47 protein-coding genes (1 of these 47 running past the window's edge) are annotated in these 57671 nt (G+C 45.2%); 30 read left to right on the top strand and 17 right to left on the bottom strand.

The genetic code is table 11. From position 1 onward, the window contains the following. The 12 genes from C8R34_RS08790 to C8R34_RS08735 all read left to right on the top strand — a co-directional run. Positions 1–2978, top strand: partial view of an FAD-dependent oxidoreductase gene (locus C8R34_RS08790; RefSeq protein WP_165872548.1) — the 3' portion only. Its footprint begins 529 nt before the window's first position; the window shows 2978 of its 3507 coding nt (coding positions 530–3507); its start codon lies off the left edge, out of view; the stop codon is at positions 2976–2978. Positions 2979–3005: 27 nt separating this feature from the next. Further along, positions 3006–3542: a chemotaxis protein CheW gene (locus tag C8R34_RS08785; protein WP_165872546.1), complete on the top strand. Its 537-nt coding sequence runs from the start codon at positions 3006–3008 to the stop codon at positions 3540–3542. Positions 3543–3560: 18 nt separating this feature from the next. Then, entirely contained in the window at positions 3561–5081 is a 1521-nt protein-coding gene (locus C8R34_RS08780) for a CheR family methyltransferase (RefSeq protein ID WP_110339897.1), read from the top strand. A 35-nt stretch (positions 5082–5116) separates the two neighbouring features. After that, complete coding sequence (locus C8R34_RS08775; protein WP_110339895.1) at positions 5117–5848, top strand: ParA family protein; 732 nt, start codon at positions 5117–5119, stop codon at positions 5846–5848. Further along, a complete protein-coding gene (locus C8R34_RS08770) occupies positions 5848–6609 on the top strand; it encodes a chemotaxis protein CheW (protein ID WP_110339893.1) in 762 nt (253 codons plus the stop codon). Before C8R34_RS08775 ends, C8R34_RS08770 begins: the two co-directional genes overlap by 1 nt. Positions 6610–6655: 46 nt before the next feature. Next, complete coding sequence (locus C8R34_RS08765; RefSeq protein WP_110339891.1) at positions 6656–8797, top strand: PAS domain-containing protein; 2142 nt, start codon at positions 6656–6658, stop codon at positions 8795–8797. 83 nt (positions 8798–8880) lie between these two features. Next, entirely contained in the window at positions 8881–11211 is a 2331-nt protein-coding gene (locus C8R34_RS08760) for a hybrid sensor histidine kinase/response regulator (RefSeq protein WP_110339889.1), read from the top strand. A 27-nt stretch (positions 11212–11238) separates the two neighbouring features. Then, positions 11239–12303, top strand: a complete 1065-nt coding sequence (gene cheB, locus C8R34_RS08755; RefSeq protein ID WP_110339887.1) for a chemotaxis-specific protein-glutamate methyltransferase CheB — start codon at positions 11239–11241, stop codon at positions 12301–12303. An 80-nt stretch (positions 12304–12383) separates the two neighbouring features. Continuing rightward, entirely contained in the window at positions 12384–14372 is a 1989-nt protein-coding gene (locus C8R34_RS08750) for a response regulator (protein WP_110339885.1), read from the top strand. A gap of 212 nt (positions 14373–14584) precedes the next feature. After that, positions 14585–15715, top strand: a complete 1131-nt coding sequence (locus C8R34_RS08745) for a Re/Si-specific NAD(P)(+) transhydrogenase subunit alpha (protein WP_110339883.1) — start codon at positions 14585–14587, stop codon at positions 15713–15715. Positions 15716–15799: 84 nt separating this feature from the next. After that, positions 15800–16108: an NAD(P) transhydrogenase subunit alpha gene (locus C8R34_RS08740; RefSeq protein WP_097104187.1), complete on the top strand. Its 309-nt coding sequence runs from the start codon at positions 15800–15802 to the stop codon at positions 16106–16108. Continuing rightward, positions 16109–17488 (top strand): NAD(P)(+) transhydrogenase (Re/Si-specific) subunit beta, encoded by a 1380-nt coding sequence (locus C8R34_RS08735; RefSeq protein ID WP_110339881.1) that lies wholly within the window; start codon positions 16109–16111, stop codon positions 17486–17488. Positions 17489–17577: 89 nt separating this feature from the next. Here C8R34_RS08735 and C8R34_RS08730 read toward each other — a convergent pair whose 3' ends face one another. Together C8R34_RS08730 and C8R34_RS08725 are read right to left on the bottom strand one after the other, a co-directional pair. Beyond that, positions 17578–19080, bottom strand: a complete 1503-nt coding sequence (locus tag C8R34_RS08730; protein WP_110339879.1) for an EAL domain-containing protein — start codon at positions 19078–19080, stop codon at positions 17578–17580. 88 nt (positions 19081–19168) lie between these two features. After that, on the bottom strand, positions 19169–20203 hold the full coding sequence (locus C8R34_RS08725; protein ID WP_110339877.1) for a phosphoglycerate mutase: 1035 nt from the start codon (positions 20201–20203) through the stop codon (positions 19169–19171). Between the two features lie 372 nt (positions 20204–20575). Here C8R34_RS08725 and icd point away from each other — a divergent pair, with 372 nt between their 5' ends. Further along, positions 20576–21826 carry an NADP-dependent isocitrate dehydrogenase gene (gene icd, locus C8R34_RS08720; protein ID WP_110339875.1) on the top strand — a complete coding sequence of 417 codons (1251 nt, stop codon included), beginning with the start codon at positions 20576–20578 and terminating at the stop codon, positions 21824–21826. A 141-nt stretch (positions 21827–21967) separates the two neighbouring features. Here icd and C8R34_RS08715 read toward each other — a convergent pair whose 3' ends face one another. Beyond that, entirely contained in the window at positions 21968–22171 is a 204-nt protein-coding gene (locus tag C8R34_RS08715; RefSeq protein ID WP_013964362.1) for a cold-shock protein, read from the bottom strand. A 296-nt stretch (positions 22172–22467) separates the two neighbouring features. Here C8R34_RS08715 and clpS point away from each other — a divergent pair, with 296 nt between their 5' ends. The 5 genes from clpS to ribD all read left to right on the top strand — a co-directional run bounded on the left by clpS (position 22468) and on the right by ribD (position 28373). Next, complete coding sequence (gene clpS, locus C8R34_RS08710) at positions 22468–22782, top strand: ATP-dependent Clp protease adapter ClpS (RefSeq protein WP_110339873.1); 315 nt, start codon at positions 22468–22470, stop codon at positions 22780–22782. A gap of 1 nt (position 22783) precedes the next feature. After that, the gene (gene clpA, locus C8R34_RS08705; protein ID WP_110339871.1) at positions 22784–25039 is read left to right on the top strand and encodes an ATP-dependent Clp protease ATP-binding subunit ClpA; all 2256 of its coding nucleotides are present in this window, start codon (positions 22784–22786) and stop codon (positions 25037–25039) included. A 385-nt stretch (positions 25040–25424) separates the two neighbouring features. Further along, positions 25425–26672 carry a serine hydroxymethyltransferase gene (gene glyA, locus C8R34_RS08700; RefSeq protein WP_110339869.1) on the top strand — a complete coding sequence of 416 codons (1248 nt, stop codon included), beginning with the start codon at positions 25425–25427 and terminating at the stop codon, positions 26670–26672. A 57-nt stretch (positions 26673–26729) separates the two neighbouring features. After that, entirely contained in the window at positions 26730–27188 is a 459-nt protein-coding gene (gene nrdR, locus C8R34_RS08695) for a transcriptional regulator NrdR (RefSeq protein WP_110339867.1), read from the top strand. A gap of 99 nt (positions 27189–27287) precedes the next feature. Then, a complete protein-coding gene (gene ribD / locus C8R34_RS08690) occupies positions 27288–28373 on the top strand; it encodes a bifunctional diaminohydroxyphosphoribosylaminopyrimidine deaminase/5-amino-6-(5-phosphoribosylamino)uracil reductase RibD (protein WP_110339865.1) in 1086 nt (361 codons plus the stop codon). Between the two features lie 10 nt (positions 28374–28383). On the opposite strand, the gene C8R34_RS08685 is transcribed toward ribD, so the two are convergent. Continuing rightward, a complete protein-coding gene (locus C8R34_RS08685) occupies positions 28384–28944 on the bottom strand; it encodes a response regulator transcription factor (RefSeq protein WP_110339863.1) in 561 nt (186 codons plus the stop codon). A gap of 5 nt (positions 28945–28949) precedes the next feature. Then, positions 28950–30209, bottom strand: coding sequence for an ATP-binding protein (locus C8R34_RS08680; RefSeq protein ID WP_110339861.1), 1260 nt, complete (start codon positions 30207–30209; stop codon positions 28950–28952). Between the two features lie 372 nt (positions 30210–30581). On the opposite strand from C8R34_RS08680, the gene C8R34_RS08675 reads away from it, so the two are divergent. Together C8R34_RS08675 and ispH are read left to right on the top strand one after the other, a co-directional pair. Further along, positions 30582–31700 carry a 3-deoxy-7-phosphoheptulonate synthase gene (locus tag C8R34_RS08675; protein ID WP_110339859.1) on the top strand — a complete coding sequence of 373 codons (1119 nt, stop codon included), beginning with the start codon at positions 30582–30584 and terminating at the stop codon, positions 31698–31700. Between the two features lie 73 nt (positions 31701–31773). After that, positions 31774–32718, top strand: a complete 945-nt coding sequence (gene ispH, locus C8R34_RS08670; protein ID WP_110339857.1) for a 4-hydroxy-3-methylbut-2-enyl diphosphate reductase — start codon at positions 31774–31776, stop codon at positions 32716–32718. A gap of 3 nt (positions 32719–32721) precedes the next feature. On the opposite strand, the gene thiO is transcribed toward ispH, so the two are convergent. Then, a complete protein-coding gene (gene thiO, locus C8R34_RS08665; RefSeq protein ID WP_110339855.1) occupies positions 32722–33828 on the bottom strand; it encodes a glycine oxidase ThiO in 1107 nt (368 codons plus the stop codon). A gap of 207 nt (positions 33829–34035) precedes the next feature. Here thiO and C8R34_RS08660 point away from each other — a divergent pair, with 207 nt between their 5' ends. From C8R34_RS08660 to C8R34_RS08635, 6 genes are read left to right on the top strand one after another with little or no spacing between them, the layout of a single operon-like run. After that, the gene (locus tag C8R34_RS08660) at positions 34036–34446 is read left to right on the top strand and encodes a type IV pilin protein (protein ID WP_110339853.1); all 411 of its coding nucleotides are present in this window, start codon (positions 34036–34038) and stop codon (positions 34444–34446) included. A 7-nt stretch (positions 34447–34453) separates the two neighbouring features. Next, positions 34454–35035 carry a type IV pilus modification protein PilV gene (gene pilV, locus C8R34_RS08655; RefSeq protein WP_258364433.1) on the top strand — a complete coding sequence of 194 codons (582 nt, stop codon included), beginning with the start codon at positions 34454–34456 and terminating at the stop codon, positions 35033–35035. 8 nt (positions 35036–35043) lie between these two features. Continuing rightward, positions 35044–36123: a PilW family protein gene (locus C8R34_RS08650; protein ID WP_165872547.1), complete on the top strand. Its 1080-nt coding sequence runs from the start codon at positions 35044–35046 to the stop codon at positions 36121–36123. After that, on the top strand, positions 36120–36626 hold the full coding sequence (locus C8R34_RS08645; protein ID WP_110339849.1) for a hypothetical protein: 507 nt from the start codon (positions 36120–36122) through the stop codon (positions 36624–36626). Before C8R34_RS08650 ends, C8R34_RS08645 begins: the two co-directional genes overlap by 4 nt. A gap of 21 nt (positions 36627–36647) precedes the next feature. After that, positions 36648–39755: a pilus assembly protein gene (locus C8R34_RS08640; protein WP_110339847.1), complete on the top strand. Its 3108-nt coding sequence runs from the start codon at positions 36648–36650 to the stop codon at positions 39753–39755. A 10-nt stretch (positions 39756–39765) separates the two neighbouring features. Next, entirely contained in the window at positions 39766–40341 is a 576-nt protein-coding gene (locus C8R34_RS08635; protein WP_110339845.1) for a GspH/FimT family pseudopilin, read from the top strand. Between the two features lie 58 nt (positions 40342–40399). Here the strand turns inward: C8R34_RS08635 and phoU are convergent, their stop codons facing one another. The 5 genes from phoU to yaaA form a co-directional block, all read right to left on the bottom strand. After that, positions 40400–41107, bottom strand: a complete 708-nt coding sequence (phoU, locus tag C8R34_RS08630; RefSeq protein ID WP_110339843.1) for a phosphate signaling complex protein PhoU — start codon at positions 41105–41107, stop codon at positions 40400–40402. A 61-nt stretch (positions 41108–41168) separates the two neighbouring features. After that, entirely contained in the window at positions 41169–41828 is a 660-nt protein-coding gene (gene rpiA / locus C8R34_RS08625; protein ID WP_181415487.1) for a ribose-5-phosphate isomerase RpiA, read from the bottom strand. Between the two features lie 192 nt (positions 41829–42020). After that, positions 42021–43133, bottom strand: coding sequence for a molecular chaperone DnaJ (locus C8R34_RS08620; RefSeq protein WP_110339841.1), 1113 nt, complete (start codon positions 43131–43133; stop codon positions 42021–42023). A 44-nt stretch (positions 43134–43177) separates the two neighbouring features. Continuing rightward, complete coding sequence (locus tag C8R34_RS08615) at positions 43178–43543, bottom strand: nuclear transport factor 2 family protein (RefSeq protein WP_110339839.1); 366 nt, start codon at positions 43541–43543, stop codon at positions 43178–43180. Positions 43544–43591: 48 nt separating this feature from the next. Next, on the bottom strand, positions 43592–44371 hold the full coding sequence (gene yaaA, locus C8R34_RS08610; protein ID WP_110339837.1) for a peroxide stress protein YaaA: 780 nt from the start codon (positions 44369–44371) through the stop codon (positions 43592–43594). Positions 44372–44517: 146 nt separating this feature from the next. Here yaaA and C8R34_RS08605 point away from each other — a divergent pair, with 146 nt between their 5' ends. Continuing rightward, positions 44518–45696, top strand: a complete 1179-nt coding sequence (locus tag C8R34_RS08605; RefSeq protein ID WP_258364432.1) for a M20 aminoacylase family protein — start codon at positions 44518–44520, stop codon at positions 45694–45696. A gap of 130 nt (positions 45697–45826) precedes the next feature. Here the strand turns inward: C8R34_RS08605 and C8R34_RS08600 are convergent, their stop codons facing one another. After that, on the bottom strand, positions 45827–47245 hold the full coding sequence (locus C8R34_RS08600; protein ID WP_110339835.1) for a mannan-binding lectin: 1419 nt from the start codon (positions 47243–47245) through the stop codon (positions 45827–45829). Positions 47246–47580: 335 nt separating this feature from the next. Further along, positions 47581–51045, bottom strand: coding sequence for a transcription-repair coupling factor (mfd, locus tag C8R34_RS08595; RefSeq protein ID WP_110339947.1), 3465 nt, complete (start codon positions 51043–51045; stop codon positions 47581–47583). A gap of 285 nt (positions 51046–51330) precedes the next feature. On the opposite strand from mfd, the gene C8R34_RS08590 reads away from it, so the two are divergent. Next, positions 51331–52152, top strand: a complete 822-nt coding sequence (locus tag C8R34_RS08590) for a TRAP transporter TatT component family protein (RefSeq protein WP_258364431.1) — start codon at positions 51331–51333, stop codon at positions 52150–52152. 164 nt (positions 52153–52316) lie between these two features. Beyond that, positions 52317–52916: a histidine phosphatase family protein gene (locus tag C8R34_RS08585; RefSeq protein ID WP_110339831.1), complete on the top strand. Its 600-nt coding sequence runs from the start codon at positions 52317–52319 to the stop codon at positions 52914–52916. Between the two features lie 87 nt (positions 52917–53003). Here C8R34_RS08585 and C8R34_RS17360 read toward each other — a convergent pair whose 3' ends face one another. From C8R34_RS17360 to C8R34_RS08565, 4 genes are all read right to left on the bottom strand, one after another. Further along, entirely contained in the window at positions 53004–53228 is a 225-nt protein-coding gene (locus C8R34_RS17360; protein ID WP_165872545.1) for a PEP-CTERM sorting domain-containing protein, read from the bottom strand. Between the two features lie 259 nt (positions 53229–53487). Beyond that, positions 53488–53748, bottom strand: coding sequence for a hypothetical protein (locus C8R34_RS08575; RefSeq protein WP_110339827.1), 261 nt, complete (start codon positions 53746–53748; stop codon positions 53488–53490). 51 nt (positions 53749–53799) lie between these two features. Further along, positions 53800–54144 (bottom strand): hypothetical protein, encoded by a 345-nt coding sequence (locus tag C8R34_RS08570; RefSeq protein WP_110339825.1) that lies wholly within the window; start codon positions 54142–54144, stop codon positions 53800–53802. 335 nt (positions 54145–54479) lie between these two features. Continuing rightward, complete coding sequence (locus tag C8R34_RS08565) at positions 54480–56012, bottom strand: tyrosinase family protein (protein WP_110339823.1); 1533 nt, start codon at positions 56010–56012, stop codon at positions 54480–54482. Positions 56013–56451: 439 nt separating this feature from the next. Between C8R34_RS08565 and C8R34_RS16975 the strand changes: the two genes are divergently transcribed. Continuing rightward, positions 56452–57486, top strand: coding sequence for a PEP-CTERM sorting domain-containing protein (locus tag C8R34_RS16975; RefSeq protein ID WP_110339821.1), 1035 nt, complete (start codon positions 56452–56454; stop codon positions 57484–57486). The last annotated feature ends 185 nt before the right edge of the window (positions 57487–57671 follow it).

Raw genomic sequence — 57671 nt, 5'->3', positions numbered from 1 at the left:
GACAGCAGCATACGTATCAAGGAATTTTATTCAAATCGCCTGCCAAGCTCGATTTTCAGCATCTATTGTCATTGGAGACGGATGAGTCGGGTGGATATCCGCTACATCGGCTTGGGCATTTGCGCGAACGCAATGGTTTCGCGCTGACCGATCAAGGCACTGATCTGATGGGCGCGCTGGATGAAGCCAATTACTGTATCTGGTGTCATGAACAGGGTAAGGATTCGTGTTCAAAAGGTTTGATACAAAAATCCAAGCTGCCGGATGAGCCGCCTACCTTCAAGAAAAGTGAACTGGGTGCGTTGTTGGCAGGTTGTCCATTGGAAGAGCGCATTTCCGAGTTTCACAAACTCAAAACGCAAGGTGTTGCAGTCGGGAGTCTGGCAATGATTACGCTGGATAATCCGATGTGTGCCGGCACGGGTCATCGCATTTGTAACGATTGCATGAAATCCTGTATTTATCAAAAGCAGGACCCTGTGGATATTCCTCAGGCAGAAACACGGACGCTGAAGGATGTGCTGGCACTGCCATGGGGATATGAGATTTATAGCCTGCTGACACGCTGGAATCCATTGAATCTGCGTCGCCCGGTGCCGAAACCGGCATCTGGTCGCAAGGTTCTGGTGGTGGGGATGGGGCCGGCCGGCTATACACTGGCGCATCACTTGATGAACGAAGGTCACACGGTAGTGGGAATTGATGGGCTGAAGATCGAACCCTTGCCGGAAGAAATTTCGGGGGTTAATCAACAAGGCGAGCGCGTACCCTTTAAAGCGATTCAACATGCCAGTGCACTGGAAGAAAGTCTGGATCAGCGCATGCCTTGGGGTTTTGGTGGCGTGGCAGAGTACGGGATTACTGTGCGCTGGAACAAAAACTTTTTGAAACTGATCCGTCTGCTATTGGAGCGCAGAGAAGAATTCGCTTTGTTTGGTGGTGTGCGCTTTGGTGGCACATTGACGGCCGATGATGCGTTTGCCATGGGATTTGACCATGTGGCTCTGGCTGCCGGTGCCGGGCGTCCTACTGTGCTGGATTTGCCGAATGGGCTGGCGCGTGGCGTGCGTGCAGCATCTGATTTTCTGATGGCATTGCAATTAACCGGTGCTGCGCAGAGTGATTCCATTGCAAACATGCAGCTACGTTTGCCGGTAGTGGTGATTGGTGGCGGTTTAACGGCGATCGATACGGCTACCGAAGCCCTGGCGTATTATCCGATACAAGTGGAAAAATTTTTGCAGCGCTATGAAATTCTGACAGCTGTGCGAGGAGAAGCTGCCGTTCGCGAGGCCTGGGATGCGGAAGAAAAAGACATCGCTGATGATTTTCTCAACCATGCGCGAGCCATCCGCGCAGAGCGTCAGATTGCCGAACAGGAAGGACGTGCGCCGCGTATCATTGGATTGTTGCAATCCTGGGGTGGCGCAACGATTGCCTATCGGAAGCGCCTGTCAGACAGCCCTTCGTATACGTTGAACCACGAAGAAGTGGAAAAAGCGCTGGAAGAAGGCATCTGGTTTGCTGAAGGCATGACGCCAGTGCGGGTCAATGTGGATGCATGGGGACATACGCAATCGGTGCAATTTGCGGTGCAAAAACGGGATGAAGCCGGACAGTGGCAGGATGCCGGTGAAGTTGAGCTACCGACACGTGCTTTGTTGGTTGCTGCAGGAACTCAGCCCAACACGGTATTGGCGCGGGAAGATGAGAAGCAATTTAAGCTCGATGGTCGTTATTTTGCGGCTTGCGATGAGGCAGGCAATTCGGTGCGACCACCATACGCCAATCCCAAACCTGAAACGCCGATGGTATTGCTGAGTCGCTACAAGGATGATCAGGATGGGCGTTTCATCAGTTTCTTTGGTGATTTGCATCCATCGTATTCCGGTAACGTGGTAAAAGCGATGTCCAGTGCCAAGCAAGGTTATCCCGTAGTGAGTCGTGTGCTGGAGCGCGTCAAGCCGGCTTTGGATCAGTCGACGCAGCAATTTTTTGCGGAACTGAATAATCAACTGCGGCCAACGGTTTACAAAGTGGAAAGACTTGCACCCAACATTATCGAAGTGGTTGTACATGCGCCAATGGCAGCTGAGCATTTTCAACCGGGGCAGTTTTATCGTTTTCAGAATTATGCCGCCCTAGCAACCATTGCCGGAGATACGCGGTTGGCGATGGAAGGCTTGGCACTGACGGGTGCGTCGGTGGATATTGAACGTGGACTGGTTTCACTCATTGTGCTGGAAATGGGCGGATCTTCCAATCTGTGTGCGATGCTGAAACCGGGAGAGCCGGTTGTGTTGATGGGACCCACCGGTACGCCTACGGAAATTCCAGCGAATGAAACGGTGGTATTGGTTGGTGGCGGTTTAGGTAATGCGGTATTGTTCTCTATTGGTGCGGCTGCACGTGCAGCTGGGTCAAAAGTGCTGTATTTTGCCGGCTATAAAAAAATGGTGGATCGCTATAAGGTAGCTGAAATTGAAGCCGCGGCAGATATCGTTGTGTGGTGCTGTGATGAATCCCCAGGTTTTGCGGCCACACGTCCGCAGGATAAAAGCTATGTGGGTAATATCGTGCAGGCCATGGTGGCTTATGCCAGTGGTGAATTGGGCGAGCAGCCAGTGGCATTGGCGGATGCCGATCATATTATTGCCATTGGTTCAGATCGCATGATGGCCGCAGTCGGCGTGGCGCGTCATAATCAGCTGAAGCCGTATTTGAAAGCCGATCATTTCGCCATCGGCTCGATTAATTCGCCGATGCAATGCATGATGAAGGAAATCTGCGCGCAGTGCTTGCAACCGCATCAGGATCCGGAAACCGGAAAAATCACGTATGTGTTTTCGTGTTTTAATCAGGATCAACCACTGGATCAAGTGGATTTCTCCGGATTGGCGACACGTTTACGTCAAAATACGGTACAGGAGAAGTTGACGAATCAATGGATCGGACGCTGTTTGAACAACGTGAAGTAGAGAATCCGGAACCCGATGAGAGGCGGGATGGATAATCAGCCGATAGAGCACGCTACGGCGGCGGTATCTGAGGGTGACCGGAACACTCCTGATGCGATGCTTCAGATCATCCGCGTACGGGTGCAGGATACACACTATGCGATTGCACTTAAATATGTTGAATGTGTTTTACCTTTAATGGCGTTGCAACCGGTACCCGGTGGCGCGGATTATCTAGTCGGTTTGATGAACTACCACGGCAACAGTCTTGTTGTCGTTGATCTGAGCATGTGGCTCGGGTTGCAATCTCCCGCAATGTATCACTTGAATACACCGCTCGTCGTATGTGGCGACGGTTGCGCTCAAATTGCATTGGTCGTGGACGAAGTAATGCAGGTTGAAGGGATGCAACCCAGTGCCATTCATATGCGAGATTTATTCAAGGAAGGCAACGCGCCGTTTGAAGCTTCTTTGAGCTTGGATTCAGGAATAACTTTATTACTGGATATGCCGCGTATTTTAAATATCAATTTCACACGAGCGGATTCATTTTTCTCGCAAGTAAAGCACTTGCCCGAAAACTGAATTTTTTAGCTGATCATTATGTTTCACAAAGAGATGGAATTTACTCCTCATCATCCAGTAATTTTTCTCTCGACTTGTGAAGAATCTTTATATCATCTGATTATCCATCGAACCGGTATCGTGTTGCGGGATCACCAAATGCCGGTACTGCGTAGCGCGCTTGCAGAAGCTTGTAGTTACTTTGGTTATGAAGATATCGGGGTGTTGTTGCAGCAGCTGAGACAAAACAACAATCCAGCGCCGGAACTTGAGTTTCTGCTGACCCGAATAACAATTGGAGAAAGTTATTTTTTTCGCCATACCGAACAAATGTCGCTGCTGCGTGATGAATTGCTGCCTGAGTTGATCGTCCGCAAACGACTGCTTGAGGATTATTCGTTACGCGTGTGGAGCGCGGGTTGTGCAAATGGTCAGGAGATTTACAGCATAGTGATTATGCTGCATGAGATGCTGCCGGATATCCAGCGCTGGAAATTGCAATTCCTGGCAACTGATATTAATCGGGAGGTTCTGGCGGATGCCGTTCAAGGGTGTTACAAAGCGTGGTCGTTGCGCGCAACACCTGAATTCATCATGCAAAGGTATTTTGCGAAAAGTTCTGGGGACTATCAATTACGCAGTGATATTTGCCAGCAGGTAAAGTTCGCTTATCTTAATTTGGCGGAAGATATTTTTCCTGCAGCGCAGTCAGACACCCATGTAACCGATATTATTTTGTGTCGCAATGTTTTTATTTACCTGGAACCGAACATGATACGGCGCATCATGAATCGGTTTGCACAATGCCTGGTGTCGGATGGCTTGTTATTTTTAGGCCCCGCCGATTTTACGAATGCGCCGGATGATCTTGAGTATATTCAACGAGACGCGACCTCCTATTTCACACGTAAATCAGACGCTCAGCCTGAGTTACCAGCATTAGCAGCGAGTAATGCCGATACGATCGTTCCGCCGGAGATCATCGAGGAACTGAGTAACGTAGAAAAAATACCACCGAAATCAGTGCGCAAGACCAAAAAGAGTTTTGGGGATATTACCCTCATTAGAGATCTCTTACGAACTGAGCGTTGGTATGATGCACTGCTTGTTATTGATGAGATGATTAAACTACAGGGAAAATCTGCTGAATTATTGCAGGCTAAATCCAAAGCACTGGCCAACCTGGGGCACGTGTCTGAAGCATTGCAAACCTGCGAGGGAAGTCTTACACTCGATCCGACTGAAAAGCTTACGTATTTGTTGCAGGGCACTATCCTGATCGAGAGCGGACAATTTGCCGATGCGGAAAGCGCTTTCCGCAAGGCCATTTTTCTGGATCATGCGTTCTCTGAAGCGCACTATCAGTTAGGGTTACTGCTGATACATCAGGGGGATAGAGCAGCGGGTTTGAAATGTTTGACACATGCACTGACGCATGCAAAACGTGCATCTTCGCAACATGAAGTGCACAATGCACCAGGAATGACTTATGCACGCTTTGTTGAAATCATTCAGGATGAGATGAGTATTTATGCCAATACGATATCTAATAGGCGGTAATTATATCGGCAAGCAATTCAGTGAAGCAGGCTGAAATGTTGGCGATTCATCAAGAATCAGGCGTTGGATCCAAGATCATTGGTGTTGTGCAGTTAAAGGGAGGTGCCGGGCGCTCGACGGTGGCGACCAATCTTGCGGCGGCATTATCACAGCAATCGGCGGTTGCATTGATCGATTGCGATTTACCTCAGGGTACCAGTGCCGCCTGGGGATTGATTAGAGAGCAAAATGATCGGTTGGGTAATCTGTTGGTCACTACCGCATTAAATCATCACGAGCTGGTTGATAAAGCCAGAGAACTCAGTCAAACGCAAGCGTTTATTATCATTGATGGTCCACCGCGCGTCGCCGAGATAACCCGGGCCATTCTGGTCATGAGCGATCTCTGTTTATTGCCGCTGGGAGGAAGTGCTGCAGAAATCTGGGCACTGTCTGATTTGCATACGACGATCGACGAGGCGAGGCGGAATCATTATCAAGTGGATGCGCATATTCTCTGGAATCGTTATCGCAAGCAAACTCGTTCGGCGAAGGAGCTCAGTGATGCCGTACAAGGCGAACTAGCATTGCCTCAGTTACATTCTCATCTGAGTTTCCGCGTGGCTTATAGCGATGTGCTGGCAAGAGGTTTGTGGGTGGGTGAATGGCATGATCGGACGGCCAGACACGAAATCGATGCACTCACGATAGAAGTGATGGAGTTATTGAGTATGCGATCATTCACCGATCGGCAAAAGACTACATCGAGCAAATGGGATGGTAAGTAATGGCGGCTAAGAAACCTGAAAAGGACAAGCGGAAGAGTACTAAGCGCATCGCTGCCAGTATCAGTAAGCCGGTTTTGCCAACTTCGACCAAATTAGATCGGGCGCTTGGTTTTGCTGAAACACCGCTGCCATTGCAAGTGCTTGTCGATGAGCAGATGACACCAGCGCTGTCAGTATCTCCACAAGAGTCGGTTGCCGATATGATGGTCGCCGGTCACATCCAGTCTAAAATCAGCGCATGGTCATTGATGCCACAATCCGATGAAGCGCAGCAGATCATGCGCGCACGTGCGAAAATTTTTTCGCAGCAGGCGCAACAGCAGACCCGCGAAGCCAGTGAGCAATATATACGTTTCAGATTGGGTAAAGCGGCTTTGTATGGTGTGCCTTATGCGAGTATGAAAGAGATTCTGCCGGCAACCAAAGTATCTCGCGTACCCTGTACGCCTTTGTTTATTGCCGGTATCGTCAATTATCGCGGTGAATTACTTACGGTTCTTGATTTAAGGAAAGTTTTTCATATCCAGCATGATGAGCAGCAAGAGAAATGCTGGATTATTGTCGTGAGGGAAGGCAAGTTGAAAGTCGGATTGATAGCGGATGGGATTGATGACAATGATGAATTTGCGCCGGCGCATTTAGCACCGTCACTGGATGATAATGAATTGATACGTGGTATTCATCAAGGCAAAGTGGTGATATTGAATATCAGTGCAATCTTTACTAATCCGGCATTAATAATTAATGAATCAGTTGGTTAGCTGATTATCTTGAGTTGAGTACGTCATATTTTTGGGGATATCGGGGATGAAACAAAAAACTGATACAAAAGCAGCAGATGAAACGCTTGTCGACTATCAAAGTCAAGTTGAGGCATTGAATAGGTTGCACTGTATCCTCGATCTGAATCTTGATGGCATGATCATTACGGCTAATTCCAATTTCTTGGAGTTGACAGGCTATACTTTGGAGGAGATCAAAGGTAAGCACTATCATGTCTTTCTTGATCCGGCTCATATCAACGGTGCCGGCTATCAAGCTATCTGGGAATCCATTCAACAAGGGGATAGCGCGACTGAAGATTGCAAGTGGCTGAACAAGAAAGAAAATGAAATCTGGCTGCAAGCTTGCTATAACGTGATTCAGGACAAGACTGGCAAGCCAGTCAGGATCATGCTGATAGCCAGAGATGTTACCAGTGACACAGTAAAGCGATTGACACAAGAAACTGAGTACAAAGTGCTGACGGATATTCTCAATATAACCAGTATTGTTTCCTACGCCGACCTGAGCGGGCATATTACTGATATCAATGAGAAGTTTGTGCGAGTATCCAAATACAGTCGAGAAGAACTAATCGGCAGCTCGCACAATATTACCCGTCATCCAGATATGCCGAAGGCCACCTTCAAGCAAGTGTGGAATACGATTGGTCATGGCAAAATTTTCCGTGGCATGATTAAAAATAGGGCAAAAGATGGCACTCCCTACTATGTCGATGCAGTGATTGCGCCTATTCTTGGTCGCAATGGCAAGCCAAAAAAATATATTGGGGTGCGTTACGATATTACCGAGCAGGAAATCGAGCGGCAAAATATGAAAGGGATATTGGCTGCTATTGATGCTTCCTATGCTTATATTGAGTTTGATCCGGATGGCTATGTACTGACTGTGAATCAAAACTTCCTGCAACTATTGGAATATCAGAAAGAAGAGATTGTCGGCAAACATCATAGAATGTTTGTGGAATCCGGTTATGCAAAATCCCATGCCTATAATCAGTTCTGGGTGGATTTGAAAAATGGCCAGAATCAGAGTGATGCATTCAGGAGAATTACCAAGTCGGATGGTGAAATCTGGACACAGGGTGTTTATGCGCCGGTCAAGGATGAAATAGGGCGAGTGATTAAGGTGGTCATGATTGCGACGGATATTACTCAGCAAGTGAGTACCAATGTTGATTATAAAAACCGCGTCAAAGGGTATAGTGAATTTATCAGTAAAGTAGCCAATGGTGATTTGCGCCGGCGTGTTGATGCGGAGGGTAGCAATGAACTGAGTGTGATTGGAGGCAGTTTAAATGCAATGGTTGAGAGTCTGACGGGCATTACTCATCAGATCGGTGAAGCAAATGATACTTTGTTGGTTGCGCTGGGACAGATACAGTCGACTGTTAATACTCAGGCAGCCGGTGCTTCCCAGCAGGCTGCGGCAGTTGGTGAAATTACCGTGACATTGGAGGAAGTACGTTCAACCTCGGCACAAAATCTGGTCAAGACAAAACAGTTGGGTGAAGTGGCGGAGCGCGTGCGGCGAGAAGGTGTGCAAGGACAACAGATACTGGAACAGGCGGTAGCCGGCATGGAAGTGATTCGTGAGCGTGTGGAAAATATTGCGCATACTATTTTGGCATTATCGGAACAGACACAGCAAATTGGTGAAATCACCAATGTGGTATCCAATATCGCTCAGCAATCCAAGATGCTGGCACTGAATGCATCCATTGAAGCGGCTAAGGCCGGTGAAGCAGGCAAGGGATTTGCGGTGGTTGCTGCAGAGGTGAAAGAACTGGCCATACAATCGCAGCAGTCAACAGCACAGGTACAAAAAATACTGCAAGATATTCGGCGCGCGACGGATCGGGCCGTGATGGCGACAGAAGAAGGTAACAAGCGAGTCGATGCCGGTGTCGTCCTGGTTGAGAAAAGTGGTGAAATGATGAAGCAGTTGAGTGAAGTGATTGATGAAACGGTGCGTGCCAGTAAGCAGATTGTTGCGGCGGTACAGCAGGGAGTGGTTGGTATTGATCAGGTTTCTACATCCATGAATGAAATCAACAAGGTGACTTCACAGTTTGTGTCCAGCACGCAACAGACCAAGGACGCAGCAGCCAATATGGGCAAGGTGGCTGAAAGATTGAAAGAGTGTGTCAGTATTTACAAAACATAGCCTGCTAGTGGGTGCATTACGAATTCCCGAGGCAAACGCAAGCGCTGAAAGTTTTCCGGAAATGACTCTGCATTGGGAGATTCATGGTGGTAATGAAACTCGATCCTGAAATAATGCGTCAGTTGATGCTGATGTTCAAGGTTGAACTGGGTGAGCAATCGCAACTCATCACCGAGGGTTTGCTTGAATTGGAGAAGGGGATCTCCGGCGTGCAACGCGAGGAGTGTCTGGATGGTATTTTTCGCGCCGCGCATAATATCAAAGGCGCAGCACGTGGCATCGATGCGAAAGATATCGCCAGTATTGCGCATAGCCTGGAAACGCTATTCAGTAAATTTCGCCGGGAGGAAATGGCGGTTAGCTCGGAATCTATTGACCGGTGTTTGTTGGGTCTGGATCGCATGAAGCTGATCATGACGGCATTGGAATCCAATCAGCCACCGGGCTTTGACATTCAGGATCTACTGGATTTGTTGAATGGTCAGTCGGCGGCCCAACCGGAGTCCAAGTCTAAATCCGAGCTTGCGCATGCTGTAGAGGAAAAAATCAGCGTTGGTCCAGAAGCTTCTATCGAATCAATCAAACAACTTGAGCAGGCAATTCCGGTACTGGCGATTGCTTCGAATCCGCTATCGACATCGATCGTAGAATCCAGAGTTGTCGATGAGAATACCGAAACGATACGGGTTTCATTGCATAAATTGGATCAGTTTTCCGCCCTCGTGGAGGATTTGCTGATTTCCAAGATTGAGATGGAAGAACACCTGGATGCCATTAAGCGCTTATTTGACGAATCACAGTCTTTTTACCGTGACTGGTTACAGTATCTAGAGACAATCAGGAAAGCGAATGCGGTTGTACATGCTGGCCAGGAGCATGATTCGCTGGAAACCATGACAGCCGTTCTTAATCGCTTCAGAACGGATACTCAGCAACTATATAAGCAAATGCGCGATGGTAATAATCGCGCCGGTTTGACTTTTTTTCGATTGCAGGACCAGGTGCGTGCGTTGTACCTGGTGCCTGTTGCGACGCAGTTACAGCCAATGGCGAGATTGGTGCGAGATGTTGCGCACGAACTGGAAAAGAAAGTCAATTTTGAGATCATCGGCGGTGACATCGAAATGGATCGCCCGATATTGGAAGGCATCAAGGATCCATTGATACATTTGCTGCGTAATGCTATCGATCACGGTATAGAAAGTCCTCAACAGAGACGTGCCAAAGACAAGCCTGAAATCGGGCGTTTGACAGTTGTCGTCAATCGGAAAAATGATCGGGTTTTGATGACCATTAATGATGATGGAGCGGGTATTGATGTCGATACTGTGGCACGGTATGCGGTTAGAAAAAAAATACTGACCCAGCATGAAATTGCTGTACTCAGCAAGGCAGAGATCATTCAGCTTATTTTTCGCCCAGGGTTTTCCAGCAAGGAGATTGTTACCGATATCTCAGGACGAGGAGTTGGGCTGGATGTCGTTTTGACCAGCATACGTCATTTGAAAGGCCGCATCACAGTAGATACGGTTGAGGGAAAGGGCACCACGTTTGCTCTCAGTCTGCCATTAACGTTATCGGCGGACCGTGGCTTGTTGGTGCGTGTCAGTGGGAGCGTATTTGCTATACCGATTGCTGCGATTGAACGTGTGATGGAGATCAGGCAGGATGACTTGGTCGAAATTGGCGGTAGCCAAGCTATCCTGATTGAAAATAAGGCAATTTCAATTCGTGATCTGTCTGCTGTTCTTGAAATCGGGCAATTTCGCTATGGCATGTCGGAGCGATTGCCATTGGTTGTGATCTCGAAGGGATGGCAACGCGTTGCACTGTTGGTTGAGGAAATTATCAGTGAGCGTGAAATTGTTATCAAGCGTTTGAAACCGCCTTTAAAGTCGGTTCGTAATGTTATGGGAGCGACTTTTGTAGGCAGTAGTGACGTGATTGTGGTATTGAATCCTGACGATCTAGTGATTTCCGCATTACGCTTAGGCAGTGCCGCACAACTTTCGGTGCAAGAACAAACTACGGTGGAGAAAGAAGTTCATGCATCGCATATTTTAGTGGTGGATGATTCGATTACCATCCGTACTTTCGAGAAAACGCTATTGGAAGCCTGTGGCTATCAGGTGACAGTGGCGGTTAACGGGAAAGCTGCATGGAATTTATTGCAAAGGCAGAATTTTGATTTGATCATCACGGATATTGAAATGCCACTGATGAATGGTTTTGAACTCAGTGAGCGAATTAAGCGTAGCGAGAAATTCAGAAATATTCCAATTGTTATTGTGTCTTCATTAAGTAGTGAAGTAGAGAAACGCCGGGGAATTGAAGTCGGTGCCAATGCTTATATTGTTAAGAATCAATTTGAATCAAAGGTGTTGTTGGATGTGATCCAGCAATTAATAGGATGAATATCAGAATAATGATTAGGAAGCTGGATGATACGGATTCTAATTGTAGAAGATTCCGATGTAGTTAGCCTGTTGCTTAAGACCATTTTTGAGAGCGCACCTGATATGCAGGTTATCGGGCGCGCCAGGGATGGGCGAGAGGCCGTGCAGTTGACGCAAGAACTGAATCCTGATCTGGTGACGATGGATATTCGTATGCCGATCATGGATGGTTTCCAGGCAACGCGTTTAATTATGTCGATACATGCGGTGCCGATCGTTGTGATTAGCTCCAGTATTGATGATGAGGAATTAGAAATCACCTTCCGTGCGATTGAAGAAGGCGCTCTGGCCGTTTTGGAAAAGCCGTTGGGACCGAATCACCCCGGTTTTGAGGCGGCGCGCAAAGAAATGATCGATACTGTGCGCTCCATGGCGGAAGTAAAAGTGGTGCGCCGTTATGGACATGCGCGCAAGGGCGGATTGAGCATATCCGGGGCTGCAGCCATGGTGCAACACAGCAAACCGTATAAGATTGTTGCAATTGGCTGTTCTACGGGCGGTCCGCAGGCACTGTTGACAATATTGGCGGAGTTTCCTCGGGAGTTTCCGATACCGATAGTGGTCGCACAACATATCAGCAAGGGATTTGTCAGCGGGCTGATTGCTTGGCTGCAAGAGAATGTTTCGCTACAGGTCAGGCTGGCCACGGATAGGCAAGAATTGCAGTCGGATACGGTGTATTTTGCACCGGACAACTATCACTTGTTGGTCGAACGCAATCAGGATGGTTTGATTGCAAGATTAAGCGATGCGCCGGCTGTCAATGGTTTTTGTCCGTCGGCTACGCCGCTCTTCAAATCGGTGGCGGAAACTTGTGAAGATCGAGGTGTGGGTGTGTTATTGACCGGAATGGGTTCTGATGGCGCAGAGGGGCTGCTGGCAATGTGGCAGGCAGGATCGCATACGATTGTACAAGATGAAGCGAGTGCTGTGGTGTATGGCATGCCCGGATCCGCCATTGCACTGAATGCTGTGAATCGGGTCGTGCAGTTACAGGACATGGCATCCTATTTATTGAGTCTGGTAAGAAATGAACATACTGACCGGTAGCACTTGTGGAGATTCATCCTGTGCTGTATTGGGTTTGTTGAACAGTTGAATGGTTGCGCGAAAATGAAAGGAGCATACGCATGCCTGCATTGAATGAAGCCGACCGGGAATCGAAGCAATCTGCTGATGGGCGCTATAGTATTCTTGTGGTTGATGATATGGCTACTAATCGCATGCTGGTGCGCGCAGCACTGAATCATTCCGAGTACAACATTCTGGAAGCCAAGGATGGCGAAGAAGCGCTGCAGTTATTGAGTGTTCATCCAGTCGATGTGGTGTTGCTTGATGTGAATATGCCAGGTATGAACGGTTTTGAAGTATGCAAGAGAATTCGGCAAATTGAGCAGATGAAGTTGCTGCCGGTAATCATGCTGACTTCTGAAGAAGATACTGACAGTGTCGTGCATGGTATCAATTCGGGTGCTACGGATTATTTGACCAAACCTTTTCAACCTAGTGAGTTGATGGCGCGTCTGGCAGCTGCGGCGGAACGTAGCCGGTTGAGTGCGGAGTTGATGATAGCGCGTAGGGCTGCGGAGTCGGCCAATCAATCCAAAAGCGCATTTCTTGCCACGATGAGCCATGAAATTCGAACTCCGATGAATGTCATTATCGGATTGTCGCATCTATGCTTGCAGACCAAGTTGGATAACACACAAAGTAATTATCTGGAAAAGATCAATCATGCAGCTAAATCGTTATTGGATATTATTAACGATGTACTTGACTTTTCTCGTATCGAAGCAGGTAAGCTGGAGTTGTCAAAAGAAGACTTTGATGTACGTGTATGTCTGGCGCGGGTGGATTCTTTGGTAGGTTATCTGGCACGTGATAAGGGTCTCAGTTTTAAGATTGATATTGCCAATGAGGTTCCCTGTTTTTTGTATGGGGATGCGGTTCGTTTAGGTCAGATACTCATTAATCTGGCCGGTAACGCAGTCAAATTTACCGAACAAGGATCGGTAGCCATTCAGGTAATTGCGAGCGTGCTTAAACCCGGTTCAGTGGAGCTGCAATTCTCCATTTGTGATACGGGCATCGGATTGAATCCTGAACAAATCGAGCGTTTGTTTAAATCATATAATCAGGCTGAGAACTCTATTCATCGCAAGTATGGGGGGAGTGGTCTGGGGTTGGCGATTAGCCGGCAATTGGTTGAGTTAATGCAGGGGCGCATCTGGATTGAAAGTGAATTGGGTCATGGCAGTGTATTCCATTTCACTGCTTGTTTCGGACGCAGGGACGAAGCTAAAGAGAGTTTAGTTCATCAGGCCGACGGGCTTGAGGCGGCGAAAGCACAATTACAGGGGGCCTGCATTCTTATTGTTGAGGATAATCCATTTAATCAATTGGTAATTCAGGACCTATTGGGTTTAGTGGGCGCAGTGACAGTTATTGCGAATGACGGACAAGAAGCGCTGGAGCGGCTAGCCACTGAAAAATTTGATTTGGTATTGATGGATACACAGCTGCCGGTGATGGATGGTTTTGAAGCTACGCGTCGTATTCGGGCAACGGCGGAGTTCGCGGGACAACGCATTGTTGCGATGACAGGTAATGTAACGACAGAAGATCGTAATCAGTGTCTGGCTGTAGGCATGGATGATTTTATACCCAAGCCCATCGATCCTGCTCAGATGTATTTGATTTTAGCCAAATGGCTGCTCAATAAACCAGGTGCGCAAAGCAGTAGAAGTAATGAGATTGAGGGGAAAAAGGTGCAATCTCCAGTGGATGTTACGATTTTGCATCGAATGTTTCATGACAATAAAACATTGGTGCGCAAATTTGCACTTAAATTCATTGAAGTCGCCAATGGCGTATTGGCCGAAATGTATATGGCACAAGCCAAGAAAGATTTGCCAGAATTAGGCCGCTTGGGGCATAAATTAAAGGCCTCTGCCAGAACAATCGGCGCTTCAAGTTTTGCCGATCTATGCGCACAACTTGAGCAAGCCAATTTGAACAATAGCTGGCCTGATGCAGAGCTGTTGCTGGCAGAGATTCCGGTATTGCTGGCGCAGATTACGCAGCAGTTACAGCGAGAATTCGGCGCGATGGATAAGTGAACTTTTCCACTGTTCCCGGCTTTTGGTTTGTGTGACTAGCGTATTTGCCCGGATGCGCTATCAGAAAATCAAGTGATATCAAGTTTTTCCTGATCCAAGTAATGCATTACGTGCAAATTGATTTATAATCCGCAGTTCATTAAAAGAATTCAGCACAATTTCGGTTTTTGTTTTAATTTGCAAGCAGGCTGGTAAGAAAAGGGAGATCATCAATGCATATAGGCATACCCGCAGAGATTCGCGGTGGAGAAACGCGTGTAGCAGCTACACCGGAGACCGTGAAAAAATTTACTGCCAAGGGTGTTCATAAAGTTTCAGTGCAATCAGGAGCCGGCGCAGGCGCCAGTATACCCGATTCAGCATATCAAGAGGCAGGTGCGACTATCGTCACTGATGTGGCTGAGTTATATGCACAATCACAAATCATACTCAAGGTACGCGGTCCAGAATCCAACGAATTAGCAATGATGCGTAAGGATGCTGTGTTGCTGGGGCTGCTGTCACCGCACCAGAAGGATGGCATAGAGGCGTTAGCTCAGTATGGATTGACTGCATTTGCGATGGAAAAGCTGCCGCGTATTTCTCGAGCGCAAAATATGGATGTTCTATCATCACAAGCGAATATTGCCGGTTATAAAGCGGTGATTATGGCGGCTGATGTTTATCAAAGATTTTTTCCCATGTTGATGACAGCGGCAGGTACTGTGAAAGCGGCGCGGGTTCTGATCCTGGGCGCTGGTGTTGCGGGTTTGCAGGCGATTGCAACAGCGAAAAGGCTGGGGGCTGTGGTAGAGGCATTTGATGTTCGGCCAGTAGCTAAAGAACAAGTAGAGAGTCTGGGGGCTAAGTTTGTAGAAGTACCTCTGAGTGATGAAGAGAAAGCAAAAGCTGAAACAGCAGGGGGATATGCAACGGAAATGTCTGATGACTATAAGCGTCGTCAAGGCGAGCTGGTGCATGAACGCGCGATCGTAGCAGATATTATTATCACGACTGCTTTAATTCCCGGGCGCCCGGCGCCTGTTTTGATCAAAGAAGAAACTGTACGTGCAATGAAACCGGGTTCGGTGATTGTTGATATGGCGGTTGAAGCCGGCGGTAACTGTCCTTTGTCAGAGTTGAATGAAACTGTGGTAAAACACGGTGTGAATCTGATTGGTATCGCAAATATTCCAGGATTGGTCGCAGCGGATTCCAGTACATTGTATGCACGAAACCTAATGAACTTTCTCAACTTGATGCTTGATCCGGAAAGTGGTGAACTTAAGATCGATCGCGGTGATGAAATTATTGCTGGAACGTTGGTTTGTGCGGGCGGAGAAATTATCAGCAAGCCATCATAATGATGGGCTCAAGCGAATCTAACGATCGTTCTATTCAATTGCCACGCTTAGAGCGTGCAATTAACGAATTTTAAAGGAGTAATCATGATTGGTGAAATTGATCCGGTTATTATCAATCTAACAGTTTTTGTACTGGCAATTTTTGTTGGTTATCATGTCGTATGGAATGTGACACCTGCTTTGCATACCCCGTTGATGTCAGTGACTAATGCTATTTCCGGCATTATTCTAGTCGGTGCGATGCTGGCGGCTGGGCCGACTGAAACGGACTGGGGCGTGTGGTTGGGTGCTGCTGCTGTAACATTGGCTGCGATTAATGTTTTTGGTGGATTTCTGGTAAGTCAACGTATGCTGGAAATGTTCAAGAAAAAAGACAAAAAAGGAAACGCGTAAATGTCAGCAAATATGGTAGCACTTGCATATTTAGTGGCTTCAGTATTTTTTATACTGGCACTAAAAGGTCTAAGCTCGCCTGAATCTGCACGTCGTGGCAATTTATTCGGTATGGTAGGTATGGCGATTGCGGTTGCCACAACCTTGACGCTTACTCAGAACTGGCCTTTGATTTTAGGTTGTATCGCAGTGGGCGGGATTATTGGTGCGCTTGTTGCACAACGAGTGCAGATGACAGCAATGCCTGAGCTGGTCGCATTTATGCATTCGTTGGTTGGTTTGGCGGCGGTATTTATTGCGATTGCGGCGGTTAATAATCCGGTTTCATTTGGTTTGCCGGAAGTCTTGCCTGCAGGCAGTAAGTTGGAGTTGTTTCTGGGTACTTTTATCGGTGCTATGACATGGTCAGGTTCGGTCATTGCGTTTCTGAAACTGTCAGGACGTATGAGTGGTACACCGATCGTTTTTACTGGCCAGCATATGGTTAATTTACTGCTGGCAATCGCTATGGTTGGATTTGGTTTGTGGTTTTTCTTTAGCGAAACAACAAACTGGACCGCATTTATTGCCATGACTGCGATTGCTTTCATTCTAGGATTCCTGATTATTATTCCTATTGGCGGTGCTGATATGCCGGTAGTAATATCCATGTTGAACTCCTATTCCGGTTGGGCTGCAGCCGGTATTGGTTTTTCTCTGGGTAATCCGATGCTGATTATCGCTGGATCATTGGTAGGCAGTTCGGGTGCGATTCTTTCCTATATTATGTGTAAGGCTATGAATCGGCCATTTTTATCCGTCATACTCGGTGGTTTTGGCAGTGATGGCGGTACGGCGGCTGCCGATGACGGAGTACAAAAGACGTATCGCAGTGGAAGTGCTGAGGATGCTGCTTTCTTAATGGGCAATGCAGACAGTGTGATTATTGTTCCTGGGTATGGATTGGCTGTTGCAAGAGCGCAGCATGCTGTTAAGGAATTGGCTGAGGTGTTACACAAGAAAGGCGTTAATGTTCGTTTTGCTATTCATCCGGTAGCCGGACGCATGCCCGGACACATGAATGTGTTGCTGGCAGAGGCCGAGATTCCTTACGAGCAAGTTCAAGAAATGGAAGAAATTAATAGCGATTTCTCAAATACCGATGTCGTGTTGGTGCTGGGTGCGAATGACGTAGTAAATCCTGCGGCAAATGTTCCGGGTAGTCCAATCTATGGCATGCCCATTTTGGATGCGTATAAAGCGCGCACGGTGCTGGTTGTTAAGCGTAGCATGGCGGTAGGTTATGCAGGTCTTGATAATGATTTGTTTTATATGGATAAGACCATGATGATATTTGGGGATGCCAAAAAGGTCGTTGAGCATATGGTCAAGGCGCTGTGATGTTTTAATAGTACTAATGAATAAAAGGAGCAATATTTCTCAATATTGCTCCTTTTATTTTTAGCTCAAGGTGTTTCAGGGGGTAAGAGTTATAATTCGAGATCTCTAAATGGATAGGCCTTGGCAATACCAAATCCCTGTGCATAATCAACACCAACTTCTTGTAACTTTGCAATAATGTCGTCAGTTTCCACTAATTCTGCGATTGTTTTGATACCGGTTTTCTGAGCTAGTTTATTAATGGCTATCACTTTCGTTAAATCTTCCTCATCGCGAAGAATATTGCAAATCAGGCTGCCATCAATTTTTAGGTAATTTACTTTCACTTTATCAAGTAGCGCAAGCGAGCTAGGATCATGGTTAAAACTGCATAGTGAAAGCAGGCAACCTAATTCATGAATTTTTTGTGAAAAAATAACTGTATCTGTGATGCTCGCTTCTGCATCCGAGATTTCAATTTCAAAGCAAAGGCTTGAAGCGGCTATACTCATTTTTTGTAATTGATCCTGAATGAAAACAGGAAAAGCATGATCACTTAAAGTATCTTTAGCAACATTAAGACAAAATATTGAATTGGTTTGATGAGTCGATAACCATTTTGCGATATGACCTACTACCCATCGATCCAGTTGTGGCATCATTTTAAATTGATCGACAAAGGGTAAGAATGAGCCTGGTGGCATCAGGTTGTTTTCTTCCTCATTCATACGAATTAGAATTTCATAATGTGATGGTGAAGTGGTGGTTGGTTTGACAGAGTTGATTTGTTGGTAGTAGAGATTAAATTCTCCTCCTTCGATTGCTTGCACGATTCGTGCGGATGCTGTTGTGATTTCTGGACTGAGTGTTTGGGTACTTTGAGGGACTGCATTGTCTCTGCCCGGCAGGCTATTGGTTTTACGTGGTTCTGGTTTAACTGAGTTTTCTACTTTATTTTTTAAAGAAACGCGACTCTTCTCTTGTGTGCGGGGAGTATGCACTGTGTAGAAACCAATTGTTTTTCCTTTATTGTCAAGATGTGGGATATATTGCTCAGTGAAAATATAAGGAAATCCTTTGAGTGACTTGAGAGTACGTTCGTTATGTATAGTTTTTCCCGCTAAAATATCTGTAACAGAGTTTTTTATATCAGAAAAAAATTCTTCACTGGAGAACTCCATTAAGAGTCGCCCATCAACTTGATCGGGTTTTAATCCGAGCCATCGGCGAAAGACTCGATTATGATAACGACAACGTAGATCAGCATTGAAGTAGGCTAACATCACAGGGATATTTTCATCAATAATTAATGATTTCATTTCGCGTTCTGATGCTTTCTTCTCAGCCCATAGTCGATGCTTTATCTCATTTGAAAGTCTTTCCTTGGTGACCAATAATTGTTCTGAATAGTTTTTGATATTCTTTTCTGCGCGAGTCGCTTGGATGAATATTGCGATTAGTGCAAATATTAAAGCCATCCATAGCATGGCTGACCAGTGCAATGCGAGCTCATTGAAGAAGAATGTACTCATTATTAGAGCGATAGTAAGTATTAATGCAGTGCAAGCAGCTAAATATGGCCTGACAATATTAAATAGAGAGGTTCTGTGCATGACGGTTCCTTGTTCTTAATATCTGTGAATTTTAATAAAAGCTGCTGCTGCAGCTTGGTCAAAATAATGTTGAAATGCTTTGATCGACTTAGTGCTTTACTAGATAAAAGGAAAGCGGGCGTGTTACTAGCCAGAATTTCCATAAATTAGAACGTATGATTACAAAATCCTGAGATGAAGTTGTGATGGTTAATTGGTCAATTTTCCCCTTTCTCAGGGCCTTATAAAGAGGGGAAAACCAATCTCTCTCCAGACCCTTCAGAGTTTCGCGCCAGCCATAAGCATTTCTGTATTTGGCCTTTTCAAGCAAAGCATCTAATACTATTAGATGATTTCCTGCTGCCCCATTTTGTAGCCATTCATCAGCGTGAGCAGGTAATTTTGAATGGTTTAGTTTGCTAGCCGTTGCTAATGCACGCGGTAAGTCATGGTTACTCCAGATATATGTATATGGAGCTTGTATCAGTTGCGGCATATTTCCCCCTCCCCAGAACCAAACACTATTGATGGGTAATTCCCCACGAGATTCACGTGCCTGATTAACTGGATGCTCATAAAGCAGCATCTGAATTTCATTGAAAATTTTATGCCAAATTATACTTTCATTACCTGTGGGTAAAAAGCCATTGATGTTCATGCATGTGACTTGACTGAGTGTATGTGTTTGGATTTCCGGTACTTTGGATAATCGAATATACCAACGATCTGGATGTAGCGGTAGGAAAGAGAAATTGTAGTGAGTGCCAATATTGTGATTTAAATCTTGCACTATTTGCTCAGCTTCTTCTTTAGAAATTTTGAAAGCTTGATTATCAGCTAACATGATGTGATTTTGTTCGATTCGTAGATGCACTGGATCGGCTCGCATCCAGAAATCTTTATTAGTTTTCACTAAATCGGGGTTATCAACGTGTAACATGATTGGCGCAATAGGCCAACTGTTTTGTTGTTGTGCTATATTAAACGCTTTGCATAGCCATATTTCCATTTCTTGTGGTGCATGCTGCTTAGAAGTACTTTTTGCTAAGAGTGTTTCCAAGGATGGCATTGATAGATCACTATAAATTTCTGGTTGTGACACGTCGGGCCAAAATAAGCTAGGTATAAGAAGATTTAAATTCATTAATAATGATGCGAGCTATTTATATTAGTATGATGTAGTGTATTAGTTTCGTGAATTTAATGCGCCTGGATTATGTAAATAATTAGTAAAGAATTGTACTTGCGGTATCTTGTTGGGTAAATAAGCATGAGCGTGTTTATTGATCGCAATAGAAAGGCATCAAGTTTACTCGTATAATAATAAGACTATAAGGATTATGAAGTTTATCCTACCAATAGTTAGGATAATCTACGGTCAACAAGGATAGCTCCTACGTAAAATGCGGCATGATAAGTATACTTGCATAAGTAATTGTAAATGTTGTGTGTTATCCTGATTAAGCAGTAAGAGTCGATGAAGTGATAATTTGATATTCCAATACTTGGAGATGCGATGTACCAGCATATAAAGGTGCCTGTTGATGGTAAAAAAATTCAGGTTAATAATGATAATTCGTTAAACGTACCAGATAATCCCATTATTCCTTTTATTGAAGGAGATGGGATTGGTGTTGATATTACTCCCGTAATGCGGAAAGTTGTTGATGCGGCAGTTGAAAAAGCGTATGGCGGTCGACGTAAGATCTCATGGATGGAAATTTATGCTGGTGAGAAATCAACACGAATTTATGGGGCTGACGTGTGGTTACCGGAAGAAACACTAACAGCAGCAAAAGAGTTTGTGGTCTCAATTAAAGGTCCATTAACGACGCCGATTGGTGGAGGTATTCGTTCGATTAACGTGGCGCTTCGCCAACAACTCGATTTATATATTTGTTTGCGTCCTGTGCGTTATTTTGCTGGTGTACCTAGTCCGTTAAAGAATCCAGAGAAAACTGCGATGGTGATTTTTCGTGAAAATTCTGAGGATATTTATGCGGGTATAGAGTGGGAAGCCGAATCGGAATCCGTCAAGAAAGTTATTAATTTTCTGATTAAGGACATGGGAGTTGCCAGTATACGTTTCCCTAATACTTCGGGTGTTGGTATCAAACCAGTTTCAAAAGAAGGTACAGAGCGCTTTGTTAGGAAAGCAATTCAATATGCTATAGACAATAAGCGTGAATCGGTTACTTTGGTTCATAAAGGTAACATTATGAAGTTTACCGAGGGTGCATTCAAGAAATGGGGATATGCTTTGGCTGTTAAAGAATTTGGAGCAGAGTTACTGGATGGAGGTCCTTGGATGAAGCTGTCAAGAGAGCATGGCGGTATTATCATTAAGGATGTGATTGCAGACGCTTTTTTGCAGCAAATTCTGCTACGTCCAGAAGAATATGATGTGGTGGCAACTTTGAACTTAAACGGTGATTATATTTCTGATGCATTGGCGGCTCAGGTGGGCGGAATAGGAATTGCACCAGGGGCTAATCTGAGTGATTCTGTTGCAGTCTTTGAAGCAACGCACGGTACGGCACCAAAATACGCTGGAAAAGATCAGGTTAATCCTGGTTCCATTATCTTGTCTGCGGAAATGATGCTGCGGCACCTGGGCTGGATAGAAGCTGCAGATATGCTTATTAAAGCAATAGAAGCGACCATAAAGGCGAAGATAGTCACTTATGATTTTGCACGTCAGATGGAAAATGCTCAGCAGGTTTCTTGCTCAATGTTTGGCGATTCAATGATAAACCATATGAACTAGTAGATTCTTGTGAAGGCAACCGTATGATTTTATTTGCAAAATAACCCCCTAGCCACTATGGCAGGGGGGTAACTGCTATATGTCTTTATTATCTTACTGTGTCAAAAGTCTACGCCAGTTTTAATTTTTCTGAACAAACAGTTAAGCGGATTGGATATTGGAGGCTTGTTTTCCTTTCGGGCCTTGAGTGACATCAAAGCTCACTTTCTGGCCTTCTTTGAGTGTTTTAAATCCAGACATGTTGATTGCTGAGAAGTGTGCAAATAAATCTTCACTACCATCATCAGGAGTAATAAAACCAAAACCTTTCGAATCATTAAACCATTTTACTGTACCTGTTGCCATTTCTACTTCCTATATTAAAAACTGGGCCGGAAACCCTAATACTATTTGAATTTCAAGACCATTGACGGATAAAACCGGTACCGCAGAGAACTTGAAGCCAAACGCCATATGCCGTTTTACGCAAATCCGGGGTTAAAGTCAAGCGGTTACATCATATTATTTTGTCATGAGGATTGGGGATTATCTCAAGATACTTGAAAAAATTGTCGTAATCGTCAAATATGTCCATAGTGAAGTACTTTATACTAAATAATATCCAGTTTTTTGATAGAGATTAGTAAGAAAGGAAGGCAATTATGGCGGGAAGAGATTCTGATACTGCTATTTATAAAGAAGACAAGACTAAAGCTAAAGAGAAAAGTCCCTCGATGTATAAAATCTTATTACTGAATGATGACTTTACACCGATGGAATTTGTCATTGAAGTATTAAAGATATTTTTTTATATGAATCAAGACGAAGCAACGAGAATAATGTTAAAAGTGCATACAGAAGGAGTCGGTGTATGTGGTGTGTACACAAGTGATATTGCAAATACTAAAGTTAAGCAGGTGGTTGCATTTGCGAGAAAAAATCAACATCCACTTAGGTGTGTAATGGAGGAAAATTGAGATGATTGCCCCTGATTTAGAAGTTAGTTTGCATATGGCATTTGTAGAGTCTAGACAAAAGCGCTATGAATTCATTACGGTCGAGCACTTACTGCTGGCGATGCTGGATAATGCAAGTGCTGCGGAAGTATTAAGTGCTTGCTTGGTGGATACTGAAGATCTGCGATCAGTATTGTTGGATCACATAGCACGTCATACACCCGTGATCAATGGTAGCGAAGAAGTTGATACGCAACCAACATTGGGTTTCCAGCGTGTCATTCAGAGAGCCATTTTGCATGTTCAGTCATCTGGAAAGAAAGAAGTTACTGGTGCAAACGTTTTAGTATCAATATTTGGTGAGAAAGATTCACATGCGGTCTATTTCTTGCATCAAAGGGGAGTAACACGCTTAGATGTGGTTAATTATATTTCACATAATATTCGAAAAACACCACATGAAAATGATGCTAAAGCTGGAAATGAAGGGGATGGTGAGCACGAATCCTCCTCTGGAGGAATGCTAGAGAATTACACAATAAATCTTAATCATCTGGCATTGATCAATAAGATTGATCCGTTGGTAGGGCGTGAGAAAGAGATCGAACGAGTTATACAAACGCTATGTCGGCGTCGTAAAAACAATCCCTTATTGGTCGGCGAGGCCGGTGTGGGAAAAACTGCGATTGCAGAAGGTTTGGCAAAACGCATCGTTGAAGCAGATGTGCCTGATTTACTTTTGAAGCATCAAATTTATGCGCTTGATATGGGGGCTTTATTGGCTGGGACTAAATATCGAGGGGATTTTGAACAACGTTTAAAGACACTGCTGAAGCAGTTGACCGATAATCCGGCGGCTATTTTGTTTATTGATGAGATTCATACATTAATTGGTGCAGGTGCTGCTTCGGGAGGGGTTTTGGATGCGTCGAATCTTTTAAAGCCTGTTCTAAGTTCTGGGCAATTACGATGTATAGGCGCCACGACTTTCAATGAGTATCGTGGAATCTTTGAGAAAGATCATGCGCTATCTCGACGTTTCCAGCAAATAGAAATTAATGAACCTAGTGTTGATGAAACTGTTGCCATTTTGCGTGGTTTGAAATCACGCTATGAACAGCACCATAAGGTTAAATATACTGCCAGTGCGCTGATCTCCGCAGCGGAATTATCAGAACGTTATATTAACGATAGACATTTACCAGACAAAGCAATTGATGTACTTGATGAAGCAGGCGCAGCTCAACGTATATTACCAAAATCGAAAAAACGTAAAGTTATTGGTAAAGGTGAAATTGAAAACGTGGTTGCCAAGATTGCGCGAATTCCTCCGCAAAATATTTCCACCAATGATCGCAACAAGCTGAGAACATTGGAGCGTGACATGAGAGCCATTGTTTTTGGGCAAGATAATGCGATTAATTCATTGACCGCAGCGATTAAAATGGCAAGAAGTGGGCTGGGTAATCCGCGTAAACCAGTAGGCTCTTTTCTTTTTTCAGGTCCGACAGGAGTTGGTAAAACCGAAGTAGCTAGGCAGCTAGCCTACGCACTGGGTATTCATTTGCATCGTTTCGATATGTCTGAGTATATGGAGCGTCATGCTGTCTCTCGTTTGATTGGTGCGCCACCGGGATATGTCGGCTACGATCAGGGCGGATTGTTGACAGAAGCAATAATCAAGCATCCCTATTCAGTTTTATTATTGGATGAAATTGAGAAAGCGCATACAGATATTTTTAATATTCTATTGCAAGTCATGGATTATGGGACGCTGACGGATAATAATGGACGCAAAGCAGATTTTCGCAATGTTATTATCATTATGACTACAAACGCAGGTGCCGAATCCCTTACTAAGTCCTCAATTGGATTTACGAAATCAAAATCTGCAGGTGACGAATTGGTTGATATTAAAAGGCTCTTTACCCCTGAATTTCGTAATCGGCTTGATGCAATTATTTCATTTACTCCTTTAGATCAGGAAATTATTTTGCGAGTAACTGATAAGTTCTTGATTCAACTAGAAACTCAGCTGCAGGAAAAGAAAGTGGAAGCGACATTTACGGAGGAGTTGCGTAAATATCTTGCAAAACATGGCTTTGATCCGCTGATGGGTGCGCGTCCTATGGAGCGGCTTATCCAAGATACTATCCGTAGCGCATTAGCAGATGAATTACTGTTTGGACGTCTAGTTAATGGTGGTAAGGTAACTGTTGATATTGATCGTAATGATAAAGTAACACTGTTATTTGAAGAAGAAGCTGCAATCATTTGATCCATAGTTACGATGTCTTGGTCGGAAGGTATGCCGATGTTACGTGCGGGAAGAGATGAAGAAAAAAGTGATAATATTAAGGATTCATACTTTTTCCGAGGGTGTGCTAAAAGCTTTTAAACAAGTCAATGATGAATTATTAGTTGAAACTGCTTAGAATCGTCGTTTGCTAGTAAGGTTATTGAAAGTAAAAGAGAATTTTCTGGTGTGGCGGGGAATTTTCCTAAGATCATCTGTAGTTAAGATAAATTCTTTCTTCTTGAGGAATAAGATCCTTTTCTTTTTTATTTAACGGTCTTGTGATCCACTATCTGCACTTCGGCAGGTAATGGTAATATATGTATTTTCTCGGTTTCCAAAAAAAATTCAAAGGATTGGTATCACCATGTTTTCTCAGAGACACACAATAGAAAATGTAGACCCAGAAGTATGGCAAGCGATTAAAGGTGAAGTGCAACGTCAAGAAGAATATATCGAATTAATCGCATCGGAGAACTATGCAAGCCCTGCTGTTATGCAGGCGCAGGGTTCCGTTCTAACCAATAAATACGCCGAAGGCTATCCGAATAAACGCTATTACGGTGGCTGCATGTACGCGGATCAGGTGGAGCAATTGGCGATTGATCGATTAAAAGCACTCTTCGGTGCTGAGTACGTCAATGTGCAGCCACATTCAGGCTCTCAAGCCAATGCAGCGGTTTATCTGTCAGTACTGAAGCCTGGCGATACCTTGCTGGGCATGTCGTTAGCGCATGGTGGTCACTTAACGCACGGCTCCAGCGTTAGTATGAGTGGAAAAATTTTCAATTCAGTTTCGTATGGTTTGCATCCGGAAACTGAAGTACTTGATTATGATGAGGTTGAGCGATTAGCTCTTGAGCATAAGCCAAAAATGATTGTTGCAGGTGCTTCTTCTTATGCGCGAGTTATCGATTGGAAACGTTTTCGCAGAATTGCCGATGCTGTGGGGGCTTACCTTTTTGTTGATATGGCCCATTATGCTGGATTGGTTGCTGCTGGTTTCTATCCCAATCCGGTAGGCATTGCGGATTTTGTGACGAGTACTACGCACAAAACGCTACGTGGTCCACGTGGCGGTATTATTATGGCCAAGCCTGAGCATGAGAAAGCGCTGAATTCCGCTATTTTTCCACAAACGCAAGGTGGTCCTTTAATGCATGTAATCGCGGCAAAAGCAGTTGCATTTAAGGAAGCTGCTAGTCAGGAATTCAAGGATTATCAAGAGCAAGTCATTGAGAATGCTCGTGTCATGGCGAAAGTTCTAACCAATCGCGGTTTGCGGATTGTGTCAGGTCAGACGGATTGTCATATGTTTCTGGTTGATTTGCGTGCAATGAATCTGACCGGTAAAAAGGCAGAGGAATCGCTTGAATTGGCACATATCACGGTTAACAAGAATGCCATTCCCAATGATCCGCAGAAACCATTTGTTACTAGTGGTATTCGTGTCGGCTCACCAGCCATAACCACGCGAGGTTTTAAAGAACTAGAAGCAGAGCAATTGGCTAATCTCATAGCCGATGTATTGGCTGCGCCTGAAGATGCGTCAGTTTTATCGCGCGTGGCTACTGAAGCGAAGCGATTGTGCGCAAAATTTCCGGTGTATGGATAGCTCACAAGGTGAACAGATTTCAAATGATTTGTTCAGCTGATTATTGTCGGTTATGGTATGAAGTGTCCTTTTTGCAACGCGGATGATACCAATGTGATCGATTCTCGTGTGAGCGAGGATGGTCAAAAAATACGCCGTCGTCGGCGTTGTCAATCTTGTGATAAACGTTTTACAACCTATGAAACTGTCGAATTACGTTTGCCCCAGGTTGTAAAACATGATGGTAGTCGAACTGAGTTTGATCGTAATAAACTACTGACGGGGTTTAAACGAGCACTGCATAAACGTCCGGTTCCTACCAGTTATGTCGATGCTGCGATTGATCGTATCGTGCAAAAATACTTAAGTATGGGAGAACGAGAAATCTCATCGCGCAGCATTGGTGAAAGTGTGATGCAAGAACTGCATAAGCTTGATCAAGTGGCCTATATCCGGTTTGCATCTGTGTATAAAAGCTTTCAGGACGTAGATGATTTCCGAAATGCAATCAATGACGTACAAAAATCAGAACAGTAAATGTAACTGAAGAAAGTATCCGGAATCAGTCCAAGAGTTTTTTGCATGTAGCTTTATTAGCATACCGATAGATCCTCAATCATAGCTAACAATTTTTAGATGTTTTCTTCCGCCGATTATGCCTTCATGTCTTATGCGCTACGATTAGCTGAGAAGGGGCTCTATAGTACAACGCCAAACCCGCGTGTGGGTTGCGTGATCACCAACAATGGTGAGATTGTGGGCAGCGGGTGGCATGAACGGGCAGGACAACCGCATGCGGAAATTCATGCATTACATACAGCTGGAAAAGCAGCACGAGGTGCAACAGCCTATATAACCCTGGAGCCATGCAGTCATTATGGGCATACACCGCCTTGTGCCAATGCTTTGATTGCGGCAGGCATTGCCAGAGTCATCGTAGCCATGGAAGATCCTAATCCGTTGGTATCTGGGCGCGGTTGTGCACTACTGCAGCAAGCTGGCATTGCAGTGCAAGTGAGTTTGTTACATGCGGAGGCGCATGCACTCAATGTGGGCTTTGTTTCTCGCATGCTTCGTAAAAAGCCATGGGTTAGGTTAAAGATTGCTGCAAGCCTGGATGGTAAGACTGCGTTGAATAATGGTACCAGTCAATGGATTACGGGTGCAGCGGCACGGCAGGATGGGCATCGATGGCGGGCACGCTCATGCGCTATTGTGACGGGTATCGGCACAGTAAAATCCGATAATCCTCAGTTAACAGTGCGTCATATCCAAACATTCCGTCAGCCCAAGAAAGTCATCGTGGACAGTCACTTGGTTATTTCGCTGGATGCTAAATTGCTGCAGGGTGAAGAGGTATTGATTTTTACCGCGGATAGCGAGAATCAGAAGAAAAAAATGGCCCTTGAGAAGATGGGGGTGCGAGTGCTTGTTTTGCCCAATGCTGAAGGTATAATCGATTTGGGAAAAATGATGACTATGCTGGCTGATTTTGGAATAAATGAAGTATTGGTAGAAGCCGGGCGTGGATTGAATGGTGCCTTGGTTCGCGCGGGATTGGTCGATGAGATGATCATTTATCTTGCGCCGCATTTGCTCGGTGATGATGCGCAAGGGATGCTGAGACTACCTGAATTATTAGACCTGCAGCAAAAGAGAACGCTAGCAATTCAGGATCTACGTATGGTCGGGCAAGATATACGGGTAACTGCAACGTTATAAGATTGCCTGGTTATTCGCGATGCGGTCTTTTGGCAAGTTTGCGTTGCAATGTGCGGCGATGCATGTTCAATATTCTTGCGGTGACCGATATATTGTTGTCATTTTCTGTGAGAATCCGCTGAATATATTCCCACTCCAGACGACCTACTGATAAGGGGTTTACACTGATAGGTATATCCGATTCACCAACGACACGTTCAAAGGCAGCCATAATTTCGTCGGCATCAACAGGTTTTGCGAGGTAGTGTGTAGCACCCAGTTTGATGGCCTCAACCGCTGTAGCGATACTGGCATAACCCGTCAACATGACAATACGTGTACCAGGATCCAAGGATTTTAGTTTCTCGACCAGAACCAATCCAGACTCACTGGATAATTTTAGATCAACGATTGCGTATTCAGGCGTGGAAGCTTCGGCTAAATTCACTGCATCTTCAATCGAATGTGCGCATGTCACGCTGAAACCTCGTTTTTTCATGGCTTTTGCCAATACATCACAAAAAACGGTGTCGTCATCGACAATGAATAAGCTGGGATTTTCGTTGTTATCGGTTAATGGGGATTCAGTCATAACATCTACTCTATCAATGGCAAAACGACTTGTGTGCAGGCGCCGCCCTGTTCAAGGTTAAACAGGCGGACACTGCCACCAAATCGCTCAATATTTGCATTGGCCAGAAATAGGCCGATTCCAAAGCCTTGCCCCGGTGTTTTGCTGGAAAAGAAAGCTTCACCGGCACGTTGCATGGCTTCTGCGGATAGACCTTCGCCATCATCGATGATTTCAAGATGTAGCATCAGATTATCCCAATTGCTTTTGATTTCAATGCATTTTGAAGAAGCATCCGCGGCATTATTAAGCAAATTTAGTATTGATTGACTCAGCAATTGATTATCCATAATTTTAGGAACGGGTTGTATGTCCGTGCTTTGATAGGTGAATTTTACAGAAGGACGTATTAGCTTCCATTTATCAAGAATCTGACGCAGGAATTCATCGACGGGTAACTCGCTACCATGCTCTGCTCTGGTTTGACCGGCCTTCGCCAGTAGTTGAGTCAGCGTCTGTTTGCAATGAGTAATCTGATCTCGCAGGATACGAATGTTATTCTGAAATTCACTATCATGTGTGTACTCTTGCTGTAATTCCCGTGTTACCACAGCCATGGTTGAAAGTGGTGTGCCAAGCTCATGTGCGGCACCGGCTGCCAGTGTTCCCAGAGCAATAATTTGTTCATTGCGTAATGCATGTTCTCGCGCTTTGGCAAGATCTTGATCTCGTTCGCGGATGGAAGAACTCATTTTAACGACAAACCACGCAATGATTACGGTACTTAATACAAATGCTAGCCACATGCCTGACACATGCAGTGCGAATTCAATGAGATGATTGCTGTGCTCGTGCGGTAGGGGTACGTAGTTAAATAGTAATAGTGTATAGCAAGCGATTGTGATAATCGCCATGACCCATGTATAGCGCCAGGGTAATGTGGCGGCAGCGATAGTCAGTGGGAGTAAATACAATGAAATAAATGGATTGGTTGATCCACCGCTAAAATACAATAGTGTGCTGAGTGCTAAGACATCAATTAATAGTTGCAAAAAAAATTCTATATGCGATACCGGCCATTTGCGATGCAGGCGTATCCATGTCAATAGATTTAATAGCGTGAGTAATGCAACCACTGAGACCATCTGAGTCCATGGAATTACTATTTCAATCATCCAGTACACTAAGCCAAGCGTGAGACATTGGGCGATGATGGCGATACTTCGAAGTAGAAATAAGCGTTGCAGATTTTTACTGAGGGGTGATTGACTTAGGTCACTGAGCATAATGAAGGAGGAGAATGAATTCTTGACGTGGTTAACAATGGAACATTAGCTTAAATTTCAGTGCATGGCTATGCGGCAAATTGTCTCAGGGGTATTCGTGTGACATTAAAATAGCAGGTATTTTGTGTCAAAAAGACCGGTTCATGCTAAGTATTTCAGAAGAAACTGATGATATGCAACGATAATGATGTTGCTTGCTATCGTGCTGAGTGTTATTTATTGATGCAATATTTATAGGAATGAAGGATTTTGGAAAAGATTGGTTGGTGCGGATATTTTTAGAATGATAGTAACTGACAGTTTTTTCGGTTAGAATCTTGAGCCGTCTTATCTTATGCCAATGAATTAGCATTATCTTTTTTAGAAAATTTTATGATTCTTATTCTTGTTCCAAATACCCGGCCTGATAGTCCGGAATATAAACAGCTGCTAGCGCATTTGGCCAATTTTTCGGGCATATCGACGCGCGTACATACTGAAGTTGGTGTTGAACAAACGCTAACAGAAATTTACCTGATTGGTAACACTAAAGTATTATCAATTGAAGATGTCAGCTCCCTTCCTTGTGTTGACCGGGTTGTCCGGGTTTCTGAAGAGTATCGTGTTTTAGGGCGGCATGAAAATGACGATCGACCGACATATTTTGATTATAACGGCGTTCGTTTTGGGCAAGATACGCTGAATGTGTTTGCTGGATTATGTGCGGTCGATACCATTGAACATGTTGAAATGATGATGAAAGCGTTGCGTGAACATGGACAAGTTTGTACCCGAATGGGTGCATACAAACCTCGCACCAGCCCTTATTCATTTCAAGGTCATGGCAAAGCCTGCTTGCCGTATGTTTTTGATCTGGCGGGAAAATACGGTATCAAAGTGATTGCTATGGAGATTACGCATGAGTCGCACTTGGAAGAGATAGGCAATGCCTTGTATCAAACAGGTAATGCGACCGGTGTCATGCTACAAATTGGAACCAGGAATACACAGAATTTCGAGTTGCTGAAAATTGTCGGTCGTCAACAGAATTTCCCAGTGCTGATCAAGCGTGGTTTTGGTATAACTTTGGACGAATCTTTGAATGCTGCTGAGTATTTGGCCTCGGAAGGAAATCGCAAAGTGGTTTTCGGGCTGCGCGGTATGAAAACAAATATGGGAGATCCGCATCGTAATTTTGTCGATTTTTCGCATGTGCCTGTTGTCAGACGACTGACTCGTATGCCAGTTTGTATCGATCCTTCGCATTCCGTAGGTACGCGAGCAAGTTCGCCAGATGGTATTCTGGATGTTATGCATGTGACCGCCCAAGGTGTAACGGCGGGCGCCAATATGGTATTGGTTGATTTTCACCCGGCACCTAGTAAAGCATTGGTCGATGGGCCACAAGCATTGCTCATGAAAGAATTACCGCAATTTCTAGAAGATATTCAGATTGCTCGAGAAGCTTATGAGAAACGTGTCGCATTGGCCGAGCGTTATCGAAAAGAATAAAGTATTGCCAAAATTGTGATGAATGATATTCGCATAGTTGAGTACAGAATATCCATTATTGGAGAATAAACAAATGATCAAAGTATTACTTTCAAACCCAAGAGGTTTCTGTGCCGGTGTGGATCGTGCGATAGAAATTGTTGAGCGGGCGCTGACAATGCATGGGGCCCCAATTTATGTGCGCCACGAGGTTGTACACAATCGTTTTGTGGTTGAAGATTTAGAAAAGAAGGGAGCTGTTTTTGTAGAAAGCCTGGATGAAGTGCCGCAAGATAGTATTCTAATTTTCAGTGCGCACGGCGTATCGCACGCGGTACGGCGAGAGGCGGCGGATCGCCAATTGAAAGTATTCGATGCAACTTGTCCATTGGTTACCAAGGTTCATGTGGAGGTAGCCAAGATGCGCAAGGATGGGAAGGAAATTATTATGATCGGTCACCAAGGTCATCCGGAAGTCGAAGGTACAATGGGGCAAATTGAAGGTGAAGACAGAGGAATGTATCTGGTAGAAACCGAATTGGATGTTGAAATCTTAAAAGTTCAGGATGAGACCAACCTAGCTTATGTGACACAAACGACGTTGTCAGTCGACGATGCTGCGCGCATTGTCGATGCATTGAAACGACGATTTCCCATGATTACCGGCCCCAAGAAAGATGATATTTGCTATGCCACACAGAATCGTCAGGATGCCGTTAAAAAAATGGTTGATCAATGTGATTTGGTCATTGTGGTGGGCTCTCCCAATAGCTCAAATTCTAACCGATTATGTGAAGTGGCGCGGAATGCCAATGTGGAAGCGTATATGGTGGATCGTGCCGAACAATTGCAAGAGCAGTGGTTTGATGGGAAGAAAGTTATCGGTATTACTGCTGGCGCTTCAGCCCCGGAAATACTGGTGCAACAGGTTATATCTCGACTAAAGGAAATCGGAGCTGAGCAAATTGGTGAAGATGTGTTAATAGAAGAATTAAGCGGTGTCGTTGAATCGGTTGTGTTTCCATTACCCAGAGCGTGATAGCTAACTGGCATCCCAACCTGCCTGATATGGAGTGATATCAAATGGTTGCGGTACATTTGTTATTTCATTAACCAGAATCTCAGCGCTGGCTGGTGCCATAGTTACGCCATAGCGAAAGTGGCCGCTATTAATTAATAGATTGTAAATGGTCGGATGCCTGCCAATCGTGGGAGTGTTATTTGGCGAGGCTGGACGTAATCCTGACCAATGTCGGATTGTGGGCATATTACAAAGTGATGGCAGAATAACTTGTGCATGTTTTAACAAGTGATCGCGTGCTGATGCCGTGGTTTGTTTATCAAACCCGACATCCTCGAGTGTGCTACCAATAAGTAAGTGACCATCGCGACGCGGGATGATATATAAATCATCCTGTACGATAATGGTGCGCACTGGTGGTGTATCGAACTTGAATAAGAGCATTTGCCCTCTTATTGGTTTGATATCCAGACTAAGTGCGTGTACTCCCAATATTTCTCTGCTCCAAGCACCCGCGCAAACGATATAGTAGTCAGCGACAAACTCACCACACGATGCAGCGATTGATTGTACTTGTCGGTGTACAATATTAAGACAATTGACTGCACAATCTTCTATGATTTTTCCACCTAATTGTGTGACTCGCTTAATGAGTGCATGTAATAGTCTGGGGTTACGCACCTGTGCAATATCCGGCAGGAATAAAGCGTGATCGTGCGTTTTGCCAAGATAAGTTCTAGTACCATTTTCGATGAAAAGAGTATCAGATACTGCGCGTTGTTCTATTTTAGTATCCCGTATTGAGCACCACTGTTGTGCAATTTCACTATTGTAGGGGGGCAATACCAACATACCGGATGCTTCATATTCCGAATCAATTCCGGAAGCTTTTTGTAAAGCCGAAATCCAATCTGGAAACTGCTTGGCGCTGTAGCTAGCAAGTTGTGTGACATTGTCGGAATAGTCCCATGGGCAAAGTGGCGATAAGATACCGCCACCTGCCCAGGATGATTCTTGTCCAGCTTTATTGCGCTCGAGTATTGTGACTTTTGCGCCCTGTAATAAAAGACGCTCCGCTGTTGCAAGCCCAATAATTCCCGCACCAACTATGATTACATCTTGGTTCATGATGGATTGATTGCCTTAATTCATTATCCGATAGCAAAGATTGTAGCCTACACCGGTCAGATAACATTCTTCATTGAGTCAAGAAGCATAGGAGAATGAAATTGTGTTGGAACATTAAAGTCGGTGGACATGGTAACCGTTATTTCTGAAACTCATTAAATGTATGCAGTAAGGTCAGCATTGAAAAATTTCCAAGGGATCCTATAGATGAAAAAGAAGCAAGGCATAGAGAAACTAAACCAAAATGGATTCACACTGATTGAATTGATGATCACGGTGGCCATTGTCGGTATTTTGGCAGCTATTGCTTATCCATCTTATACGCAATATATGATACGAGCAAACCGCACGGCAGCTCAGGCAGAAATGATGGATATTGCCAATCGGCAACAACAGTTTTTGCTGACTAACCGGAGCTATGCAAGTCAGGCAACTTTGCAGGCAAGTGGTTATGCGCTGCCATCCGATGTAAGTAGCAAATATACTTATGCAATTGTAGTTGGAACTGGAACAGTGCCTTCCTATACGCTTACATTTGCACCAACTGGAACCCAAGCAAGTGATGGCAATTTAGTGATTAACAGCGAAGGCGTTAAAACTCCTGCTGAAAAATGGTAACCCGTAAATGAAAATTTTATTCAATTCAAATGCCGTATTTTCAATGCGTGGTGTGTCGTTGATTGAAGTACTGGTCACTATGGTTATTCTGGCTATTGGGCTATTGGGATTAGCTGGTTTGCAAGTGCGTCTGCAATCCTCCGAACTTGAATCCTATCAACGCGCGCAAGCACTGATTTTGCTCGAGGATATGGCAAACAGGTTATCCACCAACCGTACGAATGCGGCAGCATACGTTACTGCTGCTAGCTCTCTGGGAGCTGGAGATAGTCAACCTGCTTCATGTACTGGTAATGGTCAGAGTTTTGATGCGTGCCAATGGAGTAATGCTTTAAAAGGCGCCAGTGAACAATCGTCGTCGTCAACAAATGTGGGGGCAATGATAGGTGCGCGTGGTTGTGTTGAAGATCTTGGAACGGGCGATCAATACATCATTACTGTGGTTTGGCAAGGTATGACCCCAATTTCAGCTCCGGCTTCGAATTGTGGAACAGGCTTGTATGACAGTGACTCAGGAACTAACTGCATCAATGATTTGTGTCGGCGCACCATGAGCACAATTGTACGTATCGCAAATCTGGCATCATGAAGAAGCGTATGGCAAATCCAAGCAGAGTCAAATCAGGCCATCGCATAGCTGATTACCAAGGTGGATTTTCTCTTATTGAATTAATGATCTCCATTACCTTGGGACTGCTGATTATGGCAGGCGTGCTTGCTTTATATCTTGACTTATCCAAGAGTAATGCTGAATTGGCAAAAATGAATCGACAGATAGAAAATGGTCGATTCACGATACAACTCTTGCAGCAAGAGTTATGGCATGCGGGTTTTTGGGACACTTATGCGCCACCGCTACCATCTGTTACGCCACTTAATCCGACGGCGATTCCCAATCCATGTGCTGCATTCTCCGAGTGGAGTATTGATACTGCTTACATTAACAATATGTTTTTGGTTCCAGTGCAGGGCTACGCGGCAGGCGCTTCGTTACCCGATGAATGTTCAAGTATTGTAACAAACCGACAAGCGGATTCGGATGTGTTGGTGGTTCGCTATGCATCGACTTGCGTCGCGGGTGCCGCAAGTTGTGAGAGCTATAATGCGAACAAATTGTATATTCAGACTCAAGCATGTTCAGATACGAGTCTTACTGGTATCTATAATGCGAATGCTGCCACGATTCCTGTTCTAGATGCTTCTGGATCTGCGACAGTGTATAAAAAGAATTGCACGGCACCTGCTGATAAGCGGAAGTTAATTATATCTATTTTTTACGTGCGGAATTATTCTGCATCCACAGGTGATGGTATTCCGACACTGATGCGTGCCGACTTCGATTTAAGTGGTGGCGAAGTAAAGATGCAATCGGCGCAACCGCTTATAGAAGGTATTCAAAGTATCAAATTTGAATATGGACGAGACACTGATGTAGATGGTAGTGCGGACATCTTCGATGATTGTTCATCCTGCACAGCAACAGATTGGGCCAACGTGGTGGCAGTACAGGTACATGTGCTTGCACGCAACCTGGAAGCTTCTACGGGCTATGTTGAGGATAAAACTTATCAACTCGGGTCAACTACGTTAGGGCCTTTTAATGATGGCTTTATGCGTCATGCCTACAGCAGCTATATTCGTTTGGTGAATCCATCAGGAAGAAGAGAAAAGCCATGAGATATCAGCAAATTATTTCAAAACAGAAAGGCGCCACTTTAGTGGTTGGGCTCATTATGTTGGTTGCTATTACTTTGCTGATGATATCTGCGTTCTCACTGAGCGGTGGAAACCTGAAGGCAGTGGGGAACATGCAATTTCGTAATGAGGCTATTGCGGCAGCCAATATAGCTATTGAACAGACAATAAATATTAATTTTGTTGCAATTGATCCAGCAAACTATCCTACAACTGTGGATATCGATATTGATCAAGATAACACAACTGACTATGTTGTAAGTATTAGAGCGCCTTTATGCGTAAAGGCTGCGTTAGCCCCTGTTGATCTTTCAGCATTGAGTGGGGTCAATTCTAATGTAACCAATTCATCAGATTACTTGACTCTATGGGAAATTGAGGTGACAGCACAGAATCAGGCAACAGGTGCATCAGTTGTGGCTAAACAGGGTATCAATAAGCAGTTAACACAGAGTGAATATTTATTATCTTCATGCTTTTCATGAAACTACGGGATGGGAAAATCAATGCTAACGTCATTTAAAAAGTATTTGCTGAGTGCTGTAATCCTGGCGATTATCAGCACAGCTTCTGTAGCGGAAGATATTGATCTGTTTACTGGGGTTACACCGCCTAATTCTACAGACATCCCTAATATACTGATCGTATTAGATAATACGGCAAATTGGAATACTGCATTTACCAATGAGGTTAACGCGCTTGCCACGGTACTCAGTGGTCTGAAGGTTGACAAGTTTCGAGTTGGCTTGATGATGTTCACTGAAACAGGGTCGGGTAATAGCAATCCAGATGGTGGCTATGTGCGTGCCGCAATACGACTGATGGATAATACTAATAAATCGCTTTACCAGAACTTGGTAAATAGTTTGGATAAAGTCGGAGATAAATCAAATGGTGGTAAGCTGGGTTTGACTATGGCTGAAGCCTACTACTATTTTTCTGGTGCCAGTGCATACGCAGGACATAACAAGGCTAAACGGGATTATACCGATAATACAACAGGGACTTCAGCATCTAAGGCGGTTTATGCGTTAAGTGGAAATGCTTTGTCATCAGCCAGTGATAGTGGTTATGAGAATCCGGTGAGCTCGGGTTGTCAGAAGAATTTTGTTATTTATATCAGCAACGGTGCTGTGCAGGATAACAGTGCTGATACTTCGACAGCCAATTCAAAATTGTCAGCTGCTGGAGGAAATACCGCACAGATTGCACTTTCGCCTAGTGGTTCACAATCCGGAGCAGGTGATGAGTGGGCGCGCTTCATGGCAAGGACCGCTTCAACCAAAATAATAACTTACACTATTGATGTGGATCCAATTACAACCGGACAAGGTCTTGGATTTACTGCATTACTAAAAAGCATGGCGAACCAAGGTAAAGGCAAGTATTTCTCAGTAAATTCTTCAGTTAATAGTGGATCTCAAATTGCAGATGCGTTGAATCAGATATTTGCTGAAATATTAGCCGTGAATAGTGTATTTTCTTCTGCAAGTCTCCCTGTTAGTGTTAACACGCAGGGTACGTATCTCAATCAAATATTTGTTGGTATGTTTCGCCCAGATGCCAACGCCAATCCTCGCTGGGCAGGAAATCTCAAACAATATCAATTTAAACCAAGTTTGACGAACAATAAAATCGAGTTAAACCTAGCAGATGCTGATAGTGCTCTGGCGATTAATAAAAATACTGGATTTATTACACAATGCGCTCGAAGCTTCTGGACACCCGGTACAGCTAATCTGGATAACTATTGGTCATTTGCGCCACAAGGTTCTTGTACGGCGATTGCCAATTCCGAACAATCCAATACACCAGATGCTGATATTGTGGAAAAAGGTGCGGCGGGCTATCTGTTACGTGCAATTAATTCTACTTCACGTACTGTTAAAACCTGCGATCCGGCCAGTTGTACTGGATTAACGAATTTTGATGATGCTAATACTTCGATTACACAATCTCTACTGGGTGTGGCTAATAGTACCGAACGTACTAATGTAATCAATTGGGTACGTGGTAAAGATATAAAAGATGAGAATGCGAATGGCAATATTGCCGAGATGAGACCGTCTGTGCATGGGGATATTGTGCATTCTCGGCCGGTAGCGGTTGATTATGGCGGGAGTACAGGTGTGGTAGTGTTTTATGGTGCCAGTGATGGCATGCTACACGCAATCAATGGTAATCAGTCGAGTAGCATCGGTACTTATACCGCGGGTAGTGAACTATGGTCATTTGTTGCCCCGGAGCACTATGGACAATTTAAACGTATTTATGATAATAGCCCAGCTATCACGTTACCAAGTGTAGGTGATTCAACAGCCAAACCCTATTTCGTTGATGGGCGTATCACAGCTTATAAAAGTAACAGTACAGTCTGGGTTTATGCTACACAACGACGTGGCGGGCGCATGATTTATGCTTTTGATGTCAGCACCCCCACTAGCCCAAGTTTAAAATGGCGCCAAGGCTGCCCAAATTTAATCAATGATACAGGATGTACTTTAGCAAGTTTGAGTAGCATCGGACAAACCTGGTCGGCAGCTGTTAGCTTGAAATCATCGGGCTATGTCTCTGGATCAACACCTTTGCCGATGCTTATTTTTGGCGGTGGATATGATACCTGTGAGGACGGAAGCGGTTCAAGTGATCTGAACACTTGTACTGCGCCTAAAGGAAACAAAATTTTTGTGCTGGACGCTAATAGTGGTACGTTACTCACCACATTATCTACTGACCGTAGTGTTGTTGGGGATGTAACTGTTGTATCCAACAATATCACTGGGCTGGCAGAATATGCCTATGCAGCCGATACGGGTGGCAATGTTTATCGTATTACAATTGGTTCTTCCGCACCTTCCAGTTGGACAATAATGAAAATTGCATCACTGGGATGCAGTACAACGAGTTGCCCTGGTGGTGTGGCGAATCGTAAGTTTATGTTTTCTCCTGAAGTAGTTGTGACACCCAGTTATAACGTTATCTTGATTGGCTCAGGTGATCGTGAACATCCGTTGTTAAGCCATACGACCACAACCAGTGTCGACAATGCATTTTTTATGATTAAAGATAAGCCATCTGACGCAACTTGGTGGTCGTCAGAAACAGGTAATTGCCAATCGTTAGCGTTGGCATGTATCAGCTCATTACTTGCAATAGATCCAGATAGTACGATTTTGCCGACAGATGCACAATTAGAGGCAAAAAAAGGATGGTACATGCCGTTCGGTGCAGCTGGAACCACACATGATAAAGAGCAAGTGGTGACATCAGCAATCGCAGTACTCGGTATTGTTACCTTTAGCACACATACACCGGTACCCACTGATCCAAGTGTTTGCGGATCGAATCTGGGATTGGCGCGAGTTTATAACCTAGGGTTTATGAATGGTCGATCTGTCGGTACTACAAGATATGTACCGATAGCAGGAGGAGGGTTGCCGCCATCACCTGTAGCTGGAATGGTGACAATAACGCATCCTACGACTGGTCAGAATATCACTGTACCGTTTGTGATTGGGTCAAGTCCCGATTCTCCTCTAGAAGGTACATCACCTTCTCCTATTGTTACTCCCGCTCATTATAAGAGCCGAGCTTACTGGTATCTTCAACAGTAAGTAATGCGAAATGATTAAACTGAAAATAATAAATATCGACAGAAGCATCCGAAGTTGCCACGGGGTAACATTAATCGAACTGCTGGTCGCACTATCGGTATTTTCCATTCTACTGTCTGTAGGCGTGCCGTCCTTTAGTCAATTTACTGCAAATACTCGTTTAAATAGTTATACCAACACACTGTTCGCACATATGTCATTGGCTAGATCAGAAGCCATAAAACGTAATGTGCGCGTTGCGATTTGCAAAAGTTCGGATGGCTCGGCATGTGCCAGTTCAGGCGATTGGAGTCAGGGCTGGGTTGTATTCGTTGATCAGGATAATAGCGCAAGTGTCGGTAGCGGTGAACAAGTAATTACTACAGCACCTGCGCTGCCAATGGGTTTTAGTTTTTCTGGGAATGGTAATGTCAGTGATTATGTTTCTTATGATGGGCAAGGGATTCCGAAGCTTGCCAGTGGCGGATTCCAATCCGGTACGATTACCATCTGTCCCGCTGCACCCGCAGCAGCTGGTAATGGGCGCAATATCATATTAGGTAGTAGTGGCAGGGCACGTATCGCCAAAATCACAACTTGTTCATGATCTGACTATCCTACTTGATAAGGTGGCAAGTCTGTGGGTAAGTCCGGAGGTAATCAGTTTATTCTCTGATTTCCTGTTCAATCTGATCAGCCGTAACATGCCGCACATCTTTGCCTTTTACCATGTAAACAACGTATTCAGACATGTTCTTTGCGTGATCTCCAATGCGCTCAATTGCTTTGGCGACAAATACAATTTCCAGGCAGGTGGAGATTTTTCTTGGATCTTCCATCATGAATGTAATTAATTGGCGCAAGATAGAGCGAAATTCTTCATCGACAAATTCATCCTGCCGCACAATTTGTGCCGCTGCGTTCAAATCTAATCGAGCAAAGGAATCCAGCGCTTTGTGCAGCATATCCATAGCGATACTCGCTACGTGCTTAATTTCATTAAAGCGTGGTATGTGCATACGATCTGACGCATAGATTAGCTTTGCCATTCTTGCAATTTTTGCAGCTTCGTCACCGATGCGCTCCAAATCAGTGATAGTTTTGATAACCATCATGATCAAACGTAAGTCGCTTGCCGTTGGCTGCCGGCGCGCAATAATCTGATTACAGATTTCATCAATAGAAACTTCCATCGCATTGACGCGGTGGTCACGTGTGATGACCTGATCGATCAGTTCTTCATTACCAGTGGTTAAAGCCTCAATGGCATATTCGATTTGTTCTTCAACAAAGCCACCCATCTGCAAAACACGAGTACGCACTTCTTCAAGATCAGCATCAAACTGCTTGGAAATATGTTCTTTGTTAGCCATGGTTTGCCTTTTTATGAGTGAAAGTATGTTATGTGCCGGTGTTCTTTAGCTATTTCATAAATCAGAGAGTAACTGTCTTTACGTCATTATCAGTGCCTAGTAGCAACATGTCGGCTGAGCGCCGAGCAAAAAGGCCACTCGTTACAACACCTGTGATCTGATTAAGTTTTGCTTCCAGCTCAACTGGATTCATGATCTGTAAACCATGTACATCCAGAATGACATTACCATTATCGGTAACGAAACCTTGACGTAAAGCCGGATGCCCTCCCAGCAACACAATCTCTCGCGCAACATAACTGCGTGCCATTGGAATGACCTCAACAGGCAATGGGAAATTGCCAAGAATATTCACTAGCTTGCTCTGATCGGTAATACAAATGAATTTTCGTGCAACTGCTGCGACAATTTTTTCCCGAGTTAATGCACCGCCGCCGCCTTTGATCATGTGCAAGTGTTCGGTAATCTCATCCGCACCATCGACATATACAGGCAGATCAATGACATTGTTGAGATCAAATACTTCAATCCCATGACTTTTGAGGCGTTGTGCAGTTGCATCGGAACTCGCGACTGCGCCTTCAATTTTATGCTTGATTTTAGCCAGCTCATCGATGAAATAATTTGCGGTAGAACCTGTGCCTACCCCAACAATACAATCAAACGGAATATGCTGGATTGCAGCCGTTGCGACTGCGCGTTTTTGTTCGTCTTGTGTCATTATGGCCTTTCTTTTTTGACAAAAATTAATAGTGCTTATCAGGATAGCGTTATCTGCTAATTTAAACAATGCTTCTGATTACCGCATATAAAATCTGAAGGGCTTGAGAAGAAATGTACAAGAATATTGCGGTAAGCTATCAAGATGAATGTTAAACAGATCGGATTAAAATGTAATTTTTGCATAGATTTATCAGAAAAACGGATCAAACTCAGGTGCAGGAATCCGGTAGCTTTTGAGCCACGATTTGAATTGCTTCACATCGTTGAATAGCATTAAGTCATGCTGGATACGGCTGATTTGATTTTGCAGTCTGCGAATGTCTTCATTTAATAGAACAAACAACCGCTTAGGCGATAGGTGTTCATAGGGTGCAAGCCCGGTCATCCTTTTGATACTCAATTCCATTTGCATCACTTCTTGCTGAAGTTCTTCCAATTGATTTTGCAAAATGGTGTTGTAATGCTTCAGACGATCGTCGGCAATGTTGTTAATTTTATTCTGGTCAATTTGTTCAACGTTCAGTTGTAATTCCAAAAGTTGTAACAGATCTCTTTTTCCATAGGCTACCGTTACTTTCTGCATTAATTCAGTTTTACGTTCGCGCTCTGCGGGATCAAGTTCGCGGTCTGGATGCAGTGTCGCCACTAGTTGTCGGTAAACCGCCTGAATCGATTTGCTGACGATAGCATCTTCTTCCTGTTTACGCGCTTCCTCTGCCAATTGCTTGGCGAATTTTTTACGTTTGGAGCGGGATTCACGAGTGCGCTGTTCCTGCTCCTGCATTTTCTCCGCCAAACGTGCTGATGTTCCTTCAAAGTCGGAAAAATCAAATTCCTCATCATCCAATTCGACGCCGAATTTCTGTTCGAACATGGATTTCAATAATTCATGAGTCATCTCACTGTTTTCCAATGCTGCATCATCATAATTCTGCCCACTGTAATAGTCATAAAGCGGCTTCAAATCGTCACGTCCGTGTTGGCTGATCAGCGTCTCACTGATGGTGGTGATCAAATGTGCAATTTTGTCCTGCTGGTTATGGGCGAATTTCTGGGTTGTATACAAAGTATCCAGCAGCATCACCATCTCGGCTTGATGATCGCGGAATGTATCGTGTAGCGGCATCAGTTTGCTGGCAATTTTCTGCTGATATTGGGGGATCGTTTCTTGCCATGTGGCCAGTAGTTTCTTCTGAGCATCAATCTTCTGAATTAAGCCATTGAATTTTTTCTGTGCAGGGGAAAGACAAGCATGTTGTTGGCTTTCCTCAATACGGACAACTTTGACTTTAAGATGTGGCATACCTAGTTAATTCTTACAATAAATGGTCATTTAATAAGTATAAACTACCCATCCGGCTTGCAAACCGCAATATGCCGGATCAGTCCATTCGAAGTAAAGTAAATACGCTCCAGTCCGCGCCGTTGCACCCGCTCTCCGGAAGAAGCATCTGCGCCGGTCATGGTAAACGCGAATTCCACGCCATTATCTTCAATCTCGCGATATTCCGTGACTTCCCAATGAGCATCCGGGAAACGGTTGAAGAAGCCGACCATCATGGTATGAATGGCGTCACTGCCTTTGTACTCGCCGAAGTAGGCGGAATGGTAGGTGGCGTCGGCGGTGAATAAAGGTTTGATGTGTAGAAGATTGTGGTCGTTGGACAGGGCTACATAGTTTTTTGCCCATTGAGTCGGATCTTGTTTATTCATTGGATTATGCTGTCAAAGGCGATTTATCAAGTGATTGAACGGGAAGAATCAGGATTTGGATTCCGCACGGGTGAAAATCCATTCATTTTTGCCACTATCGTTTTCACTAAACTGATAACCTACGACATCAAAGCGCTGGATGCCTTCTGGGTTCGTAATTTTGTTTTGAATAATGTAGCGGCTCATCAAGCCACGGGCTTTCTTGGCGAAGAAACTGATGATTTTGTAGATACCGTTTTTCTCGTCTTTGAAAATCGGTGTAATGATGCGTGCGTTTAATTTGTTCGGTTGAACAGATTGGAAATATTCAATGGAAGCCAGGTTGATCAGGATGTCTGATTTCTGCTTCTGCAGGTCCTGATTAAGCGCCTGGGTGATTTTCTCCCCCCAGAATTCATACAGATTATTGCCACGCGGATTCTTAAATTGGGTACCCATTTCCAGCCGGTAAGCCTGCATCAGGTCTAATGGGCGTAATACACCATACAATCCGGACAGAATGCGCAGATGATCCTGCGCAAAAGCCAATTCTGTCGCAGTGAGCGTATCTGCATCCAGACCCATATAGACATCCCCTTTGAAAGCGAGCACTGCCTGTTTGGCATTTTTGAGCGTGAACGGGCGTTCCCAGGTGAAATAGCGATTGGAATTCAGAACCGCCAGTTTGGGGCTGATCGACATCAGCTTGCCGACTTGATCCGGTTCCAGTTTCCGGAGCTCGTCGATCAGTTCGGCGGAATCGTCGAGAAAACCGGGCTGCGTATATTCATGCGTGATGGGCGGCGTTTCAAAGTCCAACGTTTTGGCCGGTGAAATAACAATAATCATGTGGTTTCATCCTGAAATAAAAAATACTATCAGATTTACTCTCTGAACAAGGATCGTTGGTGATCGAGCAAATAGCCTTGATCCATATTTGAGCCCCGGGTTTTATGATGTATGCTGGCTGTTCGATACCAATAACTCGCTGACTGATGATGAACATTATCCCAGAAATTCAGGTGCTACAGGCCGACATGCACCGCTGGCGTAGGCAAATACACCAATATCCGGAAACCGCTTTTGAAGAAACCGCAACAGCCCGCTTGATTGCTGAGCAACTGCAACAAATCGGTATCGAAGTGCATCAAGGTTTGGCCAGAACCGGCATTGTCGGGATTTTGCGTCGCGGTAACAGTACCAACAGCATTGCCCTGCGTGCCGATATGGATGCGCTATATATCCAAGAGCAAAACCGGTTTGAGCATGCATCCTGCAACAGCGGGAAAATGCATGCCTGCGGTCACGATGGACACTGCGCCATGTTGCTCGGAGCAGCCCATTATCTTGCCAATCATGGTCGTTTTGACGGGACTGTTTATTTCATTTTTCAGCCGGCGGAAGAATGCCGGGCGGGCGCTCATCAAATGATCAGCGAAGGCCTGTTTGAACAATTCCCGGCGCAACGGGTTTTCGGCATGCATAATTTCCCAGATATTCCAGCCGGTCATTTCGCGGTTAAAACCGGGCCTATGATGGCCTCGTTTGATTGTTTTGAAATCAATCTCAGCGGTCAAGCCACCCATGCCGCGATGCCGCATTTGGGTAACGATGTGCTGGTCGCTGCGGCGCATTTGATCACCCAATTACAAACCATCGTTAGCCGACAGATCGACCCCACCGATGCCGCTGTGGTCAGCATCACCCAAATTCACGGCGGCAACACCTGGAATGCGCTGCCGGATTCCGCCGTGATACGAGGTACGTTTCGCAGCTTCAAAAATTCCGTCCGCGCGCAACTGGAACAAGGCATTAGCCATCTTGTTCAGAGCGTCGCGCACGGTTTCAGGATCAACGCCGACATTCGCTTTAATCCTGAAAACCCCGGCTATCCGGTCACTGTCAACAGTCCGGATGAAACTGCCAGCGCGATCCGGGCGGCAACTGCTGTTGCCGGCACTAGCGGCGTTGACACAACACCGATCCCCAGCTTGGGTGCCGAGGACTTTGCTTTTATGCTGCAACAAAAGCCGGGCTGCTATATCTGGATCGGCAATGGCAGTTCGGAAGGTGGCTGTCTATTGCATAATCCCAATTATGATTTTAATGATGAGATTTTGGCGCTGGGTGCAGCTTATTGGGTCAAGTTGGTGGAGAACGAGTTGCCTGTTTAACGGAAGAAATCTCGGGAGCTTGCTCCCGAGTCAAAGTCGATAATAAAAATTCCGTTTGACCGGAGGTCAATCAGGCTGGCGTAAACTCAGTTGCTTGCGGCCGAGTAGTCAGCCTGAAGGAATTTTTTCATCAAGAACCGCAGCAACCACAAACAGACATTTTTCCAGGAACGGTGGTTGTCCATTGCCCATTCCATTTCAGTATGTTGGAACTGTTTTCGCAGGCACCCGAAGTTCCACCACAAATAGCTTTTGCTTTTGAATTATCCATTATCGGTCCTGCTTGGACGTCCAGACATTCTCCCACGCCGGCTGCTATGTCATCAAAAATATGACTTAGACCGCCTGAAGTGGTGTTTTTGTTTGTAGTTAAGCCAGTTCCTTCAAAGCCATGACACCCAAAGCAGTTGGAAATGAAACCTTGATTAGTTTTAGGATTAAGATCGACATTCTGGAATGTCGTTTCTGCCACTGTATTTGCCAAGCGCAAAGAACCACGCTGATTGCTGATTGTGGAGCCTTCTTTGATGTCACTTACCCACAACGCTCCGACATTAAAGTAATTCTTGAAAACAGCCATGTCACCAGTGAGTAAAGCCGCTACATTGGTATTAAGGCTGGTGAGAGTGCCTAAATTTTCGGGTGCATTGGGATCGGCCTGATCAGTGCCATAGGGATATACGCGGCAAATTTCTGTAGGCTTTCCCTTAATTGATGTACTTGATTGGGCAGTATTAAAGTTACATTCCAACGGAAGCACTGAGTTCTTTTTTAAAAGATCGGCGCATTGGTTACTGGTAAAAGACCAACCTTTTACGGGAGTGGTTTGAGGATTGGTACAATCGGGTGCATTATTTTTTTGTTCAAAGGTCGCCCACACGAACTCGGGGTGATCTGTGGTTGCAATGGCCAGGTGATAGCCAATCATGCCCAAGGTAACATTTTTCTGAGTGCCTATATCGGTAACGATGGTGAAGTAATTATCTTTTTCTCCATCCTTCAGAACCTTCCAGGCGGTTTTCATCTCGGTTGTGCCGGAGGGAAAATTGTTTCTGGTTTTAATATCAGCGACATTGCACATATTTCTACTGAATTTGACATCGTAGTAGACAACATCGCCCTGTTGATCATAGATTGTGGCTGAGTCTCCAGCTTGATGGATGCGTTCCGGCAAGCCATGCGCTTTATCCAGACTTATGAAGAATGTATTTTCAGTAATGGTGTCGTCGCACGAATTAACGGGTTTCTTATCTTTGCTAACCTCTAGAATAGGATAATTTGAAGTTACTTGGAAATTTCTTTGTGAGCTATCTTTGCCGCTTGGAGACATTAAGTATATGAAAGCCTGCCAGGAAAACTGATAAAAATCACAGAAATTGGATTGTCCATCTGGCGCACTTTTTTTTACTTCGGTCGGCATACTAGGGTTTGTAAACCATGTTTTGTCAGCTGCACATTCATAAGCTTCTGTTTTGGCATGTATTGGCAAGCCAATAAGTGAAAGGATGGTCAAAGAGAATAACGTGATTAGTTTTAGCTGGTTTTTCATATCAAATCCTTTTCATTTCTTTATTCTAGGTATAAGAATAAATGAGGTTAATATTATTCATTTAGTAATGAAATAAAAGAAAAGCTTTGAATCTAGGCTGTTATAGAACTGACCTCCTTGATAATGAGAGAAGAAAATTTATTATTGAGATTTTTGAGTACGAGAAAAATAAATGTACTTTTCACAGGAGAAGAAGATACGGAAAATCCGATGGAGTGTCAATCACATAAGTAATTGATGATACTAATATTTAATTTTTGTGTAAGCATCATTTTGTGTAAACACCAGTCCGAATAGCCGTTTATCCTCGCTGCAGCAATAGGAATATGGGTATCTCAATTACTGATACTCAATCTCTGAATCAACTCCTTAACCCGCATCACACGCTTGTTAACATCTGCAATCTGCACTTGAACTTTCAGCCGATCCTGGCCGAAGAGTGAGTATTCACGGCTGCTTTGAATCAGTTTGATGATTTCCGCCGGGTTCACCGGTGGATTGGGGATAAATTGAATCAGAATGCTTTCCGTGCTGGCGTCGATGCGGGTGATGCCGAGCGGTTTGGCGGCAATGCGCAGGCGGTGGCAATCGAGCAATGCGCGTGCCGGATTCGGCAACAGGCCAAAGCGGTCGATCAGTTCGCGTTGCATGTCGTCGAGTTGTTCGTCATCGTTGCAATTGGCCATGCGCTTGTACAGCACCAAGCGTTCGTGGATGTCGTGGCAATAATCTTCGGGTAATAACGCCGGCACATGCAGGTTGATTTCGGTGGCGACGCCCAATGGGTGCTGCATATCGGGTTCTTTGCCTTGTTTTAAGGATTGGATGGCAGAATCCAGCATGGCGCTGTACAGGCTGAAGCCGACTTCCTGCATTTCCCCGCTTTGCGATTCGCTCAGCACCGCGCCGGCACCGCGGATTTCCAGGTCGTGCATGGCAAGATAAAACCCGGAACCGAGTTCTTCCATCGCCTGAATTGCTTCCAGGCGTTTTTTGGCTTGTGCGCCAAGCGCTTCTTCAGGCGGTGTGAGCAGATACGCGTAAGCCTGATGATGCGAACGTCCTACCCGGCCACGCAACTGGTGCAATTGCGCCAAGCCGAATTTATGCGCGTTGTTCATGATGATCGTATTTGCGCTGGGAATGTCGATACCGGTTTCAATGATGGTGGTGCATAACAGAATATTAAAACGCTGCTGGTAAAAATCCCGCATGACATGCTCCAGTTCGCGCTCCGGCATTTGTCCGTGGGCGATATTGATGCGCGCTTCCGGCAGCAGTCCGGTGAGCTTTTCGTACATTAACTGAATCGTGTTGACTTCATTGTGCAGGAAGTAAATCTGCCCGCCGCGTTTCAGCTCGCGCAAACAGGCTTCGCGAATGATGCCCAGCGAAAAACTGCTGACGAAGGTGCGGATGGCCAGGCGGCGTTGCGGTGCGGTGGCAATGATGGAGAAATCGCGCAAACCTTCCAGCGACATTGCCAGAGTGCGCGGAATCGGCGTGGCGGTGAGCGTCAGCACATCCACTTCGGCGCGCAGTTTTTTGAGCTGTTCCTTTTGCCGCACGCCAAAACGATGTTCTTCGTCAATGATGACCAAGCCCAGATTCTTGAAATGGACATCTTTCTGAATCAGCTTGTGCGTGCCGATGATGATGTCGATTTCGCCTTTGGCCAGGCCGGCTAGCGCCTGCGTTTGCTCCTTGGCGGAGCGGAAACGCGACAATTCAGCAATTTTGACCGGCCATTGGTCGGCAATCAGGCTAAAGCGGTCGGAGAAATTCTGGAAATGCTGTTCAGCCAACAACGTGGTGGGAACCAACACCGCTACTTGCTTGCCATCGGCCACCGCAATAAAAGCGGCGCGTAAGGCTACTTCGGTTTTGCCGAATCCGACATCGCCGCATATCAGGCGATCCATGGGTTTCCCGGATGTCAAATCGGCAATCACCGCCTTGATTGCCGCTGCCTGATCAGCGGTTTCTTCAAAACCGAATCCTTCGGCGAAAGCATCGTAATCATGCTGCCTGAGTGCAAAGGTATGGCCTTCGCGGGCGGCACGCTGTGCGTACAGATTCAGCAGTTCCGCCGCTGTGTCGCGCACCTGCTGCATGGCTTTGCGTTTGGCTTTATCCCATTGGCTGCTGCCCAGCTTGTGCAATGGCGCGGATTCCGGTGCAGCGCCGCTGTAGCGGCCGATCAGATAAAGCTGCGAAACCGGCACGTACAATTTGTCGCCGCCTTCGTATTCCAGCGATAAAAATTCGCTCAACTCACCGGGTTCGCCTTCACCTACATCCATACTGACTAAACCGAGGTAGCGGCCGATGCCATGCTGCTCATGCACCACCGGATCGCCCGGCTTGATTTCCGACAGGTCGCGCAGAATGTTGTCGGTCGATGTGGTCTTGCGCGATTCGCGTTCACGCCGTCCATGGACATGCGTCGCATACAGTTCGCCCTCGGTGACAAAAGCCAGTTGTTGCTGCGCCAGAATAAAACCCGTGTGCAGCGGCGCAACGCTGAGCATGAAATGTTGGGAACTGTTCAGAAATTGCGCGTAATCCTGGCAACTATCCGGGTGCAAATCATATTGATTCAGGTATTCAGCGATCAATTCGCGCCGTCCCATGCTTTCCGCCAGCAGCACAACACGTCCACCGGCTTGCGAAAACTGCGTGACAAATGCAACCAGTTTTTCCAGCGGATTTTCCGCATGCCGATTGACCTGCACAGACGGCAGCGGGCTGGTTGATTTGTTGGCGGCCAGCTTGAGATCCTGCCCATTGGACAGAATTTCAATGCGCGCATACGGTTTTAGATGACCGAAAAAAACATCGCTGGATAGGAACAAATCATTGGGTGGCAGCAACGGCCGCTCGATATCAGCGCGCAACAGTTGATAACGTGATTGGGTATCGCACCAGAATTCGTCGATGATCGGACGGACATCCTGATGCAGGCAGAGCAACGTGTTTTCCGGTAAATAATCAAACAGCGTTGCAGTGTGTTCAAAAAATAATGGCAGATAATATTCGATACCGGCGGGCGTCAAACCTTTGCTGATATCTTTGTAGATCTGTTTTTTGGAGGGGTCGCCTTCGAATTTCTCGCGGAAATTACCGCGGAAACAGGTGCGTCCGGCTTCATCCAGCGGAAATTCGCGTGCCGGCAGCAGACGGATTTCTTTGACCGGATAAATGCTGCGCTGCGTATCCACGTCGAATGTGCGGATGGTGTCGATTTCGTTGTCCATCAAATCGATGCGATACGGCAGTGGGCTGCCCATCGGGAACAAATCGATCAAACCGCCGCGCACGCTGTATTCACCCGGCGAAAAAACCTGCGTGACATGCGAGTAGCCCGCCAATGTCAGTTGGCTGCGCAACCCCGCCAAGTCCAACACTTCACCTTGTTTAAGGAAGAACGTGTGCGCCGCGAGATATTCGCGCGGCAGCATGCGATACAACGCGGTGGTTAGCGGTGCAATCAGCACATCACACGCACCATTCATGACCTGATATAACGCCGCGAGTCGGTCCGAAACCAGATCATGGTGCGGCGAGAAAGTATCGTAGGGCAGCGTTTCCCAATCTGGTAATAGATGAGTTTTGAGCTCGGGGGCAAAGTAGGGAATTTCTTCCAGCAGTCTTTGCGCATCGAGCGCATTCGCGGTGATGATGGTGACGGGTTTTGCCTGTTGCGCCAGTTGCGCGAGAAACAGCGCGTCGCTGGAGCCATCAAAATCAGCGTAACGGGCTACGGTACCGGGTGTGGGCAGAGTGTGCGATTGTTGCATGTTATAAGCATATCCATCTTGCAGTGCCGGACAATGATGCATTGCGAGACTGGGTGTGATTCAAAACCGCACATTATAGGCTAGTTTTATGCCGTCTTTTGTGTGTATGAAAATCTTGGTTCACACTTATAATCATTGGAATGCATTGCGCTGCTATGCTTTTTATGGTTTGAATGTGCGTTAAATCACAGTATTTTAACGATGATTGTCTTAAAAAGACTGTATTTATCGTAGAATATTAAACCGAGAATTAGTTTGTTGAATGGATTGAGTATGAGCACTTTCATGAAATTGAATATACAGCAACTAGGGCGAAGAATGAGCTTATCTGCCTGCTGGGCGATTGCAGCTGCTTGTTTCACAGTACCGGTTTTTGCGCAAAGTGCTTCAGCAACTTTGCTGACGCCGGAGAACAAGCAGAAAATTGAACTGGCGGTGTGGCGGTATGCCATTGATACGCCGCTGCTGATGGAAACCATCGACTGGTTTCGCGAGTTGACGCGACATTCACGGGAATCAGCCGCCATCGCCGAGCTTTCCCGTCTGGAGTTCATGCAGGCGCAGCTCGAACTCGACAAAAATCGCCGCGTTCAACAGTTCGAAAAATGCATTGCCATTGCCGATCAGGCGCTGGTTCTGAATGCCAATGATGTGCGTGGACTGTTCTGGAGAGCGGCGGCGATGGGAAAAATGGCCGAAGATAGCGGTATAGTGAATGCGCTGAGAATGCTGCGGCCCATGGAAAAGATGTTGTTGAAAGTCGTTGCGCTGGATGAAAAATATGAAAATGCCGGTGCGCATCGCGCGCTGGGTCGCATGTATCACAAACTGCCGGGATTTCCGATCAGTTTTGGCAGTAACCAGAAAGCGCTGATGCACCTTAAACGGGCGCATGAGCTCTTCCCCCGCGATGTCATCACCCGCGCTTTTTACGCTGAATTGTTGTACGACGAGGGCAAGAGAGACGAAGCGCGCAAGCATGCGGACTTTGTTTTGGCAACGCCAATCGCCGATGAAGATGCGCTGGAGTACGCGGAATATGTCAACATAGCGTTGGCTGTGATCGAGAAAACCGGTGGTTCACAAGTGAAATTGGGACGCTTTTAGTTGTGTTTTAAATAGTCATCAGAAAGTACCTTAATCGAAATTTTGCATCTGCTATTTGGATTCTTTGTTCATTTTAATCAATCGATTTTTTGACTTATTTCACTGTTCATACCGGTTAGATCAGCTAAACTAGCACTCTCAAATTCAATCTTCCGAATTTTTATATGACAGAAACTGTGATTGATTTAATCCGCCACGGCGAACCCGCTGGCGGACGTCGTTATCGCGGTCACAGCGTCGACGATCCGCTTACCGAAAAGGGATGGTTGCAAATGTGGAATGCCGTTGGCGAGTATCATGCATGGAACCACATCATCACCTCGCCGCTGCAACGCTGCCAGGCATTTGCGCACGCATTGGGTGAACGCCACGGCATTGATGTCACCGTTGAGCCGCGTTTTAAGGAAGTGGGTTTTGGTTCTTGGGAGGGCCAGAGTCACGATGCCATCAAAATAGGTCGGGCGAATGAATATCAAGCTTTTTTGCAAGATCCGATGAATTGTCGACCGCAAGGCGCAGAACCGCTCGATGATTTTATCCAGCGCGTCAGCTCTGCGTATCAAGAAGCTATCGAACGCTATCGCGGAAGCCATTTTTTGATCGTTGCACATGCCGGTGTGATGCGTGCATTGATTGCAGAAACAATCCAAGCCCCCTCAGTTGGTCTGTATCGCATCAAAATCAGTAATGGCGGAATCACCCGCATTCGCCATACAGCAACCGGCGGCGTATTGGAATCGTTGAATGGGAAGCTGTCCGGTTGAGTCACGGCCATGTTTATGCGATATCTCGGAATTCCTTTATCTGCTGGCGCAGCACCGTACCAGTGATAATTGATGGTTCTAATCAAACTAAGTGTTTTTCTTTACTCGCATAAAACCGATCAACTCCAACCCGACCAGCAGCATTAACCAAGTTGTAGGCTCAGGAATCGGCGGCGGAGGTGGAGGTCCGGGAATAAATATTGGCTGAGGATCAAAAATTGTATCGGGTGTATATGAAAGCAAGAAAGCAGTATTCCGTATATCTCCATGATCACCGGTTCCGATAATCTGACCATGATTGTTTATATCCACAACATACAAGTCTGTCCAGCCGATCTCCCGATGGACTTATTATTTCAATTAATCCAACGCCATTGGCGTCAGTAATGAAGTTATGTTTATCGCAATCGGAACAAGCAAGAGATTCCACTATCAATTGACCGGAATTACTCAGCCCCCTCACATCAACATTGTAGGTTCCGCCAAAGGTACCTAAATCTTTTAAACCATTGCCATTAGGTCCTGTGAGGAATACATGTGGGGTATATTGATCCGGATTGAAATTAAACAATCAAGCTATTTGCCCTGAATCATTTATGTGAGTTGCAAATAGATCAGTACCTAATTCTTTTATTCCTGCTCCGTTGGCGCCGGTGAGATATGTTTCGTTAGAAGAAATTAATATTTGGCCAGAATCATTGATGTCGATTGCGAGACTATCGCTAGCCCGATACTTGCTGTTATCTAGTAATTGGGTGATTGACCAATCTGCATTTGCCGCTACTGGAATGCAAAGTACGGCTGCAATTATGATTTTTATTCCCTTTTTCATGATTGTTTCCTTTAATTATTTGCGCCAGCTCATTTACTTTTGGTCAAAGAACTAATTTGGACAACCTGCGTTAATCCACTCAGCAATATCATCAATTAAACTTTGCTGATCCGGATAGGGAGGTGATGGCTGCGGCATTTGACCGATGGTGCCGGTTGATGGATCGAACGGACCATTTTGAGTGCCCGATAGGGCCATAATGATATTCGATTGAGCGGCGTTACCTACGATCAAGATTTTAAACCCGCTCATACCTGGAACATCCCCAGTAATAAATTGCTGGTAGCTCAAGTCGTTCCAAAAGGCTTGGTGAGGCGCTAAATCAGAAGCGACTTCCGCGTTAGCAACGAAGGTGTTAAGCGCAGTTTGCAAATCTGAATAATTTTTAATAGCCATATGCTTATCCTTATCCTTACAAAAACTATTTTCATAGTCAAATTATTACAGATACTGAGCAATTTTGCTTAATAATTGCCCGACTTATTTCATTAATCCAAGACACGTCTTTTGCCAAATCGACACCCATTGTCGTAATCTACATTTCGGGCACTCTTCTCTGATTCAGTGGGTTACACCACTACTTTGGTACTTTGATGCCGTTTAGAGTAGCGAGCGTCCTTTCTATACTTCTAGTAACCAACTGGGTAAAAATAATCACAGCTTCAATGTTAAAAAACCGTGGTTTGTTCCAATCAACGCCTGAGTATAGAGAAGGCGCTGCATCAATAAATTTATTTCAGTGGTTGTATGCTGATTTCTCCGTAGTTAAATTCCATTGTTTTTGGTTTTTTGCTATGACTGTCGATAGGCACAATGGTAATTTTTACTTCGTTGTCGTGCGCTATGATGGCAGCCAATTCGGGGTCGATCTCGAATACTTGACGTTGCGGTTTGTGATCCTGTCCGGCGCGATCTGCGCCCTTTCTAACTTTGGCGACGCTGGAAATTAAGCCAACAAAATTGGGGATTTCTGTGGTGGTGGTAGCGTCTGCTTTTGGATAGTTAACATATACTTTGGCGCTGACGCTTCGATCTGGCGCAATCACTACCCCGTCTATAACTAATAGGTATCTCGCTCCAGCGCCAGCAGATAGTGCCATCAGCGATGTTTTATGGATTTGCGGCAACGCCACCTGATGAGTTACTGGGTCATTTTTCAGTGTACGCACTTGCTTGGGTGCGGCGATCAATGGCTCTGGTATTGGTGAAGTAGCGATTGCTTGACTGACTTTTTTGCTACTTTTTGTTGGTACTGTAGCCAAGCTGTCGTAGTCGTACCCTAGGTTTCTGCTGTCTACCACATCGCTAACTTTAATCGAAGTCCAGACCCCATTTTCATCATAAAAAGTCCAACTGTGATTTAACCAGCTACTGTCGGTTGGATTGGTATGGTCGCTGCTAACTGCCAGCCAACTTGGCCACATACGATCAACATTAGCATGATGGCAGAAAAAAATCGGATCGCGCGCAGCGGTTGCCAATACTCCCATATCTGATCCGTAGTTGGGAGCGGTATTGCCGTCGGTGCCAGTCCAGTTATGGACGTTGTTGTGGGGTATGCGCTCCAGTTGTCCAGCTTGACCACCGTTTTTGGTTGCGTCGACGCCGCCAAACATGCTGAAATCGCTTGAGTTTAGAACAATTGACATTGCTCTCGGACCAACAAAATCTGGTGGTATAACGTCGCCAGTAGAGGCGCCGCGCAATGCATCATAGAGTGAGCTGCTGCTGTTGTCGTAAATGCCTGGTAAGGTCTGCGTGGCTTTGCTTTGTGTGCTCCAGTCCCAATAAGGCAAACGCAAGTTGGGATCATTGGCTAGCTTGGACAATGTGCGCTCCAGAAAATACAAATAGCAGCGATGCCACGGTAAAAACCACCAGCTGCCGTGAATTTCCTCACCTGCTTTACCGTCGGTCCCGCCGCCACAATACCAGCAATGCACATAGCTTTGCAGCAGCCAGCCGAGCGGATTACTTGGGTCAGATATAGTCATATCTCGTAATTTCTGAAATCCCAAAGTCAGGCTGGCAATTTCTTCCGTGCTTAATTGGAAGGCGCTTTTTCGATGTAGCACGGCAATTTTGCCGGGAATAAACGGTGTTGCTGCGCCTTTGGGTGTGGGAGGGGCGCAGTCGGTGGGATAGTCTGCAGGAGTTTGCGCCAGCGCTGTGTTTCTGAACAAGCCTAACAAGGAAAAACCAGCGCTTATTTTTGCAAGATTAATCAGCGCTTCACGGCGAGATACTTTAGATTTCGATGTCATCTTTTTCTCCTGAGAATTTTATTTTGAAATTGATTTGCACCGTTTATGCCAGAATTGCATGAAGAATGGTCTCTTGGTTCTCCCCGTTGCGTTGGTGGATTGGTAAGTTGTAACCTAAAGCCGGTATGGACTTGTGACCCGACCGAAACGTTTGAGGTCGCGCCAGTTTACAAAATTCGAGTGATGATCGAAGCAGAGGCCTACTCCCCTCACGCATGAACTTAAGCACAATGCTTTGGGATTGTCAATGCCGCGATGGAGCCTAGGTTCCGCGATCGGATTTCTATTTTCTTCCTTTAGAATGCGATGCTGAAGTAGGCTCACGGTAGAGAAAATGGTAGTATCAAAATCAGATTTGAGAAATATTTGTTTTTCATTGTGTTTCTCAGTCGTCGTCAGGGTTATAGGCTCATCAACTTATATAAATTGGGAGTATTTCATGAAAAACAAATTGCTTGCAATCGCTGTTGGTATGGTTGGTATATCTTTGAGTATCCCGGCATCTGCTAATATGTCGCTACGAGCTTCCTTTGTGGATGCCGCTCTGTCAATTGATGCTTGGGGTAGCGAAATATCCAACAGTGGGTTTTTACAAACTGATATAGCTCCCGGATCTACAGTGCTTGGAGCTTATCTTTATAGTACAAATGCTTGGGATAGCGGTATAGCTGGGGATGTCACGTTAAATGGCACTTTCTTGTCGAGCGCATCGGGATCTTTGCTGTCTTCAAGCAACATTGCGGAAACAAGAATATACGATGTTACGAGTTTCATGAAATCAGCGATTGAATCAAGCGCTGGAGGAATACAAAACTGGTCAATATCTGAAAATGAATTTACCGATGGTGAAGTACTAGTAGTGGCTTATCAGAACGACAGTACCATAGGCAAAACTGGCGTCATTTTAGACGGAGGGCTATCAACAACAGGTGAGAATATTCACATGGAGCTTGCTGCACCATATGTCAGCGGTGATGCTGTCATGTCAGTAGCAGGTAGTTTCAGTTTTGGGGATGATCAGTACACCACTATTGATGTAACAACCAGTTCCACTGATGCTCGACACTTGACCCGTGCCGCTGGAGGTAATGATGACGGAGGGTTTGAGGATTCAAATGGCGCCTTAATTACAGCGGGCGGTATAGGTGATAATTCTATCAATCCGTTAAATCCATTGTTGCATGGTGCCAGTTACGACGATGAACTATACAACCTCGCTGAAGGAAATGATGTAAATTCCACCCCTTTTCTACAGGCAGGTGATGCTTTCGTTGATTTATTAACCCACAACCCTAGTTTGGACGATAATGTGTTTGGTCTATTCTTTACTGGTTCATTGCAAATTAGTGATGTTATATCGACACCCACAACTCCTCCGCCAGTGCCCGAGCCGGAAATTTATATCATGTTACTTGCCGGTTTAGGCTTAATTGGATTTACAATACATCGTAGACAATATGACCTTGAACACTAATCGTTGTAGAAATCCATGGACCGTTTAAATCACCACGTATAGTTCATCTTAGTAGGCTTTATTAGCTGAGTATCTTACTTAATGATTGAAAAGACTTCTGCACAACCTCGAAAATTTTGCTGTATCCACAGAGAAAAATTTCTAAAAGGCATTTGTCACGCATGCCACTGGCAAAAAGTGAAGTT

Origin of the sequence: Nitrosomonas sp. Nm84, from assembly GCF_003201565.1 — a bacterium.
Classification (GTDB): Bacteria; Pseudomonadota; Gammaproteobacteria; order Burkholderiales; family Nitrosomonadaceae; genus Nitrosomonas.
The sequence above is the reverse complement of the archived record's forward strand: the minus strand, read 5'-3'. Positions and strand labels throughout refer to the sequence as shown.

Bases quoted from the DNA above. Each gene is read 5' to 3' on its own strand.
- C8R34_RS08785 (WP_165872546.1), top strand. From the start codon at position 3,006: ATGGATAATCAGCCGATAGAGCACGCTACGGCGGCGGTATCTGAGGGT.
- C8R34_RS08780 (WP_110339897.1), top strand. From the start codon at position 3,561: ATGTTTCACAAAGAGATGGAATTTACTCCTCATCATCCAGTAATTTTT.
- C8R34_RS08775 (WP_110339895.1), top strand. From the start codon at position 5,117: ATGTTGGCGATTCATCAAGAATCAGGCGTTGGATCCAAGATCATTGGT.
- C8R34_RS08770 (WP_110339893.1), top strand. From the start codon at position 5,848: ATGGCGGCTAAGAAACCTGAAAAGGACAAGCGGAAGAGTACTAAGCGC.
- C8R34_RS08765 (WP_110339891.1), top strand. From the start codon at position 6,656: ATGAAACAAAAAACTGATACAAAAGCAGCAGATGAAACGCTTGTCGAC.
- C8R34_RS08760 (WP_110339889.1), top strand. From the start codon at position 8,881: ATGGTGGTAATGAAACTCGATCCTGAAATAATGCGTCAGTTGATGCTG.
- cheB (WP_110339887.1), top strand. From the start codon at position 11,239: ATGATACGGATTCTAATTGTAGAAGATTCCGATGTAGTTAGCCTGTTG.
- C8R34_RS08750 (WP_110339885.1), top strand. From the start codon at position 12,384: ATGCCTGCATTGAATGAAGCCGACCGGGAATCGAAGCAATCTGCTGAT.
- C8R34_RS08745 (WP_110339883.1), top strand. From the start codon at position 14,585: ATGCATATAGGCATACCCGCAGAGATTCGCGGTGGAGAAACGCGTGTA.
- C8R34_RS08740 (WP_097104187.1), top strand. From the start codon at position 15,800: ATGATTGGTGAAATTGATCCGGTTATTATCAATCTAACAGTTTTTGTA.
- C8R34_RS08735 (WP_110339881.1), top strand. From the start codon at position 16,109: ATGTCAGCAAATATGGTAGCACTTGCATATTTAGTGGCTTCAGTATTT.
- C8R34_RS08730 (WP_110339879.1), bottom strand. From the start codon at position 19,080: ATGCACAGAACCTCTCTATTTAATATTGTCAGGCCATATTTAGCTGCT.
- C8R34_RS08725 (WP_110339877.1), bottom strand. From the start codon at position 20,203: ATGAATTTAAATCTTCTTATACCTAGCTTATTTTGGCCCGACGTGTCA.
- icd (WP_110339875.1), top strand. From the start codon at position 20,576: ATGTACCAGCATATAAAGGTGCCTGTTGATGGTAAAAAAATTCAGGTT.
- C8R34_RS08715 (WP_013964362.1), bottom strand. From the start codon at position 22,171: ATGGCAACAGGTACAGTAAAATGGTTTAATGATTCGAAAGGTTTTGGT.
- clpS (WP_110339873.1), top strand. From the start codon at position 22,468: ATGGCGGGAAGAGATTCTGATACTGCTATTTATAAAGAAGACAAGACT.
- clpA (WP_110339871.1), top strand. From the start codon at position 22,784: ATGATTGCCCCTGATTTAGAAGTTAGTTTGCATATGGCATTTGTAGAG.
- glyA (WP_110339869.1), top strand. From the start codon at position 25,425: ATGTTTTCTCAGAGACACACAATAGAAAATGTAGACCCAGAAGTATGG.
- nrdR (WP_110339867.1), top strand. From the start codon at position 26,730: ATGAAGTGTCCTTTTTGCAACGCGGATGATACCAATGTGATCGATTCT.
- ribD (WP_110339865.1), top strand. From the start codon at position 27,288: ATGTTTTCTTCCGCCGATTATGCCTTCATGTCTTATGCGCTACGATTA.
- C8R34_RS08685 (WP_110339863.1), bottom strand. From the start codon at position 28,944: ATGACTGAATCCCCATTAACCGATAACAACGAAAATCCCAGCTTATTC.
- C8R34_RS08680 (WP_110339861.1), bottom strand. From the start codon at position 30,209: ATGCTCAGTGACCTAAGTCAATCACCCCTCAGTAAAAATCTGCAACGC.
- C8R34_RS08675 (WP_110339859.1), top strand. From the start codon at position 30,582: ATGATTCTTATTCTTGTTCCAAATACCCGGCCTGATAGTCCGGAATAT.
- ispH (WP_110339857.1), top strand. From the start codon at position 31,774: ATGATCAAAGTATTACTTTCAAACCCAAGAGGTTTCTGTGCCGGTGTG.
- thiO (WP_110339855.1), bottom strand. From the start codon at position 33,828: ATGAACCAAGATGTAATCATAGTTGGTGCGGGAATTATTGGGCTTGCA.
- C8R34_RS08660 (WP_110339853.1), top strand. From the start codon at position 34,036: ATGAAAAAGAAGCAAGGCATAGAGAAACTAAACCAAAATGGATTCACA.
- pilV (WP_258364433.1), top strand. From the start codon at position 34,454: ATGAAAATTTTATTCAATTCAAATGCCGTATTTTCAATGCGTGGTGTG.
- C8R34_RS08650 (WP_165872547.1), top strand. From the start codon at position 35,044: ATGGCAAATCCAAGCAGAGTCAAATCAGGCCATCGCATAGCTGATTAC.
- C8R34_RS08645 (WP_110339849.1), top strand. From the start codon at position 36,120: ATGAGATATCAGCAAATTATTTCAAAACAGAAAGGCGCCACTTTAGTG.
- C8R34_RS08640 (WP_110339847.1), top strand. From the start codon at position 36,648: ATGCTAACGTCATTTAAAAAGTATTTGCTGAGTGCTGTAATCCTGGCG.
- C8R34_RS08635 (WP_110339845.1), top strand. From the start codon at position 39,766: ATGATTAAACTGAAAATAATAAATATCGACAGAAGCATCCGAAGTTGC.
- phoU (WP_110339843.1), bottom strand. From the start codon at position 41,107: ATGGCTAACAAAGAACATATTTCCAAGCAGTTTGATGCTGATCTTGAA.
- rpiA (WP_181415487.1), bottom strand. From the start codon at position 41,828: ATGACACAAGACGAACAAAAACGCGCAGTCGCAACGGCTGCAATCCAG.
- C8R34_RS08620 (WP_110339841.1), bottom strand. From the start codon at position 43,133: ATGCCACATCTTAAAGTCAAAGTTGTCCGTATTGAGGAAAGCCAACAA.
- C8R34_RS08615 (WP_110339839.1), bottom strand. From the start codon at position 43,543: ATGAATAAACAAGATCCGACTCAATGGGCAAAAAACTATGTAGCCCTG.
- yaaA (WP_110339837.1), bottom strand. From the start codon at position 44,371: ATGATTATTGTTATTTCACCGGCCAAAACGTTGGACTTTGAAACGCCG.
- C8R34_RS08605 (WP_258364432.1), top strand. From the start codon at position 44,518: ATGATGAACATTATCCCAGAAATTCAGGTGCTACAGGCCGACATGCAC.
- C8R34_RS08600 (WP_110339835.1), bottom strand. From the start codon at position 47,245: ATGAAAAACCAGCTAAAACTAATCACGTTATTCTCTTTGACCATCCTT.
- mfd (WP_110339947.1), bottom strand. From the start codon at position 51,045: ATGCAACAATCGCACACTCTGCCCACACCCGGTACCGTAGCCCGTTAC.
- C8R34_RS08590 (WP_258364431.1), top strand. From the start codon at position 51,331: ATGAAATTGAATATACAGCAACTAGGGCGAAGAATGAGCTTATCTGCC.
- C8R34_RS08585 (WP_110339831.1), top strand. From the start codon at position 52,317: ATGACAGAAACTGTGATTGATTTAATCCGCCACGGCGAACCCGCTGGC.
- C8R34_RS08575 (WP_110339827.1), bottom strand. From the start codon at position 53,748: ATGAAAAAGGGAATAAAAATCATAATTGCAGCCGTACTTTGCATTCCA.
- C8R34_RS08570 (WP_110339825.1), bottom strand. From the start codon at position 54,144: ATGGCTATTAAAAATTATTCAGATTTGCAAACTGCGCTTAACACCTTC.
- C8R34_RS08565 (WP_110339823.1), bottom strand. From the start codon at position 56,012: ATGACATCGAAATCTAAAGTATCTCGCCGTGAAGCGCTGATTAATCTT.
- C8R34_RS16975 (WP_110339821.1), top strand. From the start codon at position 56,452: ATGAAAAACAAATTGCTTGCAATCGCTGTTGGTATGGTTGGTATATCT.